At 55.6% G+C, this 57671-nt stretch carries 47 protein-coding genes and 3 tRNA genes (2 of these 50 only partly in view); 21 read left to right on the top strand and 29 right to left on the bottom strand.

All coding sequences use genetic code 11. The features are described from left to right. Nucleotides 1-514 carry the 3' portion of a metal-dependent transcriptional regulator gene (locus HMPREF9238_RS02340; protein WP_016443835.1) on the top strand. The gene continues 173 nt to the left of window position 1, outside the view, so the window shows 514 of its 687 coding nt (coding positions 174-687); its start codon lies off the left edge, out of view; the stop codon is at nucleotides 512-514. A gap of 67 nt (nucleotides 515-581) precedes the next feature. Here HMPREF9238_RS02340 and HMPREF9238_RS02335 read toward each other — a convergent pair whose 3' ends face one another. Further along, on the bottom strand, nucleotides 582-1025 hold the full coding sequence (locus tag HMPREF9238_RS02335) for an HIT family protein (RefSeq protein WP_016443834.1): 444 nt from the start codon (nucleotides 1023-1025) through the stop codon (nucleotides 582-584). Between the two features lie 114 nt (nucleotides 1026-1139). On the opposite strand from HMPREF9238_RS02335, the gene HMPREF9238_RS02330 reads away from it, so the two are divergent. Together HMPREF9238_RS02330 and HMPREF9238_RS02325 are read left to right on the top strand one after the other, a co-directional pair. After that, nucleotides 1140-4031 (top strand): leucine--tRNA ligase, encoded by a 2892-nt coding sequence (locus tag HMPREF9238_RS02330; RefSeq protein ID WP_016443833.1) that lies wholly within the window; start codon nucleotides 1140-1142, stop codon nucleotides 4029-4031. 67 nt (nucleotides 4032-4098) lie between these two features. Beyond that, nucleotides 4099-5109 carry an aldose 1-epimerase gene (locus HMPREF9238_RS02325; RefSeq protein WP_016443832.1) on the top strand — a complete coding sequence of 337 codons (1011 nt, stop codon included), beginning with the start codon at nucleotides 4099-4101 and terminating at the stop codon, nucleotides 5107-5109. On the opposite strand, the gene HMPREF9238_RS02320 is transcribed toward HMPREF9238_RS02325, so the two are convergent. Then, entirely contained in the window at nucleotides 5069-6412 is a 1344-nt protein-coding gene (locus HMPREF9238_RS02320; protein WP_016443831.1) for an alpha-amylase family glycosyl hydrolase, read from the bottom strand. The two genes, HMPREF9238_RS02325 and HMPREF9238_RS02320, sit on opposite strands and share 41 nt — an antisense overlap. Before the next feature lie 64 nt (nucleotides 6413-6476). Between HMPREF9238_RS02320 and HMPREF9238_RS02315 the strand changes: the two genes are divergently transcribed. Then, nucleotides 6477-7283, top strand: coding sequence for an Fpg/Nei family DNA glycosylase (locus HMPREF9238_RS02315; RefSeq protein ID WP_040316448.1), 807 nt, complete (start codon nucleotides 6477-6479; stop codon nucleotides 7281-7283). 27 nt (nucleotides 7284-7310) lie between these two features. On the opposite strand, the gene HMPREF9238_RS02310 is transcribed toward HMPREF9238_RS02315, so the two are convergent. The 4 genes from HMPREF9238_RS02310 to HMPREF9238_RS02295 form a co-directional block, all read right to left on the bottom strand. Continuing rightward, entirely contained in the window at nucleotides 7311-7802 is a 492-nt protein-coding gene (locus tag HMPREF9238_RS02310) for a GNAT family N-acetyltransferase (RefSeq protein ID WP_016443829.1), read from the bottom strand. Between the two features lie 116 nt (nucleotides 7803-7918). After that, a complete protein-coding gene (cysE, locus tag HMPREF9238_RS02305) occupies nucleotides 7919-8500 on the bottom strand; it encodes a serine O-acetyltransferase (RefSeq protein ID WP_016443828.1) in 582 nt (193 codons plus the stop codon). Nucleotides 8501-8505: 5 nt separating this feature from the next. Further along, complete coding sequence (gene cysK / locus HMPREF9238_RS02300) at nucleotides 8506-9438, bottom strand: cysteine synthase A (RefSeq protein WP_016443827.1); 933 nt, start codon at nucleotides 9436-9438, stop codon at nucleotides 8506-8508. A gap of 177 nt (nucleotides 9439-9615) precedes the next feature. After that, nucleotides 9616-10254, bottom strand: a complete 639-nt coding sequence (locus HMPREF9238_RS02295) for an IMPACT family protein (protein WP_016443826.1) — start codon at nucleotides 10252-10254, stop codon at nucleotides 9616-9618. Nucleotides 10255-10504: 250 nt separating this feature from the next. Between HMPREF9238_RS02295 and rpmF the strand changes: the two genes are divergently transcribed. After that, on the top strand, nucleotides 10505-10675 hold the full coding sequence (rpmF, locus tag HMPREF9238_RS02290) for a 50S ribosomal protein L32 (protein WP_016443825.1): 171 nt from the start codon (nucleotides 10505-10507) through the stop codon (nucleotides 10673-10675). A 65-nt stretch (nucleotides 10676-10740) separates the two neighbouring features. Here rpmF and HMPREF9238_RS02285 read toward each other — a convergent pair. Both HMPREF9238_RS02285 and ilvA read right to left on the bottom strand, forming a co-directional pair. Beyond that, nucleotides 10741-10813: transfer RNA gene (locus HMPREF9238_RS02285), tRNA-Arg, on the bottom strand. Nucleotides 10814-10879: 66 nt separating this feature from the next. Then, the gene (gene ilvA, locus HMPREF9238_RS02280; RefSeq protein WP_016443824.1) at nucleotides 10880-12145 is read right to left on the bottom strand and encodes a threonine ammonia-lyase IlvA; all 1266 of its coding nucleotides are present in this window, start codon (nucleotides 12143-12145) and stop codon (nucleotides 10880-10882) included. Between the two features lie 128 nt (nucleotides 12146-12273). Here ilvA and orn point away from each other — a divergent pair, with 128 nt between their 5' ends. The 4 genes from orn (at nucleotide 12274) to ettA (ending at nucleotide 16445) form a co-directional block, all read left to right on the top strand. Continuing rightward, entirely contained in the window at nucleotides 12274-12900 is a 627-nt protein-coding gene (gene orn / locus HMPREF9238_RS02275) for an oligoribonuclease (protein WP_016443823.1), read from the top strand. A 153-nt stretch (nucleotides 12901-13053) separates the two neighbouring features. Continuing rightward, nucleotides 13054-14184 carry a hypothetical protein gene (locus HMPREF9238_RS02270; RefSeq protein WP_016443822.1) on the top strand — a complete coding sequence of 377 codons (1131 nt, stop codon included), beginning with the start codon at nucleotides 13054-13056 and terminating at the stop codon, nucleotides 14182-14184. A gap of 8 nt (nucleotides 14185-14192) precedes the next feature. After that, complete coding sequence (locus tag HMPREF9238_RS02265; protein WP_016443821.1) at nucleotides 14193-14672, top strand: single-stranded DNA-binding protein; 480 nt, start codon at nucleotides 14193-14195, stop codon at nucleotides 14670-14672. 90 nt (nucleotides 14673-14762) lie between these two features. Beyond that, a complete protein-coding gene (ettA, locus tag HMPREF9238_RS02260; protein WP_016443820.1) occupies nucleotides 14763-16445 on the top strand; it encodes an energy-dependent translational throttle protein EttA in 1683 nt (560 codons plus the stop codon). A gap of 105 nt (nucleotides 16446-16550) precedes the next feature. Here the strand turns inward: ettA and HMPREF9238_RS02255 are convergent, their stop codons facing one another. Both HMPREF9238_RS02255 and HMPREF9238_RS02250 read right to left on the bottom strand, forming a co-directional pair. Further along, nucleotides 16551-18929 carry a bifunctional metallophosphatase/5'-nucleotidase gene (locus tag HMPREF9238_RS02255; RefSeq protein WP_016443819.1) on the bottom strand — a complete coding sequence of 793 codons (2379 nt, stop codon included), beginning with the start codon at nucleotides 18927-18929 and terminating at the stop codon, nucleotides 16551-16553. Nucleotides 18930-19059: 130 nt separating this feature from the next. Continuing rightward, a complete protein-coding gene (locus HMPREF9238_RS02250) occupies nucleotides 19060-20052 on the bottom strand; it encodes an acyl-CoA thioesterase (RefSeq protein WP_016443818.1) in 993 nt (330 codons plus the stop codon). Nucleotides 20053-20113: 61 nt separating this feature from the next. On the opposite strand from HMPREF9238_RS02250, the gene HMPREF9238_RS02245 reads away from it, so the two are divergent. Next, entirely contained in the window at nucleotides 20114-20362 is a 249-nt protein-coding gene (locus HMPREF9238_RS02245; protein ID WP_016443817.1) for a PTS sugar transporter subunit IIB, read from the top strand. A 110-nt stretch (nucleotides 20363-20472) separates the two neighbouring features. Continuing rightward, nucleotides 20473-22620: a 4-alpha-glucanotransferase gene (malQ, locus tag HMPREF9238_RS02240; protein ID WP_016443816.1), complete on the top strand. Its 2148-nt coding sequence runs from the start codon at nucleotides 20473-20475 to the stop codon at nucleotides 22618-22620. A 93-nt stretch (nucleotides 22621-22713) separates the two neighbouring features. Here the strand turns inward: malQ and HMPREF9238_RS02235 are convergent, their stop codons facing one another. The 4 genes from HMPREF9238_RS02235 to HMPREF9238_RS02220 form a co-directional block, all read right to left on the bottom strand. Continuing rightward, a complete protein-coding gene (locus HMPREF9238_RS02235) occupies nucleotides 22714-23175 on the bottom strand; it encodes a PTS sugar transporter subunit IIA (protein ID WP_016443815.1) in 462 nt (153 codons plus the stop codon). After that, nucleotides 23175-23420: a PTS sugar transporter subunit IIB gene (locus HMPREF9238_RS02230; protein ID WP_016443814.1), complete on the bottom strand. Its 246-nt coding sequence runs from the start codon at nucleotides 23418-23420 to the stop codon at nucleotides 23175-23177. The genes HMPREF9238_RS02235 and HMPREF9238_RS02230 overlap by 1 nt, the downstream gene beginning before the upstream one ends. 132 nt (nucleotides 23421-23552) lie before the next feature. Continuing rightward, nucleotides 23553-26102 carry an aminopeptidase N gene (pepN, locus tag HMPREF9238_RS02225; protein WP_016443813.1) on the bottom strand — a complete coding sequence of 850 codons (2550 nt, stop codon included), beginning with the start codon at nucleotides 26100-26102 and terminating at the stop codon, nucleotides 23553-23555. 183 nt (nucleotides 26103-26285) lie between these two features. Further along, on the bottom strand, nucleotides 26286-28286 hold the full coding sequence (locus HMPREF9238_RS02220; protein WP_016443812.1) for a M13 family metallopeptidase: 2001 nt from the start codon (nucleotides 28284-28286) through the stop codon (nucleotides 26286-26288). A gap of 197 nt (nucleotides 28287-28483) precedes the next feature. On the opposite strand from HMPREF9238_RS02220, the gene HMPREF9238_RS02215 reads away from it, so the two are divergent. Further along, nucleotides 28484-29239: an SDR family oxidoreductase gene (locus HMPREF9238_RS02215; protein WP_016443811.1), complete on the top strand. Its 756-nt coding sequence runs from the start codon at nucleotides 28484-28486 to the stop codon at nucleotides 29237-29239. Between the two features lie 165 nt (nucleotides 29240-29404). On the opposite strand, the gene HMPREF9238_RS08550 is transcribed toward HMPREF9238_RS02215, so the two are convergent. Next, entirely contained in the window at nucleotides 29405-29992 is a 588-nt protein-coding gene (locus HMPREF9238_RS08550) for a PepSY domain-containing protein (protein WP_016443810.1), read from the bottom strand. Between the two features lie 89 nt (nucleotides 29993-30081). Further along, nucleotides 30082-30155, bottom strand: a tRNA-Pro gene (locus tag HMPREF9238_RS02205). 102 nt (nucleotides 30156-30257) lie between these two features. On the opposite strand from HMPREF9238_RS02205, the gene HMPREF9238_RS02200 reads away from it, so the two are divergent. Beyond that, nucleotides 30258-30331, top strand: a tRNA-Gly gene (locus HMPREF9238_RS02200). 309 nt (nucleotides 30332-30640) lie between these two features. Here HMPREF9238_RS02200 and HMPREF9238_RS02195 read toward each other — a convergent pair. Then, nucleotides 30641-31387 (bottom strand): metallophosphoesterase, encoded by a 747-nt coding sequence (locus HMPREF9238_RS02195; RefSeq protein ID WP_016443809.1) that lies wholly within the window; start codon nucleotides 31385-31387, stop codon nucleotides 30641-30643. A gap of 355 nt (nucleotides 31388-31742) precedes the next feature. On the opposite strand from HMPREF9238_RS02195, the gene HMPREF9238_RS02185 reads away from it, so the two are divergent. Continuing rightward, the gene (locus HMPREF9238_RS02185; RefSeq protein ID WP_083938904.1) at nucleotides 31743-32195 is read left to right on the top strand and encodes an FtsZ/tubulin family protein; all 453 of its coding nucleotides are present in this window, start codon (nucleotides 31743-31745) and stop codon (nucleotides 32193-32195) included. A 319-nt stretch (nucleotides 32196-32514) separates the two neighbouring features. Here HMPREF9238_RS02185 and HMPREF9238_RS02180 read toward each other — a convergent pair whose 3' ends face one another. Further along, nucleotides 32515-34260, bottom strand: coding sequence for a glycerol-3-phosphate dehydrogenase/oxidase (locus tag HMPREF9238_RS02180; protein WP_016443806.1), 1746 nt, complete (start codon nucleotides 34258-34260; stop codon nucleotides 32515-32517). An 882-nt stretch (nucleotides 34261-35142) separates the two neighbouring features. On the opposite strand from HMPREF9238_RS02180, the gene HMPREF9238_RS02175 reads away from it, so the two are divergent. Together HMPREF9238_RS02175 and HMPREF9238_RS08545 are read left to right on the top strand one after the other, a co-directional pair. After that, on the top strand, nucleotides 35143-36990 hold the full coding sequence (locus tag HMPREF9238_RS02175) for a phosphoenolpyruvate carboxykinase (GTP) (RefSeq protein ID WP_016443805.1): 1848 nt from the start codon (nucleotides 35143-35145) through the stop codon (nucleotides 36988-36990). Nucleotides 36991-37603: 613 nt separating this feature from the next. Further along, nucleotides 37604-38707, top strand: a complete 1104-nt coding sequence (locus HMPREF9238_RS08545) for a GIY-YIG nuclease family protein (RefSeq protein ID WP_016443804.1) — start codon at nucleotides 37604-37606, stop codon at nucleotides 38705-38707. A 99-nt stretch (nucleotides 38708-38806) separates the two neighbouring features. Here the strand turns inward: HMPREF9238_RS08545 and HMPREF9238_RS02165 are convergent, their stop codons facing one another. Continuing rightward, a complete protein-coding gene (locus tag HMPREF9238_RS02165; protein WP_016443803.1) occupies nucleotides 38807-39850 on the bottom strand; it encodes a zinc-binding dehydrogenase in 1044 nt (347 codons plus the stop codon). A gap of 83 nt (nucleotides 39851-39933) precedes the next feature. On the opposite strand from HMPREF9238_RS02165, the gene HMPREF9238_RS02160 reads away from it, so the two are divergent. Next, on the top strand, nucleotides 39934-41616 hold the full coding sequence (locus tag HMPREF9238_RS02160; RefSeq protein WP_016443802.1) for a dihydroxyacetone kinase family protein: 1683 nt from the start codon (nucleotides 39934-39936) through the stop codon (nucleotides 41614-41616). Between the two features lie 69 nt (nucleotides 41617-41685). Here the strand turns inward: HMPREF9238_RS02160 and HMPREF9238_RS09170 are convergent, their stop codons facing one another. Beyond that, the gene (locus HMPREF9238_RS09170) at nucleotides 41686-43563 is read right to left on the bottom strand and encodes a type I restriction endonuclease subunit R, EcoR124 family (protein WP_350303868.1); all 1878 of its coding nucleotides are present in this window, start codon (nucleotides 43561-43563) and stop codon (nucleotides 41686-41688) included. Then, complete coding sequence (locus HMPREF9238_RS09025) at nucleotides 43445-44716, bottom strand: type I restriction endonuclease (protein ID WP_016443800.1); 1272 nt, start codon at nucleotides 44714-44716, stop codon at nucleotides 43445-43447. Before HMPREF9238_RS09025 ends, HMPREF9238_RS09170 begins: the two co-directional genes overlap by 119 nt. Nucleotides 44717-44810: 94 nt before the next feature. On the opposite strand from HMPREF9238_RS09025, the gene HMPREF9238_RS02150 reads away from it, so the two are divergent. Then, nucleotides 44811-46154, top strand: coding sequence for an IS256 family transposase (locus HMPREF9238_RS02150; RefSeq protein ID WP_016443799.1), 1344 nt, complete (start codon nucleotides 44811-44813; stop codon nucleotides 46152-46154). 4 nt (nucleotides 46155-46158) lie between these two features. Here HMPREF9238_RS02150 and HMPREF9238_RS09020 read toward each other — a convergent pair whose 3' ends face one another. The 5 genes from HMPREF9238_RS09020 to HMPREF9238_RS02125 form a co-directional block, all read right to left on the bottom strand. Further along, on the bottom strand, nucleotides 46159-46614 hold the full coding sequence (locus tag HMPREF9238_RS09020) for a restriction endonuclease subunit S (protein ID WP_016443798.1): 456 nt from the start codon (nucleotides 46612-46614) through the stop codon (nucleotides 46159-46161). Nucleotides 46615-46753: 139 nt separating this feature from the next. Beyond that, nucleotides 46754-47506 (bottom strand): restriction endonuclease subunit S, encoded by a 753-nt coding sequence (locus HMPREF9238_RS08850; protein ID WP_016443797.1) that lies wholly within the window; start codon nucleotides 47504-47506, stop codon nucleotides 46754-46756. Then, nucleotides 47503-49059: a type I restriction-modification system subunit M gene (locus tag HMPREF9238_RS02135; protein WP_016443796.1), complete on the bottom strand. Its 1557-nt coding sequence runs from the start codon at nucleotides 49057-49059 to the stop codon at nucleotides 47503-47505. The genes HMPREF9238_RS08850 and HMPREF9238_RS02135 overlap by 4 nt, the downstream gene beginning before the upstream one ends. A 202-nt stretch (nucleotides 49060-49261) precedes the next feature. Next, nucleotides 49262-49615: a cupin domain-containing protein gene (locus tag HMPREF9238_RS02130; protein ID WP_016443795.1), complete on the bottom strand. Its 354-nt coding sequence runs from the start codon at nucleotides 49613-49615 to the stop codon at nucleotides 49262-49264. Nucleotides 49616-49617: 2 nt separating this feature from the next. Next, nucleotides 49618-50448, bottom strand: a complete 831-nt coding sequence (locus HMPREF9238_RS02125) for a class I SAM-dependent methyltransferase (protein WP_016443794.1) — start codon at nucleotides 50446-50448, stop codon at nucleotides 49618-49620. Nucleotides 50449-50563: 115 nt separating this feature from the next. Here HMPREF9238_RS02125 and HMPREF9238_RS02120 point away from each other — a divergent pair, with 115 nt between their 5' ends. After that, complete coding sequence (locus tag HMPREF9238_RS02120; protein ID WP_016443793.1) at nucleotides 50564-51184, top strand: cation efflux transmembrane domain-containing protein; 621 nt, start codon at nucleotides 50564-50566, stop codon at nucleotides 51182-51184. Between the two features lie 161 nt (nucleotides 51185-51345). Here HMPREF9238_RS02120 and HMPREF9238_RS02115 read toward each other — a convergent pair whose 3' ends face one another. Next, nucleotides 51346-52761 carry a L,D-transpeptidase family protein gene (locus HMPREF9238_RS02115; RefSeq protein WP_016443792.1) on the bottom strand — a complete coding sequence of 472 codons (1416 nt, stop codon included), beginning with the start codon at nucleotides 52759-52761 and terminating at the stop codon, nucleotides 51346-51348. Nucleotides 52762-53121: 360 nt separating this feature from the next. Here HMPREF9238_RS02115 and HMPREF9238_RS02110 point away from each other — a divergent pair, with 360 nt between their 5' ends. Together HMPREF9238_RS02110 and HMPREF9238_RS02105 are read left to right on the top strand one after the other, a co-directional pair. Continuing rightward, entirely contained in the window at nucleotides 53122-54312 is a 1191-nt protein-coding gene (locus HMPREF9238_RS02110) for a Fic family protein (protein ID WP_232217587.1), read from the top strand. Nucleotides 54313-54417: 105 nt separating this feature from the next. Further along, nucleotides 54418-55770: a peptidase U32 family protein gene (locus tag HMPREF9238_RS02105; RefSeq protein WP_016443790.1), complete on the top strand. Its 1353-nt coding sequence runs from the start codon at nucleotides 54418-54420 to the stop codon at nucleotides 55768-55770. A gap of 66 nt (nucleotides 55771-55836) precedes the next feature. Here HMPREF9238_RS02105 and HMPREF9238_RS02100 read toward each other — a convergent pair whose 3' ends face one another. Together HMPREF9238_RS02100 and HMPREF9238_RS02095 are read right to left on the bottom strand one after the other, a co-directional pair. Next, a complete protein-coding gene (locus tag HMPREF9238_RS02100; RefSeq protein WP_016443789.1) occupies nucleotides 55837-57147 on the bottom strand; it encodes a hypothetical protein in 1311 nt (436 codons plus the stop codon). Next, nucleotides 57147-57671: the 3' end of an FG-GAP repeat domain-containing protein gene (locus HMPREF9238_RS02095; RefSeq protein ID WP_016443788.1), read on the bottom strand. 2013 nt of this gene lie beyond the right edge of the window; 525 of the gene's 2538 nt are visible here — the last part of the coding sequence; the start codon falls outside the window, past its right edge — the gene reads right to left on this strand; it ends in the stop codon at nucleotides 57147-57149. Before HMPREF9238_RS02095 ends, HMPREF9238_RS02100 begins: the two co-directional genes overlap by 1 nt.

Genomic DNA, 57671 nt, shown 5'->3' with positions numbered 1-57671 from the left:
GGATCACCAGCCGTATCAGAAGGTGCGGCTAACGGAGGCGGGCCGTAAAGAGGCCATTGAGATGGTGCGCCGCCACCGCATTTTAGAAACATTCTTGCACCGCTCTCTCGGCTACTCCTGGGACGAGTTGCATTTTGAGGCACACGAGCTTGAACACGCGGTTTCTGACCGGTTTATAGACAAGCTTGATGAGGCTCTGGGCTTCCCTCGTTTTGATCCGCACGGGGATCCGATTCCAGGTAAGGACGGCTCTGTACACAGGTGTTCGTGCTTCACTTTGCCCGGAGCGCCGCTGGATGAGGATTTACAGATTGTGCGTATTCGCGACGGGGAGCCTGAAGTGTTGCGCTACTTTGAACAGCGCGACATCCTGCCCGGAGCAAAACTGCGCGTAGTGGAACGGGCCGACGTTGCCGGCCAGGTGACTGTTGAACTGAACGGCACTCGGATAGACATCTCCACGGCGCTGGCCGCGCGCATCAAAGTGACGCCAGAACATGCTGAGTCAGCCTAAGCAGTTTGAAACAGTTCGGCCGGTCGGAAATATCCTGACCGGCCGAACTGTTTGGATTGGGTAAGGCTTAGGCAAGTTCTGCGCTGTCGATGCGCGGGGGAACATTGCTTCCATACCCGAGGGCGCGAAGAGCATCGCGCAGAGCTTCGGTGCTCTCGGTCAGTTCCTCTTCCGCTGCCTGCTTCGCGTTTGCCGGGTTCATGTCGGCTTCGCTTCGCAGGGGAACTACATGCAGGTGCGTGTGGGGAACTTCAAACCCCAGGATGGACAGGCCGGCCCGCTCCACGCCAAACGCTTTCTTCTGTGCTTCCCCGATCCGCTTGGCCACGGTGAACAGGTGCGCAGCAACCTCGTCGGAGAGAGAAGTCCACTCACTGATCGCCTCACGCGGAACCACGAGGGCATGGCCGGGGCGAACAGGGGAGACGTCAGCAAAAACCACGCAAGTTTCGTCTGCGTAGATGAACTTGCCGGGAATGTCACCGGAAATAATTTTTTCAAAAATGGTCATGTCTCCATTGTGGTACAAGACTGCTCATTTTTCGCCCCACCCGATTCTAAAGAACCCCCATTAGTGGGGTAGTGTAAATGTCGGATTGACATATGAAACGAGGTCAAATTGAGCATGGAAACCGCAGGGGATAATCCTTACCGCTACGACGCGGCGCTCGCGGGCAAAATTGAGGCCCGCTGGCAGCAATACTGGCAGGAAAATCAGACGTTCGCGGCTGATAACCCGGAAGGCGATCTTGAAGGTCCGCTAGCCAAGAAGGAAAAGTTCTATCTGCTAGACATGTTCCCGTACCCCTCAGGTGCAGGTCTGCATGTGGGCCACCCCCTCGGTTACATCGCAACGGACACGGTTGCGCGCTACAAGCGCATGCAGGATAAGAACGTGCTGTACACGCTCGGCTTCGACTCGTTTGGCTTGCCGGCAGAGCAGTACGCCGTGCAAACGGGCCAGCACCCGCGCATCACTACCGAGAACAATATCGCGAACATGCGCCGCCAGCTCGCCCGCATTGGCCTTTCTCATGACAAACGTCGCTCGATTTCAACAACCGATGACGAGTTTGTGCGCTGGACACAATGGATCTTCTTGCAGATTTACAACTCGTGGTACGACCCGCAGGCTAAACGTCGCGACGGCAAGCTCGGCTCCGCCCGCCCCATTAGCGAGCTCGTTGCAGAGTTCGAGTCCGGCAAACGCGAAACGCCGCACCAGCCGTGGGCGCAGATGAGCGAAGCGGAGCGTAGTGACCTTTTGGATGAGTACCGCTTGGCGTACGTGGCGTACTCCCCGGTGAACTGGTGCCCGGGCCTGGGAACTGTTTTGGCAGATGAAGAGGTAACGGCAGACGGGCGTTCCGAGCGCGGCAACTACCCGGTTTTCAAGTCGCGTCTGCGCCAGTGGATGATGCGCATTACCGCTTATGCTGACCGCTTGGCAGAAGACTTGGACACGGTTGATTGGCCGCACAAGGTGGTAGCGCAGCAGCGTAACTGGATTGGGCGTTCCACGGGCGCAACCGTACATTTTGAGGTCGCGGATGGTCAGGTAACTGAATCTACCGAGCTGACGGTGTTCACCACCCGCCCCGATACGTTGTTTGGTGCAACTTTCATGGTGGTTGCTCCCGAGCACGAGCTGGTGGGAGGCGAAGACGCGCCGGCCCAAGAGCTCACGGTTCCCGGTCAGTGGCCGGCAGGCACGCGCGAAGAGTGGACAGGTGGCTATGCCTCCCCGCGCGAGGCCGTGGCGGCGTATCGTTCGTGGGCGAAGTCCCGCACCGATGATGAACGCCTCGCGGAGGGCACCGAAAAGACGGGCGTATTCACCGGTATTTTTGGCACCAACCCGGTTAACGGAAACAAAATTCCGGTGTTCATCGCGGACTACGTCCTAATGGGCTACGGCACGGGCGCGATTATGGCTGTGCCGGCCCACGACGACCGCGACTTCGCGTTCGCGCAGCGCTTCAACATTGACGTGGTGACCACTATCCAGCCGGATGAGGATTTTGATGGTGAGGGTGCATGGACTGGTGACGGTCTGATTGTGAACTCCCACAACGACGAGATCTCCCTCAACGGCCTTAACAAGGCTGACGCGATCGCCCGGATCACGAAGTGGCTAGAAGAAAAGGGTGTCGGCCATTCGACGGTTACGTACCGCCTGCGTGACTGGTTGTTCTCCCGTCAGCGCTACTGGGGTGAACCCTTCCCGGTTGTGTACGACGAGGAGGGGCGCGTGCATGCTCTTCCAGAGTCGATGCTGCCGGTGCAGCTACCGGAGCTGGATAACTTCCAGCCCCGCACGTTCGATCCCGACGATGCCGATACCACGCCGGAGGCCGCGCTTTCGCGTGCCACGGAGTGGATTGAGGTGGAGCTGGATCTGGGCGACGGGGTGAAGAAGTACCACCGCGATACGAACACGATGCCGAACTGGGCGGGTTCGTCTTGGTACGAGCTTCGTTACACGGATCCCAATAACACGCAGTACGCTTCGTCTGAAGCTAATGAGGCCTACTGGATGGGCCCGAAGGGCAAGGGCGAGTCGGGAGGCGCAGACCTCTACATTGGTGGCGTGGAGCACGCGGTGCTGCACCTGCTGTACGCTCGTTTTTGGCACAAGGTGCTGTTCGATCTGGGCCACGTATCTTCATCTGAACCTTTCCACAAGCTGTTTAACCAGGGTTACATCCAGGCTTACGCTTTCAAGGATGTGCGCGGGGAGTATGTGCCGGCCGATGAGGTTGAAGGTGATGAGGAAACTGGCTGGACTTACCAGGGCCGTGAGGTGTTCCGCGAATACGGCAAGATGGGTAAGTCGCTAAAGAACATCGTGACGCCAGACGACATGTGTGAAGAGTACGGTGCGGACACATTCCGCATGTATGAGATGTCGATGGGACCTCTCGAGGTGTCGCGCCCGTGGGATACGCGCGCAGTGGTGGGCTCCTACCGCTTCTTGCAGCGCCTGTGGCGCAACGTGATTGACGAAGAAACCGGCGCGGTGACCGTGACGGATGAGCCAGCCGACCTCGAAACGAAGAAGCTGGTTGCCCGCACCATCGCGGACGTGACTGAAGAGTATGACAACATGCGGATGAACACGGCGGCCGCGCGCATGATCGTCCTCAATAATCATTTGACGGGTATTGATCGCGTGCCGCGCGAAGCCATTGAGCCGCTGGTGCTGATGGTCGCGCCGCTCGCCCCGCACATCGCGGAGGAGCTGTGGGAAAAGCTCGGCCATGAGGGCACGCTTACGCGTGAGCCGTTCCCGGTTGTGGAGGATGAATCCCTGCTTGAAGAAGAGAAGGTGACCTGCGTTGTCCAGATTGCGGGCAAGGTCAAGGCGCGCCTTGAGGTGCCGCCGTCGATCAGCGCCGAAGAACTAGAGAAGCTGGCTTTGCAAACTGATGCCGCAGTTAAGGCCTTGGACGGGCGTGACCCGCTGAAGGTGATTGTGCGGGCTCCGAAGCTCGTCAGCATCGTCCTTCCGAAGTAAAGATCCGCGCCCCGGTGCCATGTTGCTCGGGGCGCGATATCTTATAAGCGACCAGTAAGGGGGAGGAGTGAATAACATCGAGTTTGTTGAAATCCAGGCCGGGGAATCCACCGCAACGTTTTGTACGCGCGGGGGAGTTATCACCTCGTGGGTAGTGCCCGCCGGGAGGCAGAGCTTCGATGTAATTGACGGCTATCAAAGCACCGAAGAGGCTGCGGAGGCAAACGGCGCGCGGGCGGCACTCTTAGCCCCGTGGTCTAACCGAATTGAAGACTCGAAGTATTCTTGGCAGGGCATAAACTTCGACCTCGGCCCCGATAAAGAGGGCGTTCGCGAGGGCTTGCACGGCCTGTTCTTGGATCGCATTTTCGAGGTGAGCGGCACGGGGCCGGGCTGGATCACGATGTCGGCGGAGATTGGGGAGGACGAGCTTGCCATCTCGTATGCAGATGGCGTTGCCTACCCTTGCCCGCTGAGCCTGCAGGTGCGGTATGAGATCGCGCATACGCTTGGTAGCTGGCAGTTGAACATGCGGCTTGCGGCAACGAACCGAGGGACGATTCCCGCTCCGATTGGGCTTGGCTGGCACCCTTACCTGCGCTATGACGGCCCGCTTGAGGGTGCCTCCATCACCATGCCGGCGCGCAGCCAGATTTTGACAGATGACGTCCTCATCCCCCTAGAGGGAGCCGAGGCTTTCGCTCTGGCGCCAACATTCGACCCGAACTCGGGCCTGCTGCGCTTAGATGATCTGCGTGGCATGGACACAGCGTTCACCGACCTCACCGTCAGTACGGGCGGTGAAGCCACGTCCACCGCCACCCTGCATCACGCCAGCGGGGCAACTACGCAACTGCGAGCGGCAATCGCGGGTTCAGGAGCGCGTGGCTACGGCCTCTTCCACGTATTTACTGGCGAGCCGCTGAAGCACCGCCCGTGTGAGGCCGTTGCTCTGGAGTTCTGTCAGTTCATGACCAACGCATACAACCGGCCCGAGTTTACTGAAGAGCTACTCGTTGAGCCGAACAAATCTGCAGTCATGAACCTAAGTCTGATCCACACTCCCCATCAAAAATAACGTAGGCGTTCGGGCGTAGCGCATTGTTGTCAAACTGACCGGCAATGGGCTCGCCGCACCCTTGCAAAACTTCACTGCCGCGAGGTAGGGGCGCGTCAGAAATGTTCAGCACAACTGTTATCGCCTGGTCGCCGTTGTAACTGACAAAACGCATCACCTCATTTTCCAGGTGTACGGCCTTGGTTTTTGCGTGCCACAGCCAGGGCCGCTGGCGCCGCATGGCACATAGGGAGGCATACCAGTGGAAGAAGTGCTGCGCGCGTGGGTCTTGCATGGCCTGCTCGGGTGAGCTTGGTAGGGGCTGGCGGATCGCATCATCGCCGCCCAGGCGTTCCTCTTTGCGGCCGGTGAAGCCCATCTCGTCACCGTAATAGATAGAGGGAACTCCTCCTACACTGAACAAGATGGCAGCGGCAATCCCAACCTGCTCCTGGTTGTTAAGCTGGGTGGCAATGCGCGTCACGTCATGGTTTCCGATGAAAGTTTGCGGAACGAACGTGTCTAACAGGTCATTGTGGCGCCCTAGAGTCCAGTCAAGCTCGTAGAAGTTTGCGTCGTTTAACGCAGACCAGGTTGCTTTCCACAGTTCGTATTCGGTGAGCGAATCCCAACCCGATTGGCTGACCATGTCCGCGTACTCGCCGTGAATAACCTCAGCCACGATCCATGCCTCCTGGTGACGGCTTCGCACCTTTGGCAAGATGTCGCTCCAAACGCTCGGAGACATTGCGTAAGCAGCGTCCAGTCTCCACCCGTCGGCTCCTAAGTCCAGCCAGTGGTTCATCACGTTCGTAATTTCTTCGCGCACGCGCGGGTTGGCGTGATTTAGCGTGGCGAGGCCGGTGTGCCCCTCAAAGCAGTGGTACGCAGGCAGTTCGCCCTCTTTCCACTCGTCCCAGTTGGGCACAAGCATTTGCGCGTCTTCGGACGGGCCATTGCGCAGTCCCTCCACCAGCCGGTGGCGCGAACCAACGTGGTTGAACACTCCATCCAGCACGATTTTCACGCCGCGCGCATGGGCGGCCTCAACAAGTGATTTGAAGTCCTCGAGCGTGCCCAGGCGCGGGTCAATGCGGTAGTAGTCGATCGTGTCGTATCCGTGCGAGTAAGAGTGGAAGATTGGGCCCAAAGACAGTACGTTAGCGCCAATGCGAACTGCGTGATCCAGCCAAGGTTCGAGGTCGCGGAGCGTACGGGGAGGGCAGTAATCTTCGCCTTCAACCTCCGGGTTTGTCGCCGGTGTGCCCAGGGCGCCGAGGGGGAATACTTGCCACAAGATTGCGCTAGAACTGAAACTGCTCATGTTTTAATCATCTCATTTCGCGCTCCCGTTTGAGCCCGGCCGGTGGCCTTGATATCAATGTGTCATGCCTGAAGGACACGTTTTGCATCGCCTTGCCCAACAGTTTTCCCGCGATTTCGCGGGCCAACACGTGTTGGTGGAATCCCCGCAAGGACGGTTCGAGGCCGGCGCGAACCTGGTCAATGGGAGCAAACTGGTTGGGGCGCGAGCCCACGGCAAGCACCTGTTTTTAGAGTTTGCGGGCGAGCGTTTCATCCACATCCACTTAGGGCTTTATGGCAAGTGGCGTTTTCACGAGGTGGACGGGCATCTGCCTGCTCCGATCGGACAGGTGCGGTTGCGCGTAGCGTGTGCGGGTGAGGTTGCGGATCTGGCTGGCCCTAACCGGTGTGCGCTGGTATCTGCAGGTGAAGTGGAAGAAGTGATCGCCCGCCTGGGACCGGATCCGTTGGATCCCACGCCAAATGCGCGTAGCCAGTTCATCGCTAACGTGCGTGCCCGTAAACGCGATATCGGAGAGCTGGTGATGGATCAGTCGGTGATCGCGGGGCCGGGTAATATATATCGTGCAGAATCGCTGTTTCGCGTGGGCATCTCCCCGTTTCGCAAGGGCACCAGCACTTCGGTAAAGCGAATCGGCCAGCTGTGGGATGACCTCGTTTTTCTCATGGAAGATGGCGTGCAGACGGGAATAATCACCACGGTTGATCCCCAGGACGCGCCCAAACCGCCTCTGGAAGCGGATCCGGAGGCTTCGCGTTTTTACGTCTACCACCGCACGGGCAGGCCGTGCCTCCGCTGCGGGGCGCCCGTGCAGGAAAAGCGTGTGGCTAGCAGGCGCCTATTTTGGTGCGCCTCCTGCCAGCGGTAGACATGCAGCCTCGCACGTGCGCGGTGTTTAGGCCTCTTGGAACCCCAGGTAGTCATAGAGCCGGGCAGCGCCCGCAGCCTCGCGCATATCGAGCTGCAAACACATGTCTTCATAGCCGGCAGCACCTACGCGCTCGGCGGCTTCACCGATAAGGGCGGTGGCAATGCCTCGCCCGCGATAATCGGGGTGGACCATCAGGTCAAGAATGTAGGGGCTCTTATCGTCATCGTCCCACGGCGTTCCGATGGTCACGAAGATCGCGCCAATGAGGTCTCCATCGGCCCACGCGCCGATGAAGGAATTGTCGAGGGGAGTGCCGAACTCGCCGCCAAAGCACATGCGCATCTGGTCGATGGACTCATACAGGTTTTCAGCGGTCTCCGGCAGGTCATATGCAACCACGTTGAGGGCTGCGAGGGCCGGAATGTCGTAGCGGGTAATGGTCGCTAGCTCAATTCCGGCCGGGCGTGCAAAGTCGGTTAACGACTTCAGTCTGGCATTAAGTGTGAGCTGTGACATATTTATACTTTAGTTCGGTTGTCGTGATTTTTGGGTTTAAACCACGCGGGCAACACAAACGCGCATCCAAAAAGCAGTGGATGCGCGTTTGGTCTAAGGCCTAAAGGTATAGCCGCTTAGATGTATAGTGTGGGATCCACAATCAGGTCGGCTTCGCGAGACTGGTCACAAATTGGCTGGTTGTGAGCGGGGATACCAACCGCTACGTGCTCGGTTGGAACCTCGCGGACCACTACCGCATTTGCGCCGATCTTGCTGTGGTCGCCTATCTTGATGGGCCCAAGCACTTTCGCGCCCGCCCCGATCATTACGTTAGAGCCCACGGTTGGGTGGCGCTTGCCTTTCACCATGGCCACACCGCCCAGGGTTACGCCGTGGAAGATCACCACGTCCTCACCCACGCTCGTGGTTTCACCAATCACCACCCCAGTGCCGTGGTCAATGAACACGCGTCGGCCAACGCGGGCGCCGGGGTGAATGTCAATACCTGTGAAGGACCTGGTGATAGATGACAGTACGCGAGCGGGAAGGCGCGCGCCCGACCGCCACATTTTGTGTGCCACTCGGTGTGACCACATGGCGTGAACACCGGGGTAGGCCAATGCTACCTCGAGGTTAGACCTAGCAGCGGGGTCACGTTGCCGCGCGGTTTCCAGATCTTCGCGCAAGAGGGTGGGCAAGGACGCTTTCTTTGACATGGCTCCTACTTCTTAATATCCGCCCACAGGGCAGTGGAGAGGTAGCGTTCGCCGGTGTCAGGCAGTACCGTGACAATGGTTTTGTCAGCAAACTCGGGGCGTTTTGCAACCTCGAGGGCGGCCCAAAGGGCAGCGCCGGCGGAGATTCCTACGAACAGGCCTTCCTCGCTGGCCGCGCGGCGAGCGGTCTTGAGCGCATCCTCAGTTTTGACCGTGATTACCTCGTCTATCACGCTGCGATCCAGATTGTCCGGCACGAAGTTAGCGCCAATGCCCTGAATTCCATGCGGGCCCGCACTGCCCTCGGTAAGTAGTGGCGATTCGGCTGGCTCAACCGCGATGGCCTTGAGATTCGGATTCAGCTTCTTAAGGGCACGCGTAACGCCAGAGATAGTGCCGCCCGTTCCCACGCCGGCAACCACCACATCAACGTTGCCGTCGGTGTCCGCCCAAATTTCGGGGCCCGTGGTCTCCTCGTGCATCTTCACATTGGCGGGATTAGAGAATTGGGAGGCGAGGATGGAGCCTGGTCGCTGTGCAACAATCTTCTTCGCGGCCTCTACCGCACCTGCCATGCCGTCCTTCGGGTCGGTGAGTACAAGCTCCGCCCCAAATGCGCGCATCAGCTTCTTGCGCTCCTCGCTCATCGAGGATGGCATTGCAATGACTACCTTGTAGCCGCGCGCGGCGCCAACCATGGCGAGGGCAATGCCGGTGTTTCCGGAGGTGGCCTCAACGATCGTGCCGCAGGGTGTAAGCTCGCCCGACTTCTCGGCGGCATCTACGATAGCCACGCCGATGCGGTCTTTAACTGATGATCCCGGGTTGAAGTATTCGAGTTTTGCAAGGACTTTCGCGCCTTCTCCGGCCATGCGGTTGATGCGAACTAGAGGGGTGCGTCCTACGGTTTCGGTGACATTGTTGGCGATATTAGCCATGTGAAATCTCCTGTGTGTCTGCAGTCTAAAGTTTCAAAATTTGCGAACAAAAGCTGGGTGCCGGCGCCATCGTTTCCCGGGCAGGCGGGCACCCTACAGACACTGCGTACACGCAGGGGTGCGAAAAAGTCGCGCAAAAACAATTTTCTTAATAGTCACGTGACCATAATAGTGGCGCTAGTGTGGCGCGTCGACCTCAACAGTTGTTGGCTCCATCGCGCGCGGGGTAATGTCCCCGCCAGAAAGCTGGGCGATAAGGCTTACAAACTCGCTTTCGCGCGCAGGATCCAGCGCTACGGTGATCGTTGCGAACTGTCCGTACGATACGTCTGTGATGTTGAAGCCGCGAGCGCGAATGTCTGCTTCGATGCGGCCAGCGTAGGAGTGCGGGGCGTCCAGTTCGAAGCGCAACACGTCCTTGAACTCCACGATCTGGGCAAGCTTTAACGCTTCAGACACGCAGGAGGAGTACGCGCGAATCAGGCCGCCCGCGCCCAGCAACACGCCGCCAAAATAGCGGGTGACAACTGCGGTTACGCCTACCAGGTTTTCGCGCAGAAAAACTTCCAGCATGGGCGCGCCGGCTGTTCCAGAGGGTTCGCCGTCGTCATTGGAGTGCCCGATCTCATTGGAACCTTCGGGTTTGACTACAAAGGCGGAGCAATTGTGCGTGGCGTCGGGGAACTCCTCGCGGATGGTAGCAATGAAGGCACGGGCATCTGCTTCGGTAGTGGTTTGTGCCAAAGTGGTGATGAACTCTGACCGCTGGATTTCTAACCGGTTGCGAACCCAGGTTCCCGTTTTAACGCCGCGCATGTGCCCTCCTTATCGTCCATTGTATGCAAGACGGCGTTGCGGCCCGGGCGCCGATGACTGTCGGGCCGTAAACGCGCGAGTTTATGCACGTTCTTTGGTGGCTGGGGGCGAATTTGCTAAGCTAGAACAGTTGCCAACGCGCCTATCACGCGAATCACACTGTTTGCAGTGGTGTTTTAGGCGCGGTTCGTGGCAAAGTGTACCTTGGTAATTGATCGATTTCTTTTGATTGTGAAGGAGCGGGCGGGCTATGGCAGTACCTAAGCGCAAGATGTCCCGGTCGAACACTCGCACTCGCCGGTCGTCGTGGAAGGCTAAGCTCCCGGAGCTTCAGACTATCCGTGTGCAGGGCCGCGAAGTCCGAGTGCCTCGTCACCTTGTAAAGGCTTACAAGGCTGGTGCCATCGAGATTGAGGACTAGTCTTAGATAGTTAAAGAACGAGCCTGGGTTTTCCCAGGCTCGTTTTGTATTCTCATTTTCCTGCGCACCCCCGACAGGATTCGAACCTGCGACCAATTGCTTAGAAGGCAACTGCTCTATCCACTGAGCTACGGAGGCTCTAGGCGCTTTCGCACCTGTATTGCACGCCTATTCTAGGTTGTTCCCCGAAGTGAACCAAATGCGTTAAATGAGCAGGCGGAATATTTCGGAGTCCAGCGGTACTTGCTCCACGTGTAGGGGCGAGGATGCCATTTTGCGGCGTAGCTGGTGAATATCTGAAGCGCGAGCAAGGTCGATGCCCACGAGGGCTGGGCCCGTGTCACGGTTGTTTTTCTTGGTGTACTCAAAGTGGATGATGTCTTGATCTTCGGCAAGTACGTCGCGCAGGAAGCCAAGGAGTGCGCCTGGCTCTTGCGGGAAGGTCACCAGGAAATAGTGCCGCAGTCCCTCGTGGCGCAAGGAACGCTCCTGGACTTCGGCGTAACGGGACAGGTCATTGTTTCCTCCCGAAACGAGGGCTATGACCGGCCCGTTAGGGATGCGTGGCAAGTACCGGCGGGCAGCGGCAGAAGCGAGGGCGCCAGCCGGCTCGGCGATAATGCCTTCGGAATGATACAGGTCAAGCATTTCAGAACACACCGCGCCCTCGGGAATGACAATCACGTCGTCAAGGTATTCGCGCAGGATGGGGAAAGTGACATCACCAACGCGGCCCACGGCCGTGCCGTCCACGAAGTTATCAACCTGGTCTAGCGAGACGGGCTTGCCGGCACGCAACGCGGCCTTGATGGAGGCCGCTCCTTCCGGTTCGACGCCGATTACTTTAATGGACGGGCGCATGGTTTTAAGCCACAGTGCGATTCCGGCAGCAAGTCCGCCGCCACCCATCGGAAGCAATACACAGTCGGTGTCGGCAGGAATCTGTTCGGCCAGATCTACCGCGATGGTGCCCTGGCCGGCTATAACCATCGGATCATCGTAGGCGGGCACGAACACCAGGTTCTCGCGCTTAGATACCTCCATTGCCTGAGCATTGGCGGCGTCGAATGTGCCGTCAACAATGATTTGCTCAACCCAGCCGTCACCGATAGTGGCGATCCGGTCACGCTTTTGCCTCGGAGTGTTGGAAGGCAGGAAGATTTTGCCCCGGATTTTCAATGCCGCACACGCGTACGCCACGCCCTGCGCGTGGTTTCCAGCAGACGCGGCCACAACCCCGCGCTCCGCCTCGCTATCAGTTAGGGACGCAATCTTGTTGTACGCCCCGCGCACCTTAAACGAGCGGCACAGCTGAATGTCTTCGCGTTTCAAATAAATCGGTACGCCCACTTCCTCGCTGAGCCTGGGGGAGTACTCCAAAGGAGTATTCTTTGCGATGGGAGCCAAACGCTTCGCGGCCTCGTCAATATCTTTTGCGCTGAGTTGAAAATCGGAATCCATGTCCCACATCTTATGGACATATACGAACTAGCCGTTTGGACGTCCCAAATGTGAACGCAGCGTAAAAATAGGGCGCACACGCCGCGCGGAGGCAGGACCAGTAAAAAGTTTGCCGAAAAATCACTAAAGTAGGTGACATGAGCAAAAAACCCCGTCGTCCGCTCGTGTGGATTGACTGCGAAATGACCGGCCTTGACCTTGACAAAGACGGGCTTGTTGAAGTAGCCGTCGTCATCACCGACGAGCAGCTAAACGTTGTAGACCCCGGAATTGACATCGTCATTAAGCCTTCGAAGCAAGCGCTGGAAAACATGGGAGATTTTGTGCGCAACATGCACACCGAGTCCGGTTTGATTGATGAGTTCGAAAACGGGGTTTCGCTGGAGGAAGCTCAACGCGAGGTTTTGAACTACGTGAAGAAATTTGTTCCCCAACCGCGCCAGGCGCTACTTGCCGGAAACTCGATTGGGACGGACAAGGCGTTCTTGGAGCGCGACATGCCTGATCTCATCAACTACCTGCACTACCGCGTGGTTGACGTGTCTTCAATAAAGGAGCTAGCCAAGCGCTGGTATCACCGCACGTTCGAGGAAGCCCCGGCCAAACATGGCGGACACCGCGCTCGCGCGGACATCCTCGAGTCCATTCAAGAGCTCGTCTACTACCGTCGCGTGCTCTTCCCACAGGGGGAGGGGCCCAGTAGGGAAGAGGCCCGAGCAGTTGCGGCTGAGGTCGTAGCCCTGGGAATTCCGAGCATCGAGTAAGGCGGACTCAAAACCCAGTTTCAAAGCCCAAGTTTGCGCGGTTTCCACAAGGAGGCCGCGCAAAACTGTATCCACAACCCGCAGCTTGCCCGATTTCCGCTCTGGCACCCGGTTCGCATCATGAAGTCATCCATCTAGTTGAGAGGACTTCAGATGAAAACTGAAAGGCGCCGCGTAGTGGCAGCTTCAACGGCTCTATTTGCGGCATTAACCTTGAGTGCGCCGGCAGCGCTCGCGGCCGAGGAGCCTTGGCAGATTTTGGGACAGGGACAGCTGTTCGTTGCAAAATCAGGCGAGTACTACGGGGTTTGCGCCGGTGATGATCAGCTTAGAAAAGGCGCTCCGGTAGCGCCAAAGGACGCTTCGTTCAATGCCTACCAGGTTGGTCAAGACACCCCGCGAAATGCGGTGACATCCATTGGCAATACCGATATTAAGACGGTGATGAGCGCGGATAAAACGTGGATAGTCGCTACCCTTTACCACCTTTACGCAAACGACGTAACCAAAAGTGAGCATCATGCGAAGTCGTTTAGTTATGCGGTGCAAAGCCAGCTTTCAAGCTATGGCAGATTCGCCATCGAGGGTCTTGAGGACGGTGGCGAGCTTGCCCGCCAGATGATCACTGAGGCAGAAAAGATTGCTGGGCCTTACACGCTAAAGCCGTGGGTTTCTTACAAGGATGGTCTGGTTAAGGTCGAAAACCTGGGGGTCAAGGGCAGATCCGGTTGGATCAAGGGATTGCCCGTGGAAGTCATGTTTAAACATGCTAGCTCAGGTGAAGTGAAAAAGAACCTTGCAACCGAATCGGAACCAATTAGCGTCGAAGCCGAGTTTGCCGACCCGGGTGACGTATCGGTTCGCGTTAAAGTCAGTGGCCTGCCCGCGAACGAGATCAACATTTGGGAACACCCGAAACACCAGGATTTAGTGGTGGTTAAGCCGGGCAAAAGCGTACTTGAGGCCAGCGGTAGTGTAAATGTTCCTCAGCCGTCAACGCAGCCCACGCAGCCCACCACTCAACCGATTACCGAACCCACGCCTCCAGCGACAACGCCGCCAACGCAGTCGCAAACCGAACCAACTACCCAGCCGGTGTCCGAGCCGCCCAGCCAGCCCACCCAGCCGGAGAGTGAGCCAACACCTACACCAACTACGGCCGCTACAGAACAGCCGCCAACGCTTGCGAAAACAGGCGTCGCCACCCTGTTCTTGCCCGCGTTTGGGTTTGCCTGCCTGGGCGTTGGATTGGTGCTGTTTAGGCGTAGCGAGCGCAAAGCATAGGAGAAATCATGGAAGATACTTGGAATTCAAATACCGTCGTTGCAGATAGCAATACCACTGTCGCTACCGTTGCGGTGCCAACCTCATCGCGGTTGAAAACATTCTCGGCCGATGCGGTGAATATTACTGTTCGTGGCCGCCTCGGATCCCAAATAGACCTGAAAACTTTGCCGTCGGGATCGAAGCTGGCCAGGGTGCGGATGGCCGTCACTCGGCGTGGGCGTGACGATGCGGGCAACTGGCATGACGCGTCAACAGCTTGGTACACGGTGAAAATGTGGGGTCAGTTGGCTGAGAATGCGGCTCAGTCTTTGCAAAAGGGGCAGCCGGTGATTGTAACTGGCCGACTCGAAGTTAATGAGTGGAGTAATCCGCAGAGCGGAAGCAGGGGAACAGAGCTTGTTATCACCGCTACAACCATTGGTCATGACCTTGGGTATGGAACGGCCTCATACAGCCGCTCTGTACGGGAACCAACTACTCGATAAACCGTGAAAATCCGCCGGCTCGCGTTGGATCGGGCCGGCGGTTCACGTACACTAGGCTCGACTAAGCCTAGTTAAACGTGAAGGTATGGCATGGCCGAATATATTTACCAAATGATCCGCGCGCGTAAGACGCACGGAGACAAAGTAATTCTTGACGACGTGACGATGGCGTTCTTCCCGGGCGCAAAGATCGGCATGGTTGGCCCCAACGGCGCCGGCAAGTCCTCGATTTTGAAAATCATGGCGGGCCTGGACGAGCCGTCAAACGGCGAGGCTCGTCTTTCCCCTGGATACACGGTTGGTATCTTGCAGCAGGAGCCCCCTTTGGACGAGGACAAAACTGTTCTTGAAAACGTGGAGCTTGGTGTTGGTGAAACGGTAGCGAAACTTAAGCGCTACAACGAGGTTTCGGAAGAGATGGCTAATCCGGATGCAGATTTTGACGCTCTCATGGAAGAAATGGGCAAACTGCAAACCGAGATCGATGCGGTGAACGGCTGGGATCTTGAATCGCAGCTAAACCAAGCTATGGATGCGCTTCGCTGTCCGCCGCCAGACACGCCCGTGAACGTACTTTCCGGCGGTGAGCGCCGCCGCGTGGCACTTTGCCGCCTGCTTCTTGAAGCTCCGAACCTGCTCCTACTGGATGAGCCCACTAACCACCTGGATGCCGAATCAGTGCTCTGGTTGGAACAGCACCTGGCTTCCTACCCGGGCGCTGTCATCGCAGTGACCCACGACCGTTACTTCCTAGATCACGTGGCCCAGTGGATTGCCGAGGTTGACCGCGGGCGTTTGTACCCGTACGAGGGTAACTACACTACCTACCTGGAAACGAAGAAGGAACGCCTTCAGATTCAGGGGAAGAAGGACGCCAAACTTGCCAAGCGTTTGAAGGACGAACTTGAGTGGGTGCGCACGTCCGCCAAGGGGCGGCAGGCGAAGCAAAAGGCTCGTCTTGCCCGCTATGAGGAGATGGCTGAAGAAGCTGAGCGCACCCGCAAACTGGACTTTGAAGAGATCCAGATTCCGCCGGGCCCGCGCCTGGGCAACGTGGTGATCGATGCTTCCAATTTGCAAAAGGGCTTCGGGGATCGCAAGCTCATTGACGGCCTGTCCTTCTCCCTTCCGCGTAACGGCATCGTGGGTGTGATTGGCCCCAACGGGGTTGGTAAAACCACGCTGTTCAAGACGATCGTTGGGCTTGAACCACTCGATGGTGGTGATCTGAATATCGGTGAGACCGTCAAGATTTCTTACGTAGACCAAACCCGCGCAGGAATCGATCCGAACAAGACTCTATGGGAGGTCGTGTCTGACGGCCTTGACTATTTGGAAGTCGGGAACGTTGAGGTTCCCTCGCGTGCGTACGTGTCCGCGTTCGGCTTCAAGGGTGCTGACCAGCAAAAGCCGGCGGGCGTGCTCTCCGGTGGTGAGCGCAACCGCTTGAACCTGGCGCTAACCCTGAAGCAGGGTGGCAACCTGTTGCTCTTGGACGAGCCAACTAACGATCTCGACGTCGAAACGCTGGCATCCCTAGAAAACGCGCTCCTGGAGTTCCCCGGCTGTGCTGTTGTAGTTACTCACGACCGCTGGTTCCTTGACCGCGTGGCCAGCCACATTCTCGCTTGGGAAGGCACCGAAGATAATCCTGCGAACTGGTACTGGTTTGAGGGTAACTTCGAGGCATACGAGAAGAACAAGATTGAGCGCCTCGGCCCAGAGGCCGCGCGCCCGCGCCGCGTGACGCACCGTCGCCTAACTCGCGACTAAAGAGTTCCACCCCGCGCGGTGGCTCTCTTCAAATAGATAAAGTTTTGGCCCAGATGGAAACATCCGGGCCAAAACTTTGTTGGGAGCTAGTTCAGTAAGATGAACCTACGCTTGCCGGCGGCGAATCGCCAGCATCGTGCCGCCTGCGAACAGGAGGGCCAGGGCGCCAGCTGCCGTGCCAAACATGGAAACACCAGTCTTAGCTAGTGGCTTGTTCGGAGCCTTAGTGGCGCTTGCAGTTGTGCCCTCGGGGGTGTCCGGGGCTGGGCTACCGCAGTCCACGCTGATGCCGAGACCAGAAGCTGGTGAGATTAGCTCTGGTGTGTCAGAACCCTGTTCGTCAGCGCTTCCGGCCTTAACCGTGAGCGGCAGGTTCACTATTCCCGAGCGATCCTCGCACACTCCGGAGACGTTGAACTCTAGCGGTGCATTAGTGTAGCCAACACCATCGGCAGTGACGATAGCGTTTTCGTTTGCCGCATTCTCATCTTCAAGTGTGTTGTTTACCTCGGCGCTCGCCACGTTCTTGTCGTCGATGAAGAGCGTAACGTTCTTCGGGGCTGCCTCATCCGGTCCGGAGAACGACAGTCCGCGTAGGGACAGCTTGCCGGAAACAACCGGCTTGCCGTTCACAGTGTCTACGCTGTGAGTTAGCGTGGCGCCAACGGAGGAAACCGCTTGGCGCGGGGCAACCTTCGGGTTGGCCTCCAGGTACTTCTGGATCCATTCGCGGTCCAAACCGTCGGGGATGGTGGTCAGGGTAGCGTTGATTGAGTCTTCCTTGAGGACGTCAAACGAGTCACCGCCGGAAAGGAGGAACGTTACCGAACCTACCGAGTAGATCGCCTGTGGATCAATGGGCTGGCCATCGAGCAGGATCGAAGTTATGCGCTCACCCATCGGGCGCGCCGGATCGTAGGTGTACTTGACGTTTTCAGACAGGCCGAGCTTTAGCATCGGACGCGTGGAGTTTTCACCAATTTCCTTCCACTGCTGTTCAAGTAGCGTCTTGAACTGGGCGCCCGTCATCTCAACGTAGCCAACTTCGTTGGAGAACGGGGCTACAGCAAAGACGTCACCAACAGTGAGCTTGCCGTCAGTTGGAACGAGGTCGGCGCGCAGGCCACCAGCATTGATGATGCCAATGTCGATCGGCTTGCCGTCAAGCTTAGTAAAGGAGCCCTTCATCGCGTCAGCAACCAGGCTACCGAGGGTGGATTCGGTGCCACGGTTCTCACCGGATTCCTGCTTGCCGCGGTAGAAGGCGCTGTTGGTTTTTAGAACTACCTTTTCCTTGGCTTCCTTAGCCTTGGCAACAGCGTCGTCAACAATGGCCTTGACAGTAGCGTCTTCACCACAAGCCACAACGTCGGATGCGGGGATCTGAACAGCTTTAGCTTCTTCGATCTTCTTCTCAACCTTGTTGTACTTTAGTTCCACGTTTGCGAGGTTGTCCGTGAAGCTACCTGACGCGGTGGTAGCGAGGATCTTCTTGCCGTCCTTGTTCACTAGAGCATTGTCACCAGAGAAGTAGTACGGCTTGTGCGTGTCGCCACCCATCAGGATATCCACATCGCTGGAGAGGCGAGGAGCGGAAATCAGAACGTCGTTGTCGTAGAGCGCAACGACGATATCGGCCTCGCCGTTACCTTCTTGACCGTCCTTAAGGATCGCTGCGTACTTGTTTACCGTCTCAGCTGCGGGCAGGAACTCGACATCATCAAACGTGCCGGGTGCTACCTTGGTGGGCGCATCCTCTTCAATGGCTGCGATGAAGCCCACCTTGACTCCAGAGGGGGACTCCCAGATCTTGAACGGGTCAAACAGCGTTTCGCCGGTGGATTTGGAAACAATGTTTGCGGCTAGGTAGGGGAATTCAATCTTGGTGTATCCGCCCTCACCCTTAACGCGCTGTTGGAGCACGTCGATGCCCTTGTCGAACTCGTGGTTACCGATCGCGGAGGCAAAAACCCTGGAGTTGTTCAGTGCCGCAATGGTCGGATTGTCATCTTGTGAGCCCGAGGTGAACGGGGAAGCACCAATGTTATCGCCAAGAAGCGTGAACACGGAGTTCTTATTTTCTGCCTCCGCCTTTTTCACGTAGCAGGCGGTGGAAGCCAAGCCAGCTTCAGATACCTTGCCTTTACGCTCGGCTTTTTCAATATGACCGTGAATGTCGGTCATGTTGAAAAGGTTCATGGTGACAACGTCGTCTTCAAAATCCTTGGGTTTTGGAGTTTCAGACTCGGGGGTGTTGGCCGGCTCAGCTTCGAGCGCGCTATCCTCACCCGTAACATCTTTATTTGCGTCTGCCGGTGCGCTGTCGCTATTGGTCTTTTCGACTTCAGCTTCGCTACTGGCCGCGTTTACCGGGTTAGCTTCGGATTCGCTGACAGGATCTTCAGCAAATGCGGCGAGTGGAGAGACTACTAGCGCGGCGGTTGCGATAGCACCCGCAGCTAGGGTCTTCACAGATCTCCTCATTAATTTTCTCCTTTGAGTGTGAAACGCAAAAATACGTTGCATTCCATCTTAGGACCTTAAGAAAACCTGTGTACAGAAAATAAAAGTTTGGCGGCACAAACTTTTTCGCTCGTTTACTGTTTCGCTACGTTTACGAAACGGGTGGGACTTCAAAACTCCAACTGGAGGGGGCAGCGCCTTCTTCGGGAAGGCGAAGCATGGCTTCTTGCATGGCTTCGGCCACTAGATCGCCATCTTCGGTGAAGACGCGCACGTGTCCGGTGGCGCGCGCTCCATTCGCGGAGGGGGACTCTTGGTCGTAGAGCAGCCACTGGTTAATGTCGAAGTCTTGGTGGAACCACATGGCGTGGTCGAGGCTGGCGAGCGCGAGGCCGGGGGTGAGCCACGACAGTCCGTGGGTGCGCAGTGCAGGTTCCATCATTACCTGATCGATAACGTAGGCGAGGAGTGCACGCGAAACCAGGGGAGTAGCGCCCGCGATTTCCGCGCGGGGTTTCATCCACAGTTGCTGGCATCGGCTCTTGTCTGGCGAGGCGTTGATGTACAGGTTTTCCTGTACGTGCCGCACGTCGAAAGCTGCGGTTTTGCCAAGGAATTTGCCAACGGGGTGTTTGAGGGAGCGGAAGTATTCGAGGGCGGAGATGAGCTCTTCTGGGCCAGGCACATCCGGGATTTGGGAGGAGTGTTCAACGCCGGGTTGACGCAGTTGGAAACTAGCCATGAGCGTGAGGATGTCACGCCCGTCTTGCGTGGCGCTGACTTGTCGGGAGGCAAATGAGCGCCCGTCATGGGTGCGTGCCACTTCAAAGCTGATGGGACGAGCCGGATCGCCGCCGCGCAGGAAGTAAGCGTGGAGTGAGTGGGGTGGCCGGTCGTGGTGATCTTCGACGGTAGCGGCTGCGGCCAGGAGGGCCTGGGAGAGCACTTGCCCGCCGTACACTCGGTTCATTTGCGGCAGGGAATCAGCAACGAAGCGGTCCGCTTCTCCGTCGCGCAACTGAAGCACTCGCAGGACGGAGGCGAGGGGCTCGCTGGTGATAGTGGGAACACCAATCGGTTCAGTCATGACACTCATTGTTGCGCGAATTAAGGTGGCGTGCACGCCAGCTAGTACTTTTGCCACTTCCAATTTGTAATCTGAGACACTATTATGTGAGTCGGGTTACATGTGTGGAGGAATGAAAGTGACGATTGCAAAGAAACTCGTTGAGGGACTCGGTGGCGCCCAAAATATCGAGGAGCTTGAGTCTTGCATCGTGCGTATCCGCGCCATCGTTTCGGAGCCGGCCCTTGTGAGTGAGGCCGTGATCCGCGAGACGAGCCCGATTGGCGTTGTGTCTTCGGGCCGCTACGTGCAGATTATCGTTGGCCCATCTTCTGATGACCTCGTGGACGAAATGAATAGGACCATTAAAGCAACGGCGTTTTGCTGAACTTTTCGCGCACTTACTTTTCCTCACGGATTGGTGGGTGCGCGATAATTTTGGGCCCGGCCATTATCGGACTAAAATTGGTGCGATACCCATCGCATCGGGAGTTTTCAATGACGCAGCTTTCATTCGACGCAGCCAATCTTGACCGTTTGCAGCATCTTGCTTCGCTGAACGGTGTTTCTACCAGTTTTTGGGACTGGCATGGCAACTTGCTGGACGTTAATGCCCAGACGTTGATTACTACGCTGCAGGTACTGGGCGTGGGTCTGTCGGATGCGCCGGATGCGGCCGAGTTGGATCGCTGTATTGCGGGGTTCGAGGATGACAAGTGGCTGACAGTTTTGCCACCCACCACGGTGTTGCGCGGCGGCAATTATGGTGAACTGTTGGTGCACGTTCCCGATGGGGAAGACGTCAGTGTTTCGGTGGTGTTTGAGGATGGCTCTGCGCGTGAGCTTCGCCAGGTGGATAACTGGGAGCCCCCTCGTGCTGTCAATGGCGTGTTGCGCGGGCGCGCCGCTTTTGCTCTAGAGACAGATTTCCCGCTGGGTTATCACAAGCTTTACGCGCATCTTGGCAATGGTGAAAAAGCCGAATCGCACCTGATTGTGGTGCCGAGTGCGCTGAATTTGGATGAGAAACTGGCGGGCAAGAAGTGGGGTATTTCCAGCCAGCTCTACTCGGTGCGAGCTAATGATAGCTGGGGCATGGGAGATGCTCGCGTCCTGGCGGCGATGAATCACACGTTTGCGCAGATTGGCGCCGATTTCCACTTGATTAACCCGTTGCATGCGTCGGCTCCCGTGGTGCCGATCGAGGCATCCCCATACCTGCCGGTTACCCGCCAGTTCATTTCTCCTCTCTACATCGCACCGCGTTTGATTGCTGAGTATGCGGATCTGGGCGAGACCGCGAAGGCTTACGTAGAGGAGCTCAACGCGGCCTCACGCACGGAAGATTCGGATCACATTGGCCTGATTGATCGCGACGCGTCGTGGTCGGCTAAGGTGCGCGCGCTGTGGGAGATCTTCACGATTGGTCGTAGCGCGAAGCGGGAGGCGCAGTTCAACAGTTTTATTGCCGAGGGCGGCCCTGCACTGTATAAGTTCGCGGTGTGGTGCGCATTGGTTGAGCGTTACGGGTTGCATTTGCCTGAGAAGTACGCAGATTCGGACTCCCTTGCGGTGGCCGCATACGCGGAGCAGAACTACAAGCAGGTGCGTTTCCACATGTGGATGCAGTGGATCGCTAGGAACCAGTTGGATGACGCGCAGGAGGTCGCGCTTGCGGGGGGCATGAGTATTGGCATCATGTCAGACCTTGCAGTTGGCGTACACCCGTATGGTTCCGAGACCTGGTCGCAGCCAGAGCTGTTTGCGCGCGGCATGACGGTTGGTGCCCCGCCAGACATGTATTCCCAACTTGGTCAGGATTGGTCGCAGCCGCCGTGGAATCCGCGTGCGCTCGCGCAGGCGGGGTATGAGCCGCTTCGGCGGATGATTCGCGCCGCAGCACGTTTTTCTGGCGCTATCCGCATTGACCATATTCTGGGCTTGTTCCGCCTATGGTGGATCCCCAACGGCAAGACCGCGAATTTCGGTACGTACGTGAACTACGATCACGAGGCGATGGTTGGTGTCCTCTTACTTGAGGCTTACCGCAATAATTCGATTGTGATTGGTGAGGATCTGGGCACGGTTGAACCCTGGGTGCGCGGATACTTGAACGAACGTGGTGTGCTTGGCACGTCGATCCTGTGGTTCGAGCGGGAGGATGACGGCTCGCCGCGCCGCCCGGAGAACTATCGTCGCGATGTTCTCGCCGCCGTGAATACACACGATTTGCCGCCCACCGCCGGATATTTAGAGGGTATCCAAACGTCGATCCGCGAGGAGCTTGGGCTACTTGTGGAGCCGGTGGAAGCGGTGCGTGCCGCTGATGCTACAGAGTTGGAGATGTTCACCTCGCGCATGGTCGAGTACGATCTGTTAGCGCAGGAGCATCGGGGTGAAGAACAGCCTCTGATCGACGCGTTGCACCGCTATATTGCGATGACGCCGTCGCGTCTCCTGGTGGTGTCTTTGGTTGACATTGTGGGTGAACGTCGCCCGCAGAACTTCCCGGGCACAAGCACGCAGTATCCGAACTGGCAGATTCCGCTGGGCGATGAGAGCGGCCGGGAGATCCTAGTGGAGCAGCTAACTCCTGACTCTTTGGCGCATTTCGCGGATGTGATGAACGCGGCCGTCCATAGCTGAAGTGGTAATTAGTATCTGATTTGGTTGCTCCCACGCGATGCGCGGGAGCAACCAAACTGCGAAGTCTAAAGCTTGCCGCTTCTACGGTTTTGCTTAGCCGTTTTTGACGGTGTAGAGGTGGTCTTCGCGGGCAATCTTGTTGCCCGGCGAGGTGTGTAGGGTGAGCATTTCTTGGGGTAGATCACAAGCGATCACGGATACGGAGGTGGACAGGCCGGCCTCTTTTGCAACGGCGGAGTCCCACCTGACGATGGCTTCCCCCTTATGCACGGTTTCGCCTTCGGCTTTTAGAACTTCGAAGCCTTTGCCGCGTAGCTTGACAGTGTCGATACCCAGGTGAACGAGGATTCCAATGCCGGAGCGCCCGAACACAATGAAGGCGTGCGGGTGCACTTTGAGGAGTTTGCCGGGGGCGGGGCAGACGACGTCGTGCCAGCGCTCTTCCACTGGGGCTACGGCAAGGCCTGACCCAACGATGCCTTGAGCGAGGACGGGGTCGTCTACGTCTTCAAGGGCGATGATTGTCCCGCTCAGGGGAGAGCAGACTTCTAGCATTACTGCAGTTGTCCGATTTCGTCGGCGATTTCGTCTGCCTCTGGCCCTACTACTACCTGGATGACGGTTCCAACTTTGACGACTCCGAAGGCACCCGCAGATTTGAGGGCGTCGTCGTTCACCAGGGCACGGTCGCGAACCTGTACGCGTAGGCGCGTAATACAGGCTTCGAAAAATTCGATGTTTTCTTTTCCACCAAGACCGGCAACGATGGCTTCAGCACGAGTCGCGTGTTGGTCACTCATTTCCACTCCTATGCTTTTTGTCTCTATTTAGGATACTACGCGCCACCTAGCTGGATCGCTTGATTGGCGGCGCGTAGTGCAAGGCGGGTCCGCGTGATTAAGCGGGCCCGCCTTGTCAGGAAATACCGGGTGTCACAGTTTTTGGATGGCGGCGGCTCGCTGCGCCTCAGAAATACTTTCAGACAGGAGGCGGACAAGGCCAGCAGGTGCGTCCTGGTGGGCTTCAAGCCACTGTTTTCCGATGGCTACGACGTCCACGTTTTCGAGGCGTCCAGCAATCGGTGTGGGAAAGCCGAGTGCCATGATGGACTGCGCTGTGTGTGGCGTGTTGTTGTTCCACACGTCGAGGGCAGCGTCGAAGAACTTCGTCGCGCCCGCAGCAAATAGTTCGGGCTTTGCAACGGCACCCGCCCAGTATCCGCGACCTGCGGCGATGCGCATGTCGTTGGACAGGTCGGGGTTGTACATGAAGTTTTCGAACGCGGCGTCCTTCACGGCCTGATCCACTTTGGAGGCGCGAGCCTGGGTGGCCATTTGTTCGCCGGTCATAGTGGCGTCTTCGGCCAGCATCTGGTCGATCTCGGCGTCACCGGCAATGCCGGCAACAACGGAGGCGGTGAGGAGTGCCCAGCGCAACTCTACGTCTAGGTCAAGGCCCACCAGGGTGTCTTGGCTGGTGCGCAGGCGCTCAATCGCTTCACTCTGCTTAGGGGTGGCGGCGCGGCGCGCGGCAGCAAAGGCAAGTAGCCTTTGCTGGTCGGAGCCAGACGAGGATGCACGCAGCAACAGCAGGAGCCGGTCTGCAAGGTGTTCGAGCACCTCAGCGCATTCCGCGTTGGATGTGTAGTACGTAGCCGCCGTGTCGAGTTGGCGGAGCCACAGGCCCATGACGGTGATGTCTTTTTCAACGGGCAGGGCGGCCGTGACCAGGTTGATAAACGTACGGGCCGGCATTTGCGCGTCACGAACCATGTCCCAGGCGGAGGCAATGATGATGGACCTCGTAAGCGAGTCTTCAAACTTGTCGATGTTCGCGGTTGCGAAAGCCAGGGAGTCTTCATCCATGCGGATCTTCGCGTACGCGAGGTCACCATCGTTAACCAGGATGAGGGCCGGACGCTTGATTCCGCTGGCACTTTCAACGACGGTGCGTTCGCCTTCAACGTCGAGCTCTTCATGGAACGTGCGTTCAATGCGTCCATCAACGAGGTCGTATCCGGCCACCGCTAGGCGGTGCGGGCGAAGGGAGGATCCGGGGGTGAAGGTTTCTTGTACTACGGCAAGTTCACCCAGGGTGCCGTCTTCGTTCAGGTTGAAGTCGGGGCGAAGCAGGGTGACGCCGGCTTCTTCAAGCCAGACTTTAGACCAGGCTTCAAGGTCGCGTCCAGAGGCCGCTTCAAGCTCACCCATGAGGTCGGGCAGGGTGGTGTTTTGCCACGCGTGCTTCTCAAAGTATTTGCCGAGAGCGGCAAAGAAGTTGTCACGGCCAACGTAGGACACCAGCTGGCGAAGTACGGCCGCGCCCTTGGCATAGGTGATGCCGTCGAAGTTTACTTCCACGTCTGCCAGGTCGCGGATGGGAGCGACGATGGGGTGCGTGGTGGGCATTTGGTCTTGTCGCATGCCCCAGTCTTTACGGGCCATGAAACCGATCCACGCGTTCTTCCACTCTTCTGTGCCTTCGGCCAGGCACAGGTGGGACATGAACTCGGCAAAGGACTCGTTGAGCCACAGGTCGTTCCACCAGCGCATCGTGACCAGGTCGCCAAACCACATGTGGGCAAGCTCGTGCAAGATTGTGTTGGCTAGGCCCTCAAGTTCGGCGGCGGTGGGCTTGGCGCGGAAGATGTACTGGTCGCGGAAGGTCACGCAACCGGCGTTCTCCATGGCGCCCGCGTTGTATTCGGGTACAAAGATCTGGTCGTACTTGCGGAACGGGTAGGGACGGCCGTACTCCTTTTCGAAGAAGGCAAAACCTTTGCGGGTGACGTCCATGACCCAGTCGGCGTCAAGATACTGCTCCAGGGATTGACGGCAGTACACGCCGAGGGGGATTTCTCTGCCGTCGGTGGATACGAGCGATCCGGTTTTGCCAACGTAGGGGCCGGCAATGATCGCAGTGATGTAGGAAGAGATTTTTTCGGTGGGGGTGAAATCCCACCGCTTAAGCCCATCCACGTCAGTGGGTGCGGGAGTGGGCGAGTTGGAAAAGACTACCCAGTCGGCTGGCGTGATCACGTGGAACGTGAACTGTGCTTTCATGTCGGGCTGTTCGAATACGGCAAACACGCGGCGCGAGTCGGGCACTTCGAACTGGGAGTAACAGTAAGACTTACCGTCGGCCGGGTCGGTAAAGCGGTGCAGGCCTTCGCCGGTGTGCATGTACCGGCATTTGGCTACGACGGTTACGCGGTTGCGGTCTTTTAGCCCATCCAGGTGGATGCGTGAGTCTTGGAAGGCCGCAGTGTCTCTTTGTTCACCATTTACTTCCAACGAGTAGACCTCGTCGGCAATGAGGTCGAGGAACGTCTCGGCACCCTCGTGCGCATCGAAGTCCACCACAGTTTTGGAGGTGAAAGTTTCATCATTTTCAGCCAGGTTCAGTTCCACGTCGTAGTGGTGGACGGATGCTATTTTTGATCTTTCTTCAGCTTCAGCGCGCGTCAGGTTTTGCCCTGGCATGGTGCCTCCTGTGTCCGGTTTGTCCGCAAAATTTGCGCAACAAGTATTTATCACGTGTTTATATACAATTCTTACACTTTTTTGCAAAACTTTCCCCGCTGAACGCAAATTCTTGTTCAGCGGGGAAAGTTTGAGCTGGTTTCGCGCTCTTCTTGCGCTAGCAGAAGACCATGCCTTAGCTGGTTACCAGATTTCTACGCGGTCACTGGGGTCTAGCCACATGCCGTCGCCAGGCTGGGTGTGGAACGTTTCGTGGAAGGCATCCACGTTGCGTAGCACGCCGTTGCAGCGGAATTCGGAGGGGGAGTGCGGGTCAATGGCCAGCAGTTGCAACGCCCACTCGTCACGCGCTTTGGAACGCCAAATGCGCGCCCACGAGTAGAAGAACTGTTGCGCTGCGGTCAGGCCGCCGCGCTCCTCATCGGCTTCGGTGCGTCCGGATTCTTCGAGGGCAATGTGGTAGGCCTTCCACGCGATCCCCAGGCCGCCAAGGTCGCCGATGTTCTCACCGATTGTGAGCTTGCCGTTCACCTTGTGTGAGTCGTCAAGCTGCTCGGGCGAGAACGCGTCGTACTGGGCGATGAGGCTAGAAGTGCGCTCTTCGAAAGCCTTGCGGTCTTGTTCAGTCCACCAGTTGTTGAGCTTGCCTTCCCCGTCGTAGTGCGAGCCTTGGTCGTCAAAACCGTGGCCGATTTCGTGGCCAATAACGGCGCCTATCGCCCCGAAGTTCGCCGCGTCAGTCTCGCTTGGATCAAAGAACGGGTTTTGCAAAATGGCAGCGGGGAACACGATCTCGTTCATCGTGGGATGATAGTAGGCGTTGACCGTTTGCGGGGTCATGAACCATTCCTTCTTGTTGACCGGGCCAGACAGCTTGCCGGCCTCCTCATCAACGTGGAACTGCGCAACCGCGCGCACGGACTCAACCAAGGTGGCGCCAGGCGTGAGCTTTGAGTAGTCCTTCCACTCGTCCGGATAGCCAACCTTGGGGGTGAATCCCGCTAGCTTCTCCAAGGCGCGTTCGCGAGTCTCTTCGCCCATCCACTCCAACTGCGAAATGGAGCGACGGTAGGCCTCCAACAGGTGTTCAACCAGCTTGTTCATCTGCTGTTTGTATTCGGGTGGGAAATGCTTAGCAACGTACTTCTTACCCAGCGCCTCACCCATGGCTCCCTCCACAAATGAAACGCCGCGCTTCCAGCGGGGGCGCTGCTCGGTGGCGCCAGTGAGAAGACGGTTGAACTCGAACCCATTGTCAACAAACGCCTTAGCCAGGTAGGGTGAACGCGTCTGGATAACCTGCCCGTACGCCCACTTCTTCAAGGTGCCCAGGTCAGTGTCATTCCAGAGGGAAGGGATAGCCTCAACGTAGGACGGCTGGCGCACGTTTACGGGCGTATCGCCAGTGGTGGGCAGACCGGTGGCTTCCCACCAGGAGGCCCAAGGGTAGTCGCTGTTCGTTTCGGCGAACTGACTGAACGTGGTGGGGTTGTTGGACGCCACGGCGTCGCGAGTTTTCACATTGTCCCAGTGGTGGGACGCAACTTTAGTTTCGAACTCCAGCACGTCGGCGCCAAACGCTTCACCCACGGCGTTAGCCCAACCCTCAAACTGAGCATCGGTGGCGATGATTTCGCGGGCCTTGTCTAGGTAGGTGACTAAACCTTGGCGTACGACTTCGTACTGGTCTTCACGGTAGTACGCCTCGTCGGGCAGTGAGATGCCGGCCTGGTAGGTGAAGACCGTGTAGCGTGCCGGATCGTTCATGTCCGCATCGATGATGGCCTCGAGGATTCCTCCCACTCCCGTGGCTGCAAGCTTACCCATCGCGACTGCAAGCTCCGCGTGAGTTGCCGCCTGATCAATGAGAGCAAAGTCAGGGGCCAGCGGTTTTGCGCCGAGTTCCTCCACGGCCTGCTCGTCCATGAACTGGGTGTAGAGTGTGGCGAGCTTTCGCTCTTCCACGTCCGCACTGCCTGGGTCTAGGGCCTCAACAATCGTATGAATATGCTCTTCGGCCTCGTCCCGCAGCTTGTAAAACGCACCGTCGCTGGGACGGTCGGAAGGAATCTCGTGTTCCTTCAGCCACGTTCCGTTCGCGTGGCGGTAGAAATCTTCGGTTGGTTTGATGGACTGATCCATGATCTTCGGATCAGTCAGTGAGTCTGAATAAGAATTTGCCATGCCTCAACCTTAACGAAACTAGGCGGCGGGTGAATTCTGGCTCTGCCTGCCCGTGATGAACTCGGCGACGATTCGCGCCATCCGCACGCGAAGCTAAACCGAGGCTCACCGCTGAGCAATCGGATTAGTGAAGCGACACTGGATGCTAGTGACTAAATTTGAAAGCGAAAAAGAACACTCGTTTTTAGGAGGCCACGATGGGTAGCAAACTCGCGATCGTTACGGGCGCGTCAACCGGTATTGGGCGGGCAACGGTAGTGAAACTAGCCGAGCAGGGCTGGAGAGTTATTGCGGTAGCCCGGCGCGAAAATCGGCTAAACGAACTCGCCAAACAAACGGGGTGCTACACGTTCACCGCAGACCTAACGAGTGAAAAACGCATTCGGGAACTCGTTGAATACGCTGCAACAATCGGGCACGTAGACGCCCTGGTAAACGTTGCGGGCGGCGCTCGCGGTGTGGACGCGGTGGCGGATGCTCAGATTGATCGTTGGAAGTCGATGTATGAGATGAACGTGGTTACTGCGCTTGGCATGACGCGGGCGTTTTTGCCGCAGATGCGTAAGGGCGGGGGAACGCTCGTGTTTGTCACGTCGACGGCTGCGCATGACACGTATCCGGGCGGAGGGGGATATGTTGCTGCTAAGCACGCGGAGCGCATGATTCCGCTTACGCTACGTCAGGAGCTGGTTGGAGAGCCGGTGCGGGTGATTGAGATCGCTCCTGGAATGGTGCGCACAGAAGAGTTCTCGCTGAACCGGCTGGGCAGCCGAGAGGCGGCCGATGCGGTGTATGCGGGCGTGGAGAAGCCGCTGGTTGGCGAAGACGTGGCGGAGGCGATTGCCTGGACGATGAACCTGCCGGAGCACGTGAACATTGATTCAATGATTATTCGCCCGGTTGAGCAGGGGACTAACACCCTGACACGCCGTATGGGGAGCTCTAGCGAGTAGCGAGTATCAGGAACCAGATGCGCGTCCGCGACTAGTAGCAAACGAACAGGGGCTGACAGAACAATCTGTCAGCCCCTGCGTCAGTCCGGTGCGTCTAGCCGGCTTTAATCAGCCTTTTGTGCTGGTGTGTGGCCTATGGACGGGTTACTTGCCTCGGTGGCGTAGTTAGTTGTCTTTTACCTCTACAACAGAGCCGGACTGGTAGTCTAGGCGGACCTTCTTGTAGTCCTTGGCGTTAGCGTCGTCAAAGTCTATTTGCCAGGTGACAGTGCCGTTGTCTTCATCAAGCTCTACCTCGTCGATGTAGCCGTCTGGGACGTCCGCTAAGGCCTTTTCGATCGCGTCGATCATGGGTAGGGCCTGCGCACCGTATTTCTTGTCATCGCCATCAGCGTTGTCAGTTTCGTGTTTAGTGACCTTACCGGCCGCATCAGCGTAGTATTCGATTTCGTTTTCGCCGTGAATAACGGTGACTTTCCACAGGCTCTTGGAGTCTTCACGGTCTAGGCTCACAGCCTTTCCACCAGATTCAGCTTCAACGGCCTTGATCGCGTCGATAGCGGCCTGGTTGTCGGCGAACGGGATGATATCGGAGGATGAATCGCCCGTAGTTTCAGATGTCTCCTGCGCCTGGGTGGCTGTTTGCGATGGGGCCGTTGTGTGCGCTTCTTCATTCGAGCTGGCAGTGCAACCGGTTAGGCCAAATGCGAGAGCGCTGGCAGATACTAGTGCGATGTACTTTGTTTTAATCATGCCAATAGTCTTTCGAACATATTGGGGTAGCGCATCTTGAGGGTGGTGAAATGAGGAAGGTCCTCAGCGGTTTGCTGAGGACCCAACTGTCGGGGTGGCGGGATTTGAACCCACGACCTTCCGCTCCCAAAGCGGACGCGCTACCAAGCTGCGCCACACCCCGTGCCAAGAGACAATCATAGCGGGTAATGGCCTGCATTTCACAACTCGGGGGTTTTCCGGTAACATCTCCATTTGTCGAAGCGGTGAATGCCGACTTCGCCGCGCGAGTGTAGCTCAATGGTAGAGCCTCTGCCTTCCAAGCAGATAGTGCGGGTTCGATTCCCGTCACTCGCTCCACTTAGACGTCGGATTTGATAAGTACCCTTTTGCGTTAGCGAGTATCGCTTAGGGGGCAAAATCGCTTGCGTTAGCGGGTTTGGGTTTTGCGTTACCTAGTATCGCGTTTTCCCTGTTCGGGTGGGATTTTGGGGTTTAACTCGCTAACGGAGATGAAAAATGTGTCTTTCTGACTCGCAAATAACGCTTCACAGACTAGGGATTCTGATCTTGGGGCGGATGCCCAGAGTCAAAGTTAAACTATTTAGACTGGTACTTTTCTAATGTCACCGAATTCGATGACATTAGATTAGAGCTGTTTGGAGTCTGCTAGATCGATCCATAGCGGCCGGTAGTGGGGTCATAGGTTAGAACCGGGATGCGACCGGATACTTCGACGGTGCCGTCGATGAAATAATGCGAGGAACCGTCAAAGTAGATGTCATGGAAATTTGGGTCACCAGCTAAAGCGTAGGTGCCGATATGACCGGCAATAATATCGATGGGGAACGGCCCGGTGGTGGCGGGGAATTTGTTTAGCATGACGTCTTCGGAAGTTCCTTGCTCCCAGTATTCCTGCGCGTCCTCATCAATGCCGGCGTGAACAAACACCTGGATGGGGGTTTTCCAGTAGGTCGGCAAGTTTTTCAGCCAGCGCACCAACTGGGGGTGATCGGCGATGATCTGGCCGCGGATCGCCTGCAGGGCTGCCTCGGGATCCCTGGACGAGAGTTCGGTTTTTGCCGCTTCGCGGTCTGTCCCGTCTAAAAAGCTCAGTAGGGTTTCTGGGATATAGGTGGTTGTCGCCAGGGAGTCCCGGGTAGTCAGGAACTCGATAAACCATTCGTCATGATTCCCTTTGATGACCACCACATTGTTGGGGTGGGTAGTTTGCAGGTCGAAAATGCGCTGCAATACTTCGCGGCTGTGGGGCCCTTGATCAACATAATCGCCAAGAAAAATCAGCCTGTGTGTTTCGGGGTCACCAGTTAAGGTTGCCTCCAAATCGGGAATACGCCTCAGCGCGTCTTCCAGGGCGTCCAAGAATCCATGTATGTCACTCATCGCGTAAAACATGGTTTTCTCCTTGGCAATATCTTACTGGGAAAATGATACTGCTCGCGGTTTTTGCGGTGACGAACAATAGATTTCCTTCTATAAGGATAGTAGGAGCCGGATAGTGCTAATGGTAAGTGAGAAACAGTAAAGCGGAAGTAATCTGCCGCATTATTTCCTTAGCTTATAAGCTAAGGGAACATCATTTGCAGCTAGCTTTTTGGAGGAGTCATGGGCGAGGTAACCGCAGTTGTTGGTATCGGGGGAATGGGCACCACGGTTCTTGAGGTTTTCACTCAGAAGTTTGCGAAGGAAGCCGCAGCAACTGGAATCTCCATGCGAACCGTGGCCGTGAATCGGCCGCAGGACAGTTTAGATCAGGCGCAGGCTCAAAAAAAAGATTGCGTTAACCAGCCTCGATATCGACGGAGTCTCCGAGGTCGACGACGATCAGTGGCAAGAAGTCCTTGACTTGCATGCGGGTGAGATTCACAAGGCAGTTGAGGGCACCAGCGCTGTCGTAGTTCTCTCAGGATTGGGGGGCTTTACCGGCTCTAGCGTGGCACCTTTTGTAGCCGAAATCGGCAAGCAACTAGGGGCTCAGGTTTCTGCCTTGGTAACCATGCCTATTCCTTTCGAAGGGGAAAAACGTGCTCAAAAAGCGGCAGTGGCACACGCAGAACTTTCAAAATTTGCGGATCAAGTGGTGACCGTATCTGGTGCAGAGCTGCTGGATAAGGCAGATTTGGGTGCTTCCTTAGATCAGGCTTTCGGGAAATTTGATGAAGAGCTCGCCGCTAAGGCGGCCGAACTGATCGAGGAAGCTTAGTCCTGCTTAAAATTTCTTCCTAGCTACTGCCGTTAGTTGGTGCGCCTATGGTCGTATCCAGCGGCTCTAGGAGGTCTTCGCCAATCTTAGGCGCCTGTCTGCCAAGCAACTAATTTTCTATTGGCTCTCGGAATTGCCTGCCGGAAGACCACGGAATTGTTACAGCTAATGCGGAAAAACTCTTCCGGTTTTATCGCGAATGAATTAACCTTAGGTTATGGTCAACAGCAAATCGAAAAAGTCTCAGGCACAGACGCAACGAGCGCACGCCTCCAAGGCCTTAGAGTCAGCGATTTAAAAGGCAAAAATTCCCACGGCTTTAACCGTCAATTTGCGGAGACACATCAATAAATTCGGTTATAGGCACCGCCTGCTCACGTACCTTTTGAGCTTCGGCTTCGCTAACTATACCCTCCGCCTTTTCTTCGGCATCACACCGTGCCTTGTAGTTTTCTATCTCGTGCGCCTTGGCCGCCTCGTCCCAGCCAAGAATATCCGCAGCTATTGTCGCAACCTCGTCAATAACAGCCAATCCGCGATCCCGATGCTCGTAACAGAGCCTGGTGCGGCGCGCCAGTAAGTCTTCCACATGCAAAGCACCCTCATGCAAAACACCGAACGCTATTTCTGCGCGCAGATACTCTTCAGCGCCCTTAAGCTCCTTCCCCAAAGAAGGATCCTTCTCAATCATTTTGAAAATCAGCTTAATGTCACTTCCGTACCTGTTTAACAGATCTTCTACGTGATCCACGCTCAAACCGTTTTTCTTTGCCAGCGCCTCACGCTGTTCCCACATAGCTTCATAGTCAACAGCTCCAGAAAGCGGAGTGCTTCTGGTAACGCACGGTATTCGCTTAGCCAGCTCCTTACCCAAGGCAAAATCAACAGCATCTTCAGCCATCTGCCTGTAACTCGTAAGCTTCCCACCTGCTATAACAGTGAGCCCCGGAGCGGCTTCAGTAACTGTGTGCTCCCTGGAAACCTTGGTTGACTTAGCCTTATCTCCGTCCAAAGTTCCTGGCTGCAACAAAGGCCGTAGCCCAGCGAAAGCCCCAATGATGTCATCACGTGTTAGCGGGTTAGCCAGTACCGAGTTCGCATGCTCAAGCAAATAATCAATATCCTCAGAATCAGGTACCGGTTCCAACCTGTTTTCATGGTATTTGGTATCAGTAGTTCCTATAACCCAATAACGCTTCCACGGGATTATAAACAACACAGACTTCTCTGTGCGCAAGAATAAACCAACTTTGGAATCAATCTTTTCCTTCGGCACAACAATATGAATGCCCTTGGAGGCCAAAACTTTCAAGCCACCCGTAGAACCGGAAAGAGACTGCGTTTTCTCGGTCCAAACCCCCGTTGCGTTAATGATGGATTTTGCCTTAACCACATGTTCAGCGCCTGTTTCCATGTCACGAAGTTTGGCGCCAACCACCTTGTTTCCATCCTTGAGCATTTCAACAACCTGGGTGCGATTCGCAGCCAAAGCGCCAAACTGAGCGGCCGTGCGAACCAGATTCACCACCAGACGGGCGTCATCCACCCTGGCATCGTAGTAAACCAAAGAGCCAATAAGTGCGTCTTTTTTCAACGCAGGCGCAAGCTCCAATGACCCTTTCTTCGAGTAGTGCTTTTGAATGGGCACTGAACCCCTATGTGCAAACTGTGCGATGGCATCATACATTCCCACCCCAACAGCCGAATAAGCCCGCTCTATTACGCGCATTTTTATGGGCCACAAAAAAGGCTGTGCTTTCACCAAATGCGGAGCCGTGTGGGTAAGCAATAAGCCACGTTCCCTCAAAGACTCAGCAACCAAGGCAAAATTAAGTTGATAAAGGTATCGCAGACCACCGTGCACCAGCTTTGAAGATCGCGACGAAGTGCCGGAGGCCCAGTCTTGCGCCTCGACCATACCGACTCGCAAACCACGGCTTGCCGCATCCAGTGCGATCCCCGCTCCCGTAACACCTCCGCCAATCACTAAAATATCAAGCGGTTTTTCCTCCATATCGCGTAACGCCTCTTCGCGCCTGCTTGGCGATAACTGCGTTGTGAACATCATAGCTCCATTCGTATTAGTTGATTTAGAGCAACCGAAGCAGCCCTAAGGTTAGGCTAACCTAAGTGGGTACTAATGGTCATCGCCTTTGAACATTTTTTCACCGGCCTCTCGCCTTAGGACATAAAATCACGTATTTAACCCGTGAAAAATAACCCGGCCTTAAAATAAGTAGAAAGAATTGTGCCCTTTGAAAACTCCCCAGGCCCGCTAAAAGCCCTAAAACAGTAAATCCTTTGTTGGTTCCAACAAACAAGCAATCTTCGAATGGGGAGCAAAAACCTTAATCCTGCCTCCGCTCACCAGCGCAGGAATGCTACTGACCGTGACGATCATGCTTACCGCAGTATCCCTATGGACAGGTCGAAAGATCATGGCAGGTAAAGAATTCTAAGTTTTTAGAGCCCGATTTTGCATCCAATGTTAGCGCCCTGCGTTCTTTTCAAAGCCCCACCGTGATTTCTTTCCCGGGCTTATCTGTCCTGAGCAAGGTGCTTGTAAGGTGAATGACGGTGGGACCGTAGTGTTCATAGTTGATTTAGCATTCAAGCCCAAGCCAGAGTCTCCTGAAGAGTCACCAGTTGAGTAGCCAAGATCTGAGGATGTCTACTTCTCCTTCTGGTGGCGGTGATGGCTCGTCTAAGTCGTCAGCTACGCCAAGGCTCAGCACGGTCACAATGGGCTAGCCAGGACAGGTTCAGCCTTGCCCCGGTTGAGTTGCGCCTGGTTGATGGTGGTGGAGCTAGTGAAACTCCTCACAAGCCAAGAATTATCCCGATGCAAAACCATAATTATTCCAGGTAGGACTTAAATCCAAGTCGCTTCAAAAATTTCGGGTAGACTAACAATATTGTTGGGACTGCCGAAATTAGGAGTATAAATATGGATAAGATTGCCAAGATCCTCAGCAATGCCGGACTGGAAAACCCCGCAGTAGCTGAGTACGTAGCGTACTGGGCCGGAATTACCGAACCCGCTGCCATCGAAGTCATTTCCGCAAAGGATGACGACCGGCTCATCACTGAGGGCTTAACCACCGGTGAAATCGCACCTGCGGGCGATGGACTCTACTACTCCCGCTCCTACTACAAGGACACGGCGCGCAGCGAGGAACGCACCGTCGTCGCCACCCACAATCCGCAAGAAGCCGGAATCTACAACAACTGGCACGACGCCACGGAAGTAACTGCCCGGCAGCTGGAAAGTATGAAGGGCGCCTCCCGGGGTAAAACCATGTACGTGGTGCCCTACTTGATGGCACCGCCGAAATCGCCGCTAGAAAAGTGGGCTCGCGGGGTGGAACTTACCGACAACCTCACAGTCGTTCTTCACATGATCCGCATGGCCCGGGTTGGTGTAGAACATTTGAACAATTTAAAAAATCCGGCAGAATTCGTGCGCGCAGTGCACGTGACCGGCGACCTGGAGAACTTGGGTCAGGGCACCGATAAGGACAAGCGCCTGTTTGCCACGGTAGCCGATGAACGCACAATTTTGCACTTCGGTTCCTCCTACGGTGGCAACGCGCTACTCGGGAAGATCGCCCACGGTCTGCGCCAAGCCTCTTACGACGGCTGGGCTTCCGGGGAATTCCTTTCCGAACAGTTCATGCTGATCGGGATTAAGGATAAGTTCGAGGATCGTACCTACTACGTGTGCGGCGGCTTCCCCTCAGCTTCCGGTAAAACCAATCTCGCTATGATGCTAGCTCCCGACGCTTTGGGTGAGCGCTACGAAGTTTACTTCTACGGCGATGACATCGTGTGGCTGCACGTTGGCGAAGACGGCAAGCTTTACGGCATGAACCCAGAATACGGCGCGTTCGGCGTGGCAAAGGACACTAACTGGCAGTCTAATCCCACCGCCATGGACGCCATCAAAGAAGGGTCTAAGACGCTCTTCACCAACGTCGCTTACAACCCTGAAACCCAAGAACTGTGGTGGGAAGGTAAGACCCCGGATCACCCGGAAGATGTTACCGGCTGGCTGGATTGGAAGGGCGAAAAGATTTCCGACCGCACGGCCGATCGGCAGCGTTCCGAGGCCAAAGGCGACGAGTGGGCACACCCCAATTCTCGCTTCACCACGTCTTTGGATAACGTGCCCAACGTGGCCCCCGACTACGAAGAACCGCAAGGGGTGCCAATCGACGCCATCATCTTTGGCGGGCGAGTAAAGGACCGGGAGCCGCTTATCCGGGCAATCACCGACCTGACTGAGGGCGTTTACGACGGTTTGACCCTGGGCGCCCAGGCTACTTTCGCGGCCGAGGGCAAGGAGGGCGTGCTGCGTTACGATCCGATGTCGATGCGCCCCTTCATGTCCTACCCCGAAGGGGACTATGCGGCCCACTGGTTGAAGATAATTGGTTCCGCGAAGGAACAGCCCATTTTTGCGCACGTTAACTGGTTCCAACGCGATCCGGAAGACGGTCACTTCCTCTGGCCTGGCTACCGCGATAATCTGCGGGCGCTGCTTTGGTTGCTAGATGTTAAGGAAGGACGCGCTGAGGGCGTGCAAACGCCGGTAGGTATTTTGCCGAAGAAGGAAGAGCTGAATCTGGATGGTTTCGAAGGTGACGACGCCGATCTGGATAAGCTTCTTTCTATCGACACTGAACTGTGGAAGAAGGAGATGGGCCACCGCCGCGAACACCTTGCACAGTTCAAGAATCTTCCCGAGCAGATCTGGGCTGCGCACGAGCGCATAGAGCGGGCGTTTAACGCCTAAACGGCCACCTGGTTTTGTACTAGCGACGGGTGGATTTTCTTCAGGCGGGTTAATTCCTGCGGGTGGCTAAGGCTCCTGTTGGGATTAACCCGCCACTTTTGTGATAGTCCACCCTAAACGGATATTTCGTTTAACTAACTTTTAGCGAGTACGCCAGTTTCACGGCAGCTACCGCCCGATTGCTGCCCATAGCGTTGTGGGCATGAGGGTTCTTCATAGCCGTGTAGAGTGCCGCAAGTGCCTCTCTTTCGGTGATTAATTTGCATTCATACATATACGCGCGGTCAGGCGATGTCGAATGCCAGACCTTCTGGCCCTTAACCTTCACCGATGCATGGAGAATTGACTGCAGCTGTGCAAACCGTCCTCAGAAATGCTGAAGCTGTTTTGCATAACGCTATTGACCAACAGCTGCAAGCCTGGAACCACGCGCAAAATCCAGGAACAGACAGTTGGTTATTACAAGTTTTCGTGAGTGGTTTTCTGTGAAGTGCGGCAATCGCGCAATATTTAAGCAGGTTTTGAGACCTGCTTGGCGGGTTGCAATTGTGGGTATAGTGCTTTCAAATGCTGGAGTTGTTTGGTTTCTCTAGCGTCGTAGAGGTGGAACAAGATGGATCGCAATTCTCAAAGTGCTTCGCGCACGCCTTTGGATGAACTTGAAACGATGTCGGTTGCCAAGATTGGTGCGGGCGCGAATGAGGTGCCCTCTGAACTCAAATACGCGCGGTTTCCAGTGGGAGAGCTGGATTCCGTATCAGCCCTTATCCCGCATAACCGGCGAGGAATTTACGTGCTCGAGTTTTCTAACGGCGAGTTCTATGTTGGTCAGGCAAAGAATGTGGTGACGCGTTTTGCTCAGCATCGGCACGGTAACACTAATCATGTGGATCCGTGGACTGATGTGGAGAAACTTTGGTTCATGCCGGTGCCAGAATCAATGAGCTTGGATTCGATTGAATATCAAGAGATCCAACGATTCCGGGCAAGCGGTAGACGTTTGCGTAACCGTATGTTGAATGTTGGGCATGACCAGCCGTCTGGGTTGGATTTGGTGATTCCGGTTGAGGATCAGCAGGCGTGGACGCTCGGTGATGGCCCTTATGATTTGCGAGGGGCACAGCAACGTTTGGAAAGTTTTGAGAGCGAACCCACGAAGTTCGCAAGGCTAGTTCCCAAGGAGTACCAAGAGCCGATTTTGCGCGATATTGCTTTTGCGTTGAAGGAGCTGGTTCCAAGTGCGGTTGAGCTTGAGGGGCAGTACTGGACTCTTACGGATTGCCCAAGCACAAGTGGAGGCCGTTGGGCTACGTTGAGTACGGGCTTTATTGAGCTTTTGTTCTTCCCTCGCGCTTGTGAGTTTCCAGATGCGAAGGCGGAAAAGTTGGAACTAATGGAGGGTGTCGGTTGGTTGAATACAGTTCCAGGAACTGTTTTGCCAGGCAGGACAAAAGATTATTGGGGATTTGAGTATGAGTCTTCGTATGGAGGGTTCTTGGATGCTTGGGCGTTTACCTTTACGTATCCGTCAGCGGAGTCGGATGCGATTAACTACGCGGTAGGAGACCTCGAACAGTTTTGTAATCAATATCCCGAGGTTCTTGACGGAGCTAGAAAATTCGCGTTGCAAGCTATGCGGCAAAATACTTCAGGAATGTTCAAGCGCTGGCATTCTAAGCCGCTGGTTCGTGCTGTTTATCAGTACGCGATTAATTAACAAAGTGGAGATTCGAGGGACAGCTAGCGCAGCGCTACTTATCTGGAGATGTTTCATGGGGCCAGCTCGCGTTGAACTGGCCCCATAAAAACTGCCGGTCTAGTCCGGGATTACTGCTACTTTTACGCCGATGCGGTCGCGGAGGGCGGTGTAAGCAGAATGTACGTCACTGAGTGCAAACTCGTGGGTCACAATCGCGTCCACGTCGATCACGCCGTCTTGAAGTAGCTCAATGGCTTTGGCTACGTCGCGGCGGCGAGCGTTTGAACCTCCCGTGACCTGCAGTTCCTTGTAGTGAATGAGGTTTGGCTCCATCGTGGAGGTGGAGCCCTTCGGGAAGCCCGCAAAGTAGTTCACACGGCCCCCGTCAGCGGCTATTTCTAGCGCCTGGTTGGCAAGTTCCGGCACGCCAATACATACGATGACTACGTCAGCGCCGCGCCCTGCCGTCACGTCATTAACGGTTTGAACGAGGTCGTCAGAATGAACCGCAGTGACGCCCAGCTTGGTAGCGATTTCACGCCGGCCTGCGCCGCGGTTAGAAACGATCACGTTTGCCGCACCCGCGTGCATAGCTAGTTGCGCGTGCAAGAGGCCAATGGGGCCGGCGCCCATGATGACCACGGTGTCGGCCTGGTTGATACCGAAGTTGGCGATGCCGTTCAGGCAGCAGGAAACCGGTTCGGCAAGGCATAGAGCTTTAGGGGAGAGTTCTTTCGCAACGGGAAAAAGGTTACCGCGCGCAACCACGTTGGCGGGAACCAGCATGTATTCTTGCAGGCCGCCGTCGTAACCGTAGCCGAACAGCTCAAGGTTTTCACAAAGGTGTTCGCGGTCGTGCAAGCAGTTTCGGCAGGCACCGCAGGAAACAACGATAGAGACGGTGGCCTGTTGCCCCACCTTCAGGTCCGGGTAATAGGCGTTTACGCCTTCGCCGATTTCGTGTACGCGGCCGGCGATTTCGTGTCCGGGAACAGCACCAGGGCGAACGCCCGCAGTTTTTGCGCCGGTGTAGAGCCGGTAGTCAGTGCCGCATAGGGTGTTCGCTTCGATCTTGAGAACAACTTCGCCCGGGCCGGCTACGGGAGCGTCTTTTTCGGTTAGTTGTAGGTCTTGAGGGGCGTTGAGAACGGCAGCTCGCATTGATCTTTTCCTAACGTCTGGCGTGTTACTTACAACACAGTTTAGTATAAGGGGCGTCAGTAGTCATTCGAGGAGGAATACAGATGACACGTCTAGTTAACAACCCTGAAGAGTTTCCAGCGGAATCTATTGAGGGCTTTGCTGATGCGTTCAGCAACTGGGTGAAGCCTGTTTATGGTGGCGTGGTGCGCAGTACTAAAACCCCGGAAGGCAAGGTTGCCATCATAGTTGGTGGAGGTAGCGGCCACTATCCGGCGTTTGCTGGTTGGGTTGGCCCGGGCATGGCTGATGGTGCTGTGGCTGGCAATATTTTCTCGTCCCCTTCGGGCGCCCAGGCGTATTCGGTGGCGAAGGCAGCTGAGCGTGGTGGCGGTGTGCTGATTGGGTTTGGTAACTATGCGGGTGACGTCTTGCATTTCGGCCAGGCAGTTGAGCGTTTACGTAGTGAGGGCATTGATGCTCGCACGCTGGTAGTTACAGATGACGTGGCCTCGGCTAGTGAAGAGGATCATTTGAAGCGTCGCGGCATTGCGGGTGACCTTCCTACGTTCAAGATCGCGGGCGCAGCGGCTGAGGCCGGCCTGGATATTGATGAGGTGGTGCGCGTTTTTGATAAGGCGAATGATCGGACTCGTTCGTTTGGCGTGGCGTTTAGTGGCTGTACGTTGCCGGGCGCGAAGGAGCCGTTGTTCCACTTGGAGCCGGGCCGTATGGGCGTTGGCATGGGTATTCATGGCGAGCCGGGTGTGCGTGAGGACGAGATCGGCACGTCGGATGAGATTGCGCAACTGCTCGTTGATGGCCTGATTGATGAGCGTCCGGAGGGTTCGGATAATCGCGTTGTGGCGATTGTGAATGGCCTGGGCGATACGAAGTATGAGGAGATGTTCGTCCTGTGGAGGGACATTGCCAAGCGTCTTCGTGCGGCTGGTCTTGAGTTGGTTGGTAAGGAAGTTGGCGAGTTCGTGACTTCCCTCGATATGGCTGGCGTGTCGCTCACGCTGGTGTGGGTTGATGATGAACTGCTCAAGTTCTGGCAGGCGCCGGCGGATACGCCTGCTTTCCGAGTGGGCAATATGGCTCCGGCAGAAGTCGATGACCGCCAGCTGAATGTGACCGCAGAGGAGGTTCGCGTTGAGCAGCCTGGTAGTGAGGCGTCGCAGAAGCTGGCTGGTGAGGTTGTGAGCGTTTTGGAGCGGATCGCTGATTTGCTTCATGAGAAGGAGCCGGAGCTGGGCAAGATTGACGCGGTTGCGGGCGATGGTGACCACGGTATTGGTATGGCTCGCGGGTCGAAGGCGGCTGTGGAGACGGCTCGCCGTTTGGCTGGTGAGGGCGGTGGCGCGGCCACTGTGCTTGCGGGTGCGGGTGATTCTTGGTCCGCTTCTGCGGGCGGCACGTCGGGTGCCCTGTGGGGTGCGCTGTTGACGGCTTTTGGCCGCGTGCTTGGTGATGAGGCTGGGGATGCGAACTTGGCTGAAGCGGCGGCTGCGGGTCTTGAAGCGGTGACTCGTTTGGGTGGCGCTCACGTGGGCGACAAGACTATGGTCGACGCATTTGTTCCTGCCGTTCGGGCTTTGCAGGAGCAGGGCGACTGGCGTGCAGCTACGGACGCTGCTCGTAAGGGCGCTGAGTCCACTAAGGATTTGGTGGCGAAGGTTGGTAGGGCTCGCCCGCTGGGGGAGAAGAGCCTCGGAACGCCAGATGCGGGCGCAACCTCTCTGGCAATGATCTTCGAGGTAATCACCGACTACTTGGAGAAGTAGATCATCGCTCTATAGGGCGATGGACGTTGAGGGTGTGGCCGCTGGATTTACAGCGGCCACACCGTTCTCTCAGTCCTCAAAGTCGTTGCGTAGGAGCGGGCGGAAGCGGTCCACAAACTCTTGCAGTTTGGTGTAGACCCGTTGCATGGTTTCTCCGCGCGCGTTGTCGGGGCGGAAGCGGGAGATGGGTGGTAGAACACTTGCCACGGATTGCCCTGCGGTGGGCACGTGACCCGAGCGTAGCGCGTTTGCGACAAGCTGTTCGGCCTTGTCCCGGTTGAGCCGCTCCTCGTTGATGATTGCTGCGAGTTCTTCTTCACGCTTGCCGTTTACGTATTCGCGCCATTCATCTTGCACGCTGGTGTTGATAGAGACGTTGTCTACGAACTCTTCAATGAGCCTACGCTTTGGACGTAGCGAGGGCGATGAGGAAAGCGCTCTGTCAATCTTCGCGCGAATCTCTTTGTCTTCGCTGTCTGTGCCGGCTTCATGGCGTTGTTCAACGAGCATGAGGATGTAGTCCACGTTGATCTCAACTTGTTTGACGAGTTCGATTTCAAACAGCACGTCTTGGCGAATGTCTTCTCGGTCGCTTTCTGCGCGTGGTTTCCACTGGTCGTATAGGTCCATGTAGCGTGACTTGTAGTCTTGGAGCTCGCGCTCGCTGAACTGGTTGCCGCTTTCAAAGTCGTCGAATGAGGAGAGTATGTTTTGCAGGCGTAGTACCGCGCCGAATATGTTGATGAATTCTTTTTGCGCGGTCTCACTTGCGGGTATGGGGCTTGTGGGGTCGGCGTAAACCTTGCGCAGCTCGTCTAGCTTGGCCTTGTATTCGGCCAGATATTCCTGGTAGGGACGCAGCATGACGATGCCGGATGCGTCTTTGTTGCCAAAAAGTGCGATGGCGTCTTGCGTTTGCTGCTCAAGGTTTCTAAACGAAACGATGTTTCCGTATGTTTTAACGGTGTTGAGGATGCGGTTTGTACGCGAGTAGGCCTGGATGAGGCCGTGTGAGCGCAGATTCTTGTCCACGAACAGCGTGTTTAGAGTGGGCGCGTCAAAGCCGGTTAGGAACATGTTGACCACGATCACGAGGTCGAGCTCGCGGTCTTTGAGCTGTTTCGATAAGTGTTCGTAGTAGTCCTGGAAGCTGGATCCGGAGGTGTCGAAGTTGGTTGAGAACATGTCGTTGTAGTCGTTGATTACGTCCTCAAGGTATCCGCGGTCTGATTCGGATAGTTTTTCGGCATCGAAGCTTTCATCTTCGATGATCCCGTCTTCTGGCTGGTCGTTAGCTCCGTAGGAGTAAATCATGCCGATCTTGAGCTTTTTCGCCTCGGGCACGTTCAGCTGTAGTTTGCTGAACATGCCGTAGTAGGCGCGGGCTGCTTCGATAGAGGAAGTGGCAAAGAGGGCGTTGAATCCTTGTTTGCGTTTGCCACCCACCATGTAAACGGAGTTTCGTTTCGTTTTCTGGTCGAAGTGGCCCAGGATGTATTGCGCTACCTGCCGGATGCGTTCGGGGTGCATCATGGCGCTTTCCACGTCGATGGCGCGCACGTCTTTGTCTTTGAAGCTACCTTCCTCGATGGTGTTGATGTAGTCGATGCGGAAGGGCAGTACGTTTTTGTCGGTGATGGCGTCCACGATCGTGTAGGTGTGGAGTTTTTCGCCGAATGCTTGCGCCGTGGTTTTGAGGTTTACGTGTTTTCCAGAGCCCGCGTTCTCCGCGAAGATGGGCGTTCCGGTGAACCCGAAGAGGTTGTATTTCTTGAAGGCTCGTTTGATGGCTACGTGCATGTCACCAAATTGGGAGCGGTGGCATTCGTCAAAGATGAGGACTACGTGCCCGTTGTATATGGTGTGGCCCTGGTTGGCTTTGATGAATGTTGCAAGTTTTTGAATGGTGGTGACGATGATTTTTTTTGGCTGGATCAGCGCTTTCAAGTTGTCGTTTGAGTTGTGCGGTTGACGTGTTGCCGTTGGCTGCGCCTTTTTGGAAGCGGTCGTATTCGAGTTTGGTCTGGTAGTCGAGGTCTTTGCGGTCTACTACGAACAGTACTTTTTCAACGCCTTCAACTTTGGTGGCTAGTTGGGCGGTTTTGAATGAGGTGAGGGTTTTGCCCGATCCGGTGGTGTGCCAAATGTAGCCTCCGGCTGCTGTGGTGCCGAGTGTGCCCGCATTGGTGGAGGTGAGTATGCGGGTGAGGATTCTCTCCGTAGCCACGATTTGATACGGCCGCATTACTAGCAGTTGGCGGTTTTCGGTATAGACGCAGTATTTGGTGAGGATGTTGAGGATGGTGCGTTTGGCGAAGAATGTTTTTGCGAACGCGATGAGGTCTTCGATGGGCTGGTTTTGCGCGTCGGCCCAGTATGAGGTGAAGACGAATGATTTTTTGTCTTTTTTGTTGGTTTCGTTGATGTGGGCTAGGCGCGTGGTGTTGGAGTAGTACTTGGTGCTGGTGCCGTTGGAGATAACGAAGATTTGGGCGTAGTCGAATAGGGCAGCACCGGTGCTGAAGCTTTCGTCGCGGTAGCGGTTGATTTGGTTGAAGGCTTCGCGTAGGGGTACGCCGCGTCGTTTGAGTTCGATGTGTGCTAGGGGGAGTCCGTTGACGAGGATGGTGACGTCGTACCTGTTGGAGTGTTTCGCTCCGTCTGCCTTGTCTACGGCGTATTGGTTGATGACTTGGAGGTGGTTGTTGTGAATGTTGTCTTTGTCGATCAGGCGAATGTTTTTGGTGGTGCCGTCTTCGCGTTCGAGTAGTTGGATGTGGTCTTCTTGGATACGTGTGGTTTTGTCTTCTACAGTGTCGCTGGAGTTGGCGATGTTGGTTTTGTAGAAGCGGTTCCACTCGGCGTCGGTGAACTTGACGTTGTTGAGTTTTGAGAGTTGGGCGCGCAGGTTAGTTTCGAGGTGTTGTTCGTCTCGAATATCAGCGTATTCGTAACCTTGTGCTTGTAACTGGCGGATGAATTCGGCTTCTAGTTGAGCTTCGGACTGGTAGCCACTGGCATCGTTGTTGTCAGGCACGTACTCGGCTACGACGGTTGATTGGGGTGAAAGGGCTACGGGGTCAAACTTGCGCGTTTCCACAGTTAGGAAGCTTTCTCTTTGAACGTCAGCAACTTATGAGAGTGTTTGATGGTTTGTGTGTGGGAATCCATCCCGCATAAGGAGATAAGCCAGAATGACTACTGTGGCAAGACGAGACCCGGCTGATAAGGCCAAGATTGACGCGATTGAGGAGAAGCTTCTTGCTAACCCTGAAATCGCTAAGCTGATCGACGAATTGGGCACTTCCACCACGGATGCCAATGACCTGGTGCGCGGCATGTTGCAAGCCTCGATTACCCGAGGTTTGAATGCTGAGATGGATGCCCACCTCGGCTATCAATCCGGTGATCGGGACGCTAAAGCGGCAGCTGGGACTGATAATCACCGCAATGGCACCTACCCGAAGACGGTTGATTCCAATTACGGGCCGGTTACCGTAGACGTTCCCAGAGACAGGGCTGGGACGTTTCTTCCCACCATGGTTCCCAAAGGCTCCAGGCGCTTGACTGACGTCGATGACATGATCGTGAGCTTGTATGCCGGCGGCATGACCGTGCGCGATATTCAGCACCATATGGCCACCGCCATGCGGGTGGATATCTCCCATGAGACGATTTCCGCTGTCACTGACGCAGTCCTTGATGAGGTACTGGTGTGGCAAAACCGCCAGCTCGACGAGTTCTACCCCGTCATCTTCCTTGACGCATTGCGCATCAAAGTCCGTGACGGTGGACGCGTAGTCAACAAGAGCGCCTATATGGCCATCGGCGTGGACATCGACGGAATCAAACACATCCTAGGACTCTGGATCGCCAAGGAAGAAAGAGCATCCTTTTGGGCGCAGGTGTGCTCCAACCTGTCGAATCGCGGGGTCAAAGACGTCTTCATTGTCTGCTGTGACGGGCTCAAAGGCTTGCCTGAGGCAGTGGAGGCAACCTGGCCAGGTTCGATGGTGCAGACCTGTATCGTGCACCTGATTCGTGCTGCCAACCGGTGGGTGGCCTACGGCGACCGCAAGACCGTGTCGGCAGCATTGAAGAAGGTCTATACCGCCCCTGATGAATCCACTGCTGCAGCGGCACTGGCTGAGTTCGCATCCTCTGAGTTTGGCGAGAAATACCCCAGGTCTGTGAAGGTCTGGCAAGACGCATGGGAGCGGTTCGTGCCGTTCTTGCAGTTTCCGCCGGCAGCCCGCAAGGTCATCTACACGACGAATTCGATTGAGTCGTTTAACAATGAGCTGCGTAAAGCCACTCGTAACCGGGTGCAGTTCACCAATGATGAGTCCGCGTTGAAGACTCTGTGGTTGATGATATGCAATATTGAAGACAAACGCGCAGCTAAACGCGCTAAAGAAGGTAAACGAGCCGCCGCTTCAGCTAGCCGGCTCGTTGAAGGCGGAAAGGTTTCAGGGTGGAAACAAGCCATCAACCAAATGGCCGTGGCCTACCCCGACCGCTTCGACCAATACCTCTAAGAAATCAAGCCCCACACACAAACAACTTGACACGCTCCAACTTATCTCGATAGTACTCATACTGCTTACGCCGAGCCTCAATCTCAGCCGGCAAACCAGAAGAAATATCATTAACAAGGGCATCGAAATTTATGAGCTTCCGCGCAATTTCTGTTTGCTCCTCTTTGGGTGGTACTGGAACCATTATCTTTTGAAGTGCTTTATCAGAGATTCGTTTAACTTTGGTACCGGTGATAAAGCGCATTTTCTGCTGTTGGAAGTGTTCGGATTCGAAAAAGAGAGATATATATGTTGGGTCAAAGTGATGACGGTAAATGTATAGATCTCCACCCACAGCTACATCCGTCGTGCCTTCCCACGCCACTGCTTTAGCCACAGCTTCTTCGTCTTCGCTAGTAGTTGCTATTGCTAGATCACCAGGAAGTAGTTTTCTTAGTTTTGCCGCATATTCGGGGTCCACAAAGGAGATAGTTTGATGTGTAGTAATCCCGTATCGAGTGTGGATTTGACCATAATGGATAGCTGGGAATCCGTGGTCGCGGAGGTGCTTCTTTTGTAACCCATTTCCACGGATAAAAGTCCCACACGTGCCCAAGGGTTTAAGTTCTACCCCCCCCCTCAGGGAAGGTTAGGAGTTGGTCGCGGTAGTACTCGTATTGTTTTTTCCTAGCTTCCAGCTCCGCTTCCAGCTCCGCTTCCAGCTCCGCTTCCAGCTCCGCTTCCAGCTCCGCTTCCAGCTCCGCTTCCAGCTCCGCTTCCAGCTCCGCTTCCAGCTCCGCTTCCAGCTCCGCTTCCAGCTCCGCTTCCAGCTCCGCTTCCAGCTCTGCAAATGCATCAAGAATACGAACAATCTCCATTTGTACATCGAGCGGAGGCAGAGGAATGGAGAAACGTTTAAGAGCACGATCGGAAATAGCGGGGTAGTTCCCCTCAGTCTGATTATCCTTCAGGAACTGAAAGGTGCGTTGTGTTCGCAAAATATGAAACAGCCACCTTGGGCTCACCCTTGTAGATTTAGGGCGCAAAACGCAGTATCCCGTGGAACAAACGGCATCATCAAAGTCGGATGGAACTTCGCATACTCGCATTTGCGTTGGTCGGGTTGTAGCGAACAAGACATCATTTACTTTGACAAGTTGTCTTGCTCGTGAAGGTGCATTCGAAGCATCCACTACGTGTGTATCCGTGATACGGCCGGAGCGAATATCCACCGAACTAAGGTCTATGTATTGCCTTGGAGAATCGGTGCTGGACCACCTGATGTTGTTAACCTTTTCGATCACATCGCCCACAGGCACAAACTCCACCCCGTCTGGGCATAGTTCGTTAATCAGCTGATCTATGCGGCTCATTTGGTGGCCTCCAGGTCGGTTACGATCTGGTCGATCTGTGCGCGTAGTTCCTGTTGGCGGGCCACGATCTTTACCAGGTTGGCGTTCAGCTCCTCAATGTTGATGACTTCGCGAGTGTCCTCCGGCTCAACATATGAAGATACCGAGAGGTTGTAGTCGTTCTCTGCAACCTCCTCATACTTCACCAGGCGTGCGAAATGATCCACGTTCTTACGGGCAGTGAACGCCTCCAGGATCTTCTCGCGATGCTCATCCAAAAGCTGATTCTTAGTGCTGCGACGTTCAAACTCGGCGGAAGCGTCAATAAACAGAATTGAAGGGTCCTGCTTAGACTTCTTCAACACCATGATGCACGTGGAAATCGTTGTGCCAAAGAACAAATCCGCCGGCAGCTGAATAATCGCATCAACAAAGTTGTTGTCCACCAGGTATTTACGGATCTTGCCCTCAGCACCCCCGCGGTACAAAACACCCGGGAACGTAACGATCGCCGCAACGCCGTCTTCTGCAAGCCAGTGCAAAATGTGCATCGTGAATGCGAGGTCCGCCTTTGACGGGGGAGCCAGCACGCCCGCCGGAGCGAAACGCTCATCATTTACCAAAATCGCAGAATTCTTACCCTCCCACCTCGTGGAATACGGAGGGTTCGACACGATCGCTTCAAACGGTTCGTCATCCCAGTGCTTCGGATCAGTAAGAGTGTCGCCCAGAGCAATACTGAAGTCCTCAAACCCAACACCATGCAAAAACATATTGATGCGCGCCAGGTTGTACGTGGTCAGGTTAATCTCCTGGCCAAAATAGCCTCGATCAATGTTTTCTTGCCCGATAATCTTGGCAAACCGAAGCAGAAGCGAACCAGAACCACACGCCGGATCGTACACGCCATTCACTTTGGTCTTTCCCACCAAAGTTAGGCGGGCCAGCAGTTCAGAAACGTCTTGCGGGGTGAATAACTCGCCACCAGACTTGCCTGCTGAAGACGCATACATCGTCATCAAGAACTCGTAAGCGTCCCCAAACATGTCTATCGAGTGAGAGCTGAAATCACCAAGGGGCAAGTTTCCAATCTCATTTAAAATCCGCACCAGCTTCGCATTACGAGCCGCCACAGTATTGCCGAGCTTCGCGCTGTTCACATCCAAGTCATCAAACAAGCCTTTAATATCGCCCTCTGACTGGGAACCAACAGCGGATCCTTCAATGTTGCGAAAAACCTGCTCAAGCCGCTCATTCAAATCCGGGTCAGCCGCCGCGTTCTTACGCACGTTCTCAAAAAGCTCGGACGGGCGAATAAAAAAGCCGAGCTCTGCAACCGAACTATCGCGACCGTACTCGGCCAAGTCGTCGGGAAGATGAACGTAGTCAAAATCAGGATCCGTTTCACGCTCCAACCGGTTTACGTGCTGAACAAAACGTTCGGAAATGAAGCGGTAAAACAGCATCCCAAGCACGTACTGTTTAAAATCCCAACCATCTACAGACCCGCGTAAATCATTAGCAATACGCCAGATAGTCCGATGTAGCTCTTGTCTTTGAGCGTCACTACCCACAACAAACTCCCAATACCACTAACCAATATTTAACGCCGCAACCGGCCGCTTTCATAAGGATAACGGGGGAGTAGGACAAAGAATGTGCACAACATGCTGCAATGCAGTTTGGCCGGCCCACACCCTCTTGCAATAGTCCTAAAAATCAATGCGCAGGAGCGGACAGAACCGGCCCACTCCTGCGCAAATTGGCGTGGCGTACTTAGTTCGCTGGCGGCCGGCTCATCATGTAAAGCACCATTTTTGCTTTGGTTAGTGCCTTAACCGCGTGAGGAAGGCGCGTAGGAAAATGCACCATTCCGCCCGGGCGCAACGTCACCGTCTTACCATCCGCACTGATTTCGAGTTCACCTTCAAGGGCCTGGACAATCACAGGCATTGCGGCAGTGTGCTCGGATAGTTCTTCTCCCTCGTCGAACGAGAACAAAACCACGTTCACGCCCTCAGCGCGCATCACCGTTGTAGAAGTGGTTGAGTTCGCACAATACTCAACACGCTGCGCCAGGTTTTCGATAAATCCCAGCGAGCCGGCAGGTGATGGTTTGGACTCAGTCATAGTCAGATCTCCTTTTCCTCCAGATTGGTAGCGGGTTTTCGTGCCACGATAGCGATGCCAGTCAGATTATCGCGGTATTCGTTGAACGTCGCGCGCATATCCAATACGCGGCGCCGCATCTCCTTATCACGCGCCACATTAAGCAAAATCCGCACAACACCGCCTACACCTTCATCAGCGAGGTTGCGGCGCGGGGACAGTAAAGCCATCGGCTCATACCCCACCCACTCGATACTGAAACCCGCCTGTTCTAACAGTGCGCACCACTCACTGCGAGTGAGAGGGCGAGCATTAACCCTAATCGTGCGGGCTAGGCGCCGGCGCAACTGGTTCGCAAGCTCCACGCCAATACTGTCAGGAGTGAGGCCAAGCTCGTGGATCGCATAGCAGCCGCCCGGCTCAAGCAGTCGGAACGCTTCAGCGATGATCTCTCGCTTACCTTTATCGCCTTGCATGCTCAGCATCGCTTCACCAACCACAACCTGAGCTGATTCAGCCTCAAGGCCAGTGGATTGCGCATTAGCATTCACAACCGTGCCCTTCGGCCCCACTGCGGCCTGCACTCGTGCGGCAGCATCCGGATCTTGATCCACGCCCGTATACGAGGCAATTCCTCGCTCAAGCATGAGCGTGGCCGTACGTCCCAAACCCGGAGCGAATTCCAACACTTTCTTGCCGGATAGACCAGCCGCATCCAACATTCGGTTTGTTAGTTTCAATCCACCCGGGCGTAAAACCCGCTTGCCTGCGCGGGCAAGCACCCAATGGCCTGCCGCAACACTAGTTGACCTGTCACTTTGCGGGAGGCGGGGTGCGCTCTTATTCGTATCCATGACACCAACAGTACTAGAATTACTTAGGTACGCCTAACCTAAGTTGATTGTTTGTGTTGTTAGAGAGGAGTGCGCAGGCCCACTCAGTAGCCTCACCAGTATTTAGGTAGAATCAGTGCCTGTGTATACCGCTCAAAATCTTGACACGCGCGCTCGGCGAATCGTTGCCTGGGTAGCCATCCTGAATCTCATCGGCTTCATAATCGAGCTGATCGTCGCCTCAATTATTGGTTCGGCAGCACTATTTGCTGACGCAGCTGACTTCCTCGAAGACTTCCTGATCAACATGCTTGTACTCACCGCCCTTGGATGGTCCGTGGCGAGCAGACGTAAAGCCAGCTATGGCCTGGCCGGCCTCATCCTTATCCCTGCTGTAGCCGCATTTGGTACCGCCATTTGGAAAATGGTGTCCGGAGAGCCACCAGAACCCCTCGCCCTGTCAGTAACCGCGATCCTCGCAATGCTCATCAACCTTGCCAGCGCCCTGCTACTACTCCAACTACGCAAACACGAAACCGCGCTAGTTCGAGGAGCTTGGCTTGCGGCGCGCAACGACGTCCTCGCAAACCTATTAATCCTTGCCGCGGGCATCGTCACCCTGTTCTGGTTCAGCCCCTGGCCAGACATCACGGTTGGCATCGTGATCGGCATAATCAACCTTTCAGCCGCCGCCGAAGTATTCGAACAAGCTCGGGCAGAAAACCCCGAACTGGAACTCGACGACGATGATGATTAACCGCAGCTGACAGACAGATAACACTGCTGTGCAGGTGAGGCTGTCGTGCAAACGAGGCTACTAACAGTACAAGCATCCCCCGAAGCGAAACGAGAAACGGATTCGCGCCGGGGGAGTGTTATTGAAAGTGTTTGCGGCCTACCTCTATTTGAGGGCTGCTTCTAATAGTGGGACATTACGGAAGTGCCCAGGTCTGCCCAATGGTAAATCCACTCCGCGTCAGACGTTGGCGTATTCACACAACCATGCGAGCCACCCGGCCCCGTCCACCCGAACGTGCGCTGCCACGGCGCCGCATGAATCGAATAAGACCCGTGGAAGTACGACACCCAAGGAACATCCGGCTCCACATAGCGTGAACCGTCATCATTCAGGCCGCGCATCGTCTGGCTCTCATACTGCAAATACACGTTGAAATGCCCGTCCACAGTGGGCGAGGACGGCTTGCCCGGAACTACCGGAATCGGACCGCGCACAACCTCCGTGCCCTCATAGCATGTCATCTGTGCCGTAGTGAGGTTAATATCAATCCATTTCTCGCCCGGAGCGGCCGGATAGGGGAGGTTTTCAGCGCCCGGAGCGATCTTGCGCTGCTCGTAAGTAGGTTCTATCTCGTCGTAATCAAATGATCCGTTGAATGGCTTACCCTCCTTAACGGCCTGCACCACCTGGCCGGCAACCGCGTCAAGGTTGTTTACTTTCCAACCCTTCTTGCCTTCCAAAGCGTCGATTAGAATCTTGCCGTTCTCGTCAACGTTTTGAATGCCGGGCGTGGGATCCTCATTCGTCTTATCTGCAATATGTGAAACCCACTTCTCAATCTCTGCCGCATCAAACGAGGGAGCTAAACCGTTGGTAGCGTCAAAAGAAACCCAGTTCGCAACGTCATCGCGAGTAGGCTCAAATGATTCAACTCCGTCGCCAAGCTTCACGGAAACAGTCATCAACTCGTTTGCCTTGCCGGCCGCAGCTTCAGCTTGCGCCATACTAATCTCGGGGTCGCGTTGCGCCACAGAAATCTCTGCCGAAGTCGAGCCGTTCAATTCCGTCGCGGCATTCTCAACGATCGTACGCACCTGATCAGCGTCAACGGCCATGCCCGCAGAACCAGGAGAGGCCACAAAATGGTCGCCATTCCAAGAAACGGACGCTTCCTTTGTAGGAGACGACGTGTTCGCGTTCAACGACTCAACAAACTGTGCGAACGCAGGCTCATCCACATCTACAGAAGCAGGAATGTGGCGAGATGAAAGCAGGCCGGTAGCGCGACTCCAAACCGAAGCGGAAGGCTTAAGGGCGGCCTGCGCTGTCTTAGCCGCATCAACACTGAAACCTGTATCAGCGAGGGGCGTGCTTACAGCCTCGCCCTCAATAGTGAGATCGAGAGTGCGTTCGCTCGCGGCGGCCTCAACCTGCTGTTCGATCTGTTTGGCCGTCTTACCACTTACATTCATGCCAGCGACCGTGGTGCGAGGGAGCGCCTTCGCACTATAGGTTTGTGCAAACCCGAAAACTCCCGCCACCGCAAGAACAAGCACCACGGATAAAGAGAGGAAAACTTTTGACACTGTGCGCATAAGGCGATCCTACGATATGGGACTACCTATTTGTAGATTAGCCCCCAAAATACAAGGGAAATCACGCCATAAATGGGGCAGAGTGATCGCATCATCGTTTTGCCACGATAAAAAGGGAGGCTTATTTGCAAAAATGGCGAATTTTACAAATAAGAGCGTCTTAAGCGCGGTCTATTTCGCAAAAAACGCAAATTTTGCAAAATAGGGTTTAGTTGAGCGTATGCTATTTCCTAAAGATCTTGTTCTTTTGAAACTTCAAAAGATGGTCACTGAAGCGTTAGGCATAAGATGATGGGAACCTACAAGTCGCTACGTGTTCTGTTCCATAAGACGAATCTGGACGCTAGCAACGTTGTCAACGTGGAACTCGAAAACCGTCTAAATAGTCCTGCGACCGTAAAGTACCCGTACCACGTTGGAAATAACCCCCTATTCGCTGTTATCACTCGCGACATCTATGAGTTGTCGGAAACCATATGGAAAACCGAGCAGGAAATCCAGAAAGCGTGGAATGTGTTGCCCGGCGTGGCACAAGATCACTATTTCTACACCCTCCTGGTTGAAGAAATACAATCCACAAATGAGATTGAGAATGTTAAATCAACTCGGCGTGAGGTAACTGAGGCGCTCAACGTGGCAATAGATGAGAATATGCCCGGACGGCCGAAGCGCTTTCAAGAAATGGCTAGTACTTTCAAGCTACTCATTGGTGATAGCGGCGTCGAAACGATCACTTTTCCCCAAACGCTGACTGATTTGCGTGCGCTTTACGACCAGCTTCTTGGTGCCGAAGTTTCCAGCGAAGATAAATTGGATGGTAGCCTGTTTCGTCTCGGCGAAGTGCACGTAACAGACGGTTCGAAATCCATACACAAGGGCGTGTTGGGGGAAGAGGAAATTAAGAGTCGGCTAAGCGTTGCGCTTGATGTCAGTAGTGCAGAGAAAAAGCCCATGCTCGTGAATGCCCTGGTCGGTCATTTTATGGTCGAGCATACTCACCCGTTCTACGACGGCAACGGGCGGTTCGGGCGCTTCTTGCTTGCGTTGAATTTGCGGAGCATCCTGTCTGCGCCAACGGCTTTATCTCTTTCTGCAGAGGTTATGCGGCAAAAGAGGAAATACTACAAAGCCTTCCTCCAGGTCGAAGATCCCATGAATATGGGCGAGGTAACGTTCTTTATCAGCGACATGATGGATATATTGCTAGCTGCTCAAATGCGGTTGGTGGAATCATTGCGCATACGGCTGGTGAGCCTTGAGAATCTTTCGCAACGCATCGATGTGATTGATAAGGAGTTCAAGAGCCTTACGCCATATCACCTACAAACATTGTTTATGCTCGGCCAGATTCTTCTATTCGGTCCAAGAAGTGGTGGAAGCCTCGATGAGATATCCAAGTTTCTCCAAAGATCGAAGAGCACCGTGCGTCCGATGCTTAAAGAGTTGACTGAAGCAGGATTGATCGAAGAAGTCAGTAGGCGTCCGCTAGTATTCGCCTTGACACCAAAAGGTGAGGAGTTCTTAGAACTGGAGAAACCTTCCCTCGACTGATCTGATGCGGCTGTAAACACGATTGCCTTGGGATTTGGGAGCGCGCAAGACGGGCCGCCTTGTTGCGTTCTTCGCCTGCCTGCGGTTATCGGTACACTTGGCCACGTGACTGAACTGTTTGAAGGCGTACGCCGCCGCACTCGCCCCGAGGTGCTCGCACCCGCTGGAAACCTAGCCACTCTTAAAACCGCGTTCGATTTTGGAGCAGACGCCGTATATCTAGGTGGTAAAGACTTCGGCATGCGCTCCGCGCCGAAAAACTTCACCCTTGAAGACATCGAACAGGCCGTTGCATACGCGCACGAGCGGGGTGGGCGCGTGTTCGTCACCTGCAATATTTTGCCCAGCTCCGGCGAAGTAGGAGCCATGAACAACTACATGGGCCAGCTAGGAGACATCGGAGTAGACGCCCTCATCGTCACTGACATAGGCGTCCTCATGGCCGCCCGCGAAGTTGCCCCCAACACGGAAGTCCACATCTCCACCCAAGCTGGCGTCACCAACTATCAGGCAGCAAACGCGCTCGCACAACTAGGCGCAAGCCGTGTTGTGCTCGCCCGCGAACTATCCCTCCAAGACATTCGCGAACTACGCAAACACACGCCAAACGAGCTCGAAATCGAAGCATTCGTACACGGCTCCATGTGCATGGCATTTTCAGGCAGGTGCCTCATCTCGCAACACACCACGGGCCGCGACGCCAACCACGGCGACTGCGCCCAATCATGCCGCTACAAATACCACGTCGTTGAAGAACGCCGCCCCGGGGACTTCATCCCCGTTGAAATCACCGACCAAGGCACCTTCCTGTTTAACTCCAACGACATGAACACCATCGAGCACGTGCACGACATCCTCGACGCCGGCATCACCTCCCTCAAAATCGAAGGCCGCGCCAAAAGCGCCTACTACGTTGCCGCGATGACTAACGCCTATAAAACAGCGGTGAACGAATACATGATCCAACGCGGATTCGAAGACGAGGCCGGCAACATCCTCACCCCATTCCACGACCAAATCCACCTGCCCGAAAACCCGCGTCCCGCCCAGCCCATTGAATACCCGAAGTGGCTGGCCGAGGAGCCTTACAAGGTCACGCATCGCACCTATTCCACGGGCTTCTACTACCCAGAAAACCCGGCCAGTGAAGACGTAAATAGGGGTGGCTACATCAACGAATGGGTGCTGGGCGGCATCGTCACAGACTATGACGCAAATGAGCGCAGACTGTACCTGCACTCCAAAAACAAGCTCGCGCCCGGCAAAGAAATGGAAATCCTATTCCCCGGCCGCGCGCCCATTGTAATGAAAGTGCCTGCCGCAGGTCTGCAAGATGACAAAGGTCGCCCCGTTGAAACCATCAACCACCCGGCCCGCACCTTCTCCATGCCCTGCGACATCGAGATACCCAAGGGAGCAATGATTCGTGTGTACGCCCGCCTGTACCACGGGGGATAGGGGGGGCACTACGTCCGGCTGCCCGCTTCGGCGAAAACCCGCAGGCTGAGCTTACGGGGCCGAACCTTACTTTCCTACTTGCCAAACCACCAGGGGCGTTTCTGAATGCTCGGGGAAACCTGGCTTAGCAATCTCCTCGGCGAGTGCGAATGGAACAGAGAAGCCAGGTGTAGAACCTAGATACTGGATCGTATCTGCGGCCAAATCCCACACGTACATATCCCCATTAACGTTGCCAGAGCCGTTACCCCAAACGTATACGCCGTCCGTTAATGACGCGGCCACGCCGTCAGCGCGGGTGTAAACCCAAGACTTGAAAGTGTTGGAGCTGCGGTCGAGCGCGCCCGTCCAAGTGCGCGCAGAGCAACGATCTTGCAGTGTCACAACCAGGCTGTTTGAATCCGCAGCTAGCCACTGAACCTTGAAGTAATCACCAAGCTCGAGCTTCACCGGAGCACTGGAATCGTTCCAACGGATCGTGAACACATCACGGTCGGCGTCCAAACCATTATTCGTAGTGTCTTCAACCCACGCCACCTGCTCGCCAACTGCAACTGGGAGGCGTGCAGGCTTGATTAGTTCAACTTCGGGTGATCCCTCCAACTTGGCTTTTACAACGGCCTGAGTCCAAACGTCATTATCGCGGACGTAGGCTTCCCCAAACACGTGGCTGGATGTCGCCACGGGCGAAAACCACGGGGTAGCGGCGGGAACCGTTGCCTCATCCGTCAATGCCCAGGATGAGGTCACCTCGCGCGCCGTGTTGCCCGCAGGATCGGCTGTCATTAGTCGCCACGCCATCTTTCCTGCAGATGGAGGCTGATTCGGATCAACCAACTGTTCGAGCCAAGCGGCACGTCCATCATTCAAGGAGCCGGCTAGCGCTGCGGGCGACCATGCGCCTGGAAGTTGCTCACTGAGTAGTTCGGTGGCCTCGAATGGCTGGAAAACTCCAGCGCGCCAAATTCCTGCGTTCGAAGCCGGTGCAGGCCGGGCCTCGGGAAGCACCTGCAAACTCGCTACCACGCCGTTAGAACCTGCTCCAATGAATTGCAGGCGCTCCCCGTCAGCGCTACTCGCGGTGAACTTTCCGGACCAGTCTGCAGGGCGGTTAGTGGCAAGATCTTGGATCGTTCCCGAAACAGGGGAGCCATTAACCGCAATGACAGCTTGCGTCAGATCTGCTGGCTTATCCGAGAACTGAGCGCACTCTTGGGGATCGCGAAAGTGCACCTCGCTCATCTGCTGCGAAGCGACTTGGGGAACAGACGGGGTGGGGTTAGCCGGCACGTTCTGGATGTTGCTATCAACTGACGAGGTGCACCCAGCCAGGAGCAATGCAGCCGTGAAAGCGTAGGGGAGAATACTTCGTTTCATCAGTACACCATGCCGTGCCCGCCACCGCCGTAGTTCCCCAGGAAGTTGTTTCCAAACCGAACGGCGTTGCTGTAATCAAAGTAGCGATTAGCGGAATATCCAGTAATCGCAGATCCCGGACCGCCCGGATCCACAAAACCAACCGTTCCATCCGAGTTGTACCTGTATGCAACCACGATGTGTGAAGATGTCCCCACATGACCGTTGTAATGTGGGCCCCCATAGTTCTCAATCGTATCTACAAGCACGGGGCGACCCGTGTAGAAGGAGTTCTTCACTTTAGCGTCAAAATCGCGTCCGGATGGGAACGTCCACTGTTGATAATCATTGGTTCCGCGCCAACGGTTTAGGCCGATAGACAACCGTTTGCCTTCCCATGAAGTGCCCCCGGTGTAACCAGAACCCACATTCGCGTACGAGGGCCCGGCTAGATTCCACACCGTTAAAGGCTTGCCATCGTACCTTGAGTTTCCTGCGTCCATGTACCGAAGCGTCATATACATCGTGGTTGGGCCACAGGTTGA

The sequence above is a fragment of the Gleimia europaea ACS-120-V-Col10b genome (genome assembly GCF_000411155.1).
Classification (GTDB): Bacteria; Actinomycetota; Actinomycetes; order Actinomycetales; family Actinomycetaceae; genus Gleimia; species Gleimia europaea_B.
The sequence above is the reverse complement of the archived record's forward strand: the minus strand, read 5'-3'. Positions and strand labels throughout refer to the sequence as shown.

Coding starts and splice junctions, on each gene's coding strand:
- HMPREF9238_RS02335 (WP_016443834.1), bottom strand. CDS start 1,025: ATGACCATTTTTGAAAAAATTATTTCCGGTGACATTCCCGGCAAGTTC.
- HMPREF9238_RS02330 (WP_016443833.1), top strand. CDS start 1,140: ATGGAAACCGCAGGGGATAATCCTTACCGCTACGACGCGGCGCTCGCG.
- HMPREF9238_RS02320 (WP_016443831.1), bottom strand. CDS start 6,412: ATGAGCAGTTTCAGTTCTAGCGCAATCTTGTGGCAAGTATTCCCCCTC.
- HMPREF9238_RS02315 (WP_040316448.1), top strand. CDS start 6,477: ATGCCTGAAGGACACGTTTTGCATCGCCTTGCCCAACAGTTTTCCCGC.
- HMPREF9238_RS02310 (WP_016443829.1), bottom strand. CDS start 7,802: ATGTCACAGCTCACACTTAATGCCAGACTGAAGTCGTTAACCGACTTT.
- cysE (WP_016443828.1), bottom strand. CDS start 8,500: ATGTCAAAGAAAGCGTCCTTGCCCACCCTCTTGCGCGAAGATCTGGAA.
- cysK (WP_016443827.1), bottom strand. CDS start 9,438: ATGGCTAATATCGCCAACAATGTCACCGAAACCGTAGGACGCACCCCT.
- HMPREF9238_RS02295 (WP_016443826.1), bottom strand. CDS start 10,254: ATGCGCGGCGTTAAAACGGGAACCTGGGTTCGCAACCGGTTAGAAATC.
- rpmF (WP_016443825.1), top strand. CDS start 10,505: ATGGCAGTACCTAAGCGCAAGATGTCCCGGTCGAACACTCGCACTCGC.
- ilvA (WP_016443824.1), bottom strand. CDS start 12,145: ATGTGGGACATGGATTCCGATTTTCAACTCAGCGCAAAAGATATTGAC.
- orn (WP_016443823.1), top strand. CDS start 12,274: ATGAGCAAAAAACCCCGTCGTCCGCTCGTGTGGATTGACTGCGAAATG.
- HMPREF9238_RS02270 (WP_016443822.1), top strand. CDS start 13,054: ATGAAAACTGAAAGGCGCCGCGTAGTGGCAGCTTCAACGGCTCTATTT.
- HMPREF9238_RS02265 (WP_016443821.1), top strand. CDS start 14,193: ATGGAAGATACTTGGAATTCAAATACCGTCGTTGCAGATAGCAATACC.
- ettA (WP_016443820.1), top strand. CDS start 14,763: ATGGCCGAATATATTTACCAAATGATCCGCGCGCGTAAGACGCACGGA.
- HMPREF9238_RS02255 (WP_016443819.1), bottom strand. CDS start 18,929: ATGAGGAGATCTGTGAAGACCCTAGCTGCGGGTGCTATCGCAACCGCC.
- malQ (WP_016443816.1), top strand. CDS start 20,473: ATGACGCAGCTTTCATTCGACGCAGCCAATCTTGACCGTTTGCAGCAT.
- HMPREF9238_RS02235 (WP_016443815.1), bottom strand. CDS start 23,175: ATGCTAGAAGTCTGCTCTCCCCTGAGCGGGACAATCATCGCCCTTGAA.
- HMPREF9238_RS02230 (WP_016443814.1), bottom strand. CDS start 23,420: ATGAGTGACCAACACGCGACTCGTGCTGAAGCCATCGTTGCCGGTCTT.
- pepN (WP_016443813.1), bottom strand. CDS start 26,102: ATGCCAGGGCAAAACCTGACGCGCGCTGAAGCTGAAGAAAGATCAAAA.
- HMPREF9238_RS02220 (WP_016443812.1), bottom strand. CDS start 28,286: ATGGCAAATTCTTATTCAGACTCACTGACTGATCCGAAGATCATGGAT.
- HMPREF9238_RS02215 (WP_016443811.1), top strand. CDS start 28,484: ATGGGTAGCAAACTCGCGATCGTTACGGGCGCGTCAACCGGTATTGGG.
- HMPREF9238_RS08550 (WP_016443810.1), bottom strand. CDS start 29,992: ATGATTAAAACAAAGTACATCGCACTAGTATCTGCCAGCGCTCTCGCA.
- HMPREF9238_RS02195 (WP_016443809.1), bottom strand. CDS start 31,387: ATGTTTTACGCGATGAGTGACATACATGGATTCTTGGACGCCCTGGAA.
- HMPREF9238_RS02180 (WP_016443806.1), bottom strand. CDS start 34,260: ATGTTCACAACGCAGTTATCGCCAAGCAGGCGCGAAGAGGCGTTACGC.
- HMPREF9238_RS02175 (WP_016443805.1), top strand. CDS start 35,143: ATGGATAAGATTGCCAAGATCCTCAGCAATGCCGGACTGGAAAACCCC.
- HMPREF9238_RS08545 (WP_016443804.1), top strand. CDS start 37,604: ATGGATCGCAATTCTCAAAGTGCTTCGCGCACGCCTTTGGATGAACTT.
- HMPREF9238_RS02165 (WP_016443803.1), bottom strand. CDS start 39,850: ATGCGAGCTGCCGTTCTCAACGCCCCTCAAGACCTACAACTAACCGAA.
- HMPREF9238_RS02160 (WP_016443802.1), top strand. CDS start 39,934: ATGACACGTCTAGTTAACAACCCTGAAGAGTTTCCAGCGGAATCTATT.
- HMPREF9238_RS02150 (WP_016443799.1), top strand. CDS start 44,811: ATGACTACTGTGGCAAGACGAGACCCGGCTGATAAGGCCAAGATTGAC.
- HMPREF9238_RS08850 (WP_016443797.1), bottom strand. CDS start 47,506: ATGAGCCGCATAGATCAGCTGATTAACGAACTATGCCCAGACGGGGTG.
- HMPREF9238_RS02130 (WP_016443795.1), bottom strand. CDS start 49,615: ATGACTGAGTCCAAACCATCACCTGCCGGCTCGCTGGGATTTATCGAA.
- HMPREF9238_RS02125 (WP_016443794.1), bottom strand. CDS start 50,448: ATGGATACGAATAAGAGCGCACCCCGCCTCCCGCAAAGTGACAGGTCA.
- HMPREF9238_RS02115 (WP_016443792.1), bottom strand. CDS start 52,761: ATGCGCACAGTGTCAAAAGTTTTCCTCTCTTTATCCGTGGTGCTTGTT.
- HMPREF9238_RS02100 (WP_016443789.1), bottom strand. CDS start 57,147: ATGAAACGAAGTATTCTCCCCTACGCTTTCACGGCTGCATTGCTCCTG.